Annotated in this window: 41 protein-coding genes and 3 tRNA genes (1 of these 44 running past the window's edge); 29 read left to right on the top strand and 15 right to left on the bottom strand. The window is 53.5% G+C overall.

The window, feature by feature from the left end:
- Positions 1-7,864: the 5' portion of a right-handed parallel beta-helix repeat-containing protein gene (locus H5T67_04785; protein ID MBC7244629.1), read on the bottom strand. 4,973 nt of this gene lie to the left of the window's left edge; the window shows 7,864 of its 12,837 coding nt (coding positions 1-7,864); it begins with the start codon at positions 7,862-7,864; the stop codon falls past the left edge of the window.
- Positions 7,865-8,203: 339 nt separating this feature from the next.
- On the opposite strand from H5T67_04785, the gene H5T67_04780 reads away from it, so the two are divergent.
- Positions 8,204-9,274 (top strand): peptidoglycan bridge formation glycyltransferase FemA/FemB family protein, encoded by a 1,071-nt coding sequence (locus H5T67_04780; protein ID MBC7244628.1) that lies wholly within the window; start codon positions 8,204-8,206, stop codon positions 9,272-9,274.
- A gap of 80 nt (positions 9,275-9,354) precedes the next feature.
- Here H5T67_04780 and H5T67_04775 read toward each other — a convergent pair whose 3' ends face one another.
- A complete protein-coding gene (locus H5T67_04775; GenBank protein MBC7244627.1) occupies positions 9,355-10,491 on the bottom strand; it encodes an inositol-3-phosphate synthase in 1,137 nt (378 codons plus the stop codon).
- Between the two features lie 218 nt (positions 10,492-10,709).
- On the opposite strand from H5T67_04775, the gene H5T67_04770 reads away from it, so the two are divergent.
- The 8 genes from H5T67_04770 to H5T67_04735 all read left to right on the top strand — a co-directional run bounded on the left by H5T67_04770 (position 10,710) and on the right by H5T67_04735 (position 16,643).
- Positions 10,710-11,384 carry a DUF4013 domain-containing protein gene (locus H5T67_04770; protein MBC7244626.1) on the top strand — a complete coding sequence of 225 codons (675 nt, stop codon included), beginning with the start codon at positions 10,710-10,712 and terminating at the stop codon, positions 11,382-11,384.
- A gap of 38 nt (positions 11,385-11,422) precedes the next feature.
- Entirely contained in the window at positions 11,423-11,941 is a 519-nt protein-coding gene (locus H5T67_04765) for a hypothetical protein (GenBank protein ID MBC7244625.1), read from the top strand.
- 115 nt (positions 11,942-12,056) lie between these two features.
- Positions 12,057-12,129, top strand: a tRNA-Pro gene (locus H5T67_04760).
- Positions 12,130-12,171: 42 nt separating this feature from the next.
- Positions 12,172-12,244: transfer RNA gene (locus H5T67_04755), tRNA-Gly, on the top strand.
- Positions 12,245-12,249: 5 nt separating this feature from the next.
- Positions 12,250-12,322 (top strand) — tRNA-Ile (locus H5T67_04750).
- Positions 12,323-12,397: 75 nt separating this feature from the next.
- The gene (locus H5T67_04745; protein MBC7244624.1) at positions 12,398-14,221 is read left to right on the top strand and encodes an ATP-dependent metallopeptidase FtsH/Yme1/Tma family protein; all 1,824 of its coding nucleotides are present in this window, start codon (positions 12,398-12,400) and stop codon (positions 14,219-14,221) included.
- Between the two features lie 106 nt (positions 14,222-14,327).
- Positions 14,328-14,729 carry a thioesterase family protein gene (locus H5T67_04740; GenBank protein MBC7244623.1) on the top strand — a complete coding sequence of 134 codons (402 nt, stop codon included), beginning with the start codon at positions 14,328-14,330 and terminating at the stop codon, positions 14,727-14,729.
- Positions 14,730-14,762: 33 nt separating this feature from the next.
- A complete protein-coding gene (locus tag H5T67_04735) occupies positions 14,763-16,643 on the top strand; it encodes a DUF2207 domain-containing protein (protein ID MBC7244622.1) in 1,881 nt (626 codons plus the stop codon).
- A gap of 34 nt (positions 16,644-16,677) precedes the next feature.
- On the opposite strand, the gene H5T67_04730 is transcribed toward H5T67_04735, so the two are convergent.
- The 7 genes from H5T67_04730 to H5T67_04700 form a co-directional block, all read right to left on the bottom strand.
- The gene (locus H5T67_04730) at positions 16,678-17,169 is read right to left on the bottom strand and encodes a TFIIB-type zinc ribbon-containing protein (GenBank protein ID MBC7244621.1); all 492 of its coding nucleotides are present in this window, start codon (positions 17,167-17,169) and stop codon (positions 16,678-16,680) included.
- A gap of 42 nt (positions 17,170-17,211) precedes the next feature.
- Positions 17,212-18,375 (bottom strand): hypothetical protein, encoded by a 1,164-nt coding sequence (locus tag H5T67_04725; protein ID MBC7244620.1) that lies wholly within the window; start codon positions 18,373-18,375, stop codon positions 17,212-17,214.
- A gap of 22 nt (positions 18,376-18,397) precedes the next feature.
- Positions 18,398-19,792, bottom strand: a complete 1,395-nt coding sequence (locus H5T67_04720; GenBank protein ID MBC7244619.1) for a radical SAM protein — start codon at positions 19,790-19,792, stop codon at positions 18,398-18,400.
- Between the two features lie 82 nt (positions 19,793-19,874).
- Positions 19,875-21,587 carry a DUF2207 domain-containing protein gene (locus H5T67_04715; GenBank protein ID MBC7244618.1) on the bottom strand — a complete coding sequence of 571 codons (1,713 nt, stop codon included), beginning with the start codon at positions 21,585-21,587 and terminating at the stop codon, positions 19,875-19,877.
- A gap of 134 nt (positions 21,588-21,721) precedes the next feature.
- On the bottom strand, positions 21,722-22,834 hold the full coding sequence (locus H5T67_04710) for a glycosyltransferase family 4 protein (protein ID MBC7244617.1): 1,113 nt from the start codon (positions 22,832-22,834) through the stop codon (positions 21,722-21,724).
- Between the two features lie 74 nt (positions 22,835-22,908).
- Positions 22,909-23,868, bottom strand: coding sequence for a mevalonate kinase (gene mvk / locus H5T67_04705; GenBank protein MBC7244616.1), 960 nt, complete (start codon positions 23,866-23,868; stop codon positions 22,909-22,911).
- Positions 23,865-24,914: an integron integrase gene (locus tag H5T67_04700; GenBank protein MBC7244615.1), complete on the bottom strand. Its 1,050-nt coding sequence runs from the start codon at positions 24,912-24,914 to the stop codon at positions 23,865-23,867. The genes mvk and H5T67_04700 overlap by 4 nt, the downstream gene beginning before the upstream one ends.
- Before the next feature lie 176 nt (positions 24,915-25,090).
- Between H5T67_04700 and H5T67_04695 the strand changes: the two genes are divergently transcribed.
- The 16 genes from H5T67_04695 (at position 25,091) to H5T67_04620 (ending at position 46,109) form a co-directional block, all read left to right on the top strand.
- Positions 25,091-25,546 (top strand): hypothetical protein, encoded by a 456-nt coding sequence (locus H5T67_04695; GenBank protein ID MBC7244614.1) that lies wholly within the window; start codon positions 25,091-25,093, stop codon positions 25,544-25,546.
- A 5-nt stretch (positions 25,547-25,551) separates the two neighbouring features.
- Positions 25,552-25,989, top strand: a complete 438-nt coding sequence (locus H5T67_04690; GenBank protein MBC7244613.1) for a DUF4190 domain-containing protein — start codon at positions 25,552-25,554, stop codon at positions 25,987-25,989.
- Positions 25,990-26,135: 146 nt separating this feature from the next.
- The gene (locus H5T67_04685; protein MBC7244612.1) at positions 26,136-28,055 is read left to right on the top strand and encodes a site-specific DNA-methyltransferase; all 1,920 of its coding nucleotides are present in this window, start codon (positions 26,136-26,138) and stop codon (positions 28,053-28,055) included.
- A 72-nt stretch (positions 28,056-28,127) separates the two neighbouring features.
- Positions 28,128-28,679 carry a transposase gene (locus H5T67_04680; GenBank protein MBC7244611.1) on the top strand — a complete coding sequence of 184 codons (552 nt, stop codon included), beginning with the start codon at positions 28,128-28,130 and terminating at the stop codon, positions 28,677-28,679.
- A gap of 34 nt (positions 28,680-28,713) precedes the next feature.
- Positions 28,714-32,139: a DEAD/DEAH box helicase family protein gene (locus H5T67_04675; GenBank protein ID MBC7244610.1), complete on the top strand. Its 3,426-nt coding sequence runs from the start codon at positions 28,714-28,716 to the stop codon at positions 32,137-32,139.
- A 176-nt stretch (positions 32,140-32,315) separates the two neighbouring features.
- Complete coding sequence (locus H5T67_04670) at positions 32,316-33,395, top strand: hypothetical protein (protein MBC7244609.1); 1,080 nt, start codon at positions 32,316-32,318, stop codon at positions 33,393-33,395.
- Positions 33,396-33,480: 85 nt separating this feature from the next.
- Positions 33,481-34,338, top strand: coding sequence for a class I SAM-dependent methyltransferase (locus tag H5T67_04665; protein MBC7244608.1), 858 nt, complete (start codon positions 33,481-33,483; stop codon positions 34,336-34,338).
- Between the two features lie 175 nt (positions 34,339-34,513).
- On the top strand, positions 34,514-35,392 hold the full coding sequence (locus tag H5T67_04660; GenBank protein MBC7244607.1) for a hypothetical protein: 879 nt from the start codon (positions 34,514-34,516) through the stop codon (positions 35,390-35,392).
- Between the two features lie 518 nt (positions 35,393-35,910).
- On the top strand, positions 35,911-36,849 hold the full coding sequence (locus H5T67_04655) for an energy-coupling factor ABC transporter permease (GenBank protein MBC7244606.1): 939 nt from the start codon (positions 35,911-35,913) through the stop codon (positions 36,847-36,849).
- Positions 36,850-36,977: 128 nt separating this feature from the next.
- Positions 36,978-37,727 carry a cobalt ECF transporter T component CbiQ gene (cbiQ, locus tag H5T67_04650; GenBank protein MBC7244605.1) on the top strand — a complete coding sequence of 250 codons (750 nt, stop codon included), beginning with the start codon at positions 36,978-36,980 and terminating at the stop codon, positions 37,725-37,727.
- Positions 37,728-37,731: 4 nt separating this feature from the next.
- Positions 37,732-38,523, top strand: coding sequence for an ABC transporter ATP-binding protein (locus H5T67_04645; protein MBC7244604.1), 792 nt, complete (start codon positions 37,732-37,734; stop codon positions 38,521-38,523).
- A gap of 343 nt (positions 38,524-38,866) precedes the next feature.
- The gene (locus H5T67_04640; GenBank protein ID MBC7244603.1) at positions 38,867-39,931 is read left to right on the top strand and encodes a M42 family metallopeptidase; all 1,065 of its coding nucleotides are present in this window, start codon (positions 38,867-38,869) and stop codon (positions 39,929-39,931) included.
- Between the two features lie 60 nt (positions 39,932-39,991).
- Positions 39,992-41,026: a M42 family metallopeptidase gene (locus H5T67_04635; protein ID MBC7244602.1), complete on the top strand. Its 1,035-nt coding sequence runs from the start codon at positions 39,992-39,994 to the stop codon at positions 41,024-41,026.
- An 88-nt stretch (positions 41,027-41,114) separates the two neighbouring features.
- Positions 41,115-42,062, top strand: coding sequence for a M42 family metallopeptidase (locus H5T67_04630; protein MBC7244601.1), 948 nt, complete (start codon positions 41,115-41,117; stop codon positions 42,060-42,062).
- A 28-nt stretch (positions 42,063-42,090) separates the two neighbouring features.
- Positions 42,091-43,161 (top strand): M42 family metallopeptidase, encoded by a 1,071-nt coding sequence (locus H5T67_04625; protein ID MBC7244600.1) that lies wholly within the window; start codon positions 42,091-42,093, stop codon positions 43,159-43,161.
- A gap of 65 nt (positions 43,162-43,226) precedes the next feature.
- Positions 43,227-46,109: a hypothetical protein gene (locus tag H5T67_04620; protein ID MBC7244599.1), complete on the top strand. Its 2,883-nt coding sequence runs from the start codon at positions 43,227-43,229 to the stop codon at positions 46,107-46,109.
- 159 nt (positions 46,110-46,268) lie between these two features.
- Here H5T67_04620 and H5T67_04615 read toward each other — a convergent pair whose 3' ends face one another.
- Positions 46,269-46,628, bottom strand: coding sequence for a transposase (locus tag H5T67_04615; protein ID MBC7244598.1), 360 nt, complete (start codon positions 46,626-46,628; stop codon positions 46,269-46,271).
- A 118-nt stretch (positions 46,629-46,746) separates the two neighbouring features.
- Positions 46,747-47,337 carry a helix-turn-helix domain-containing protein gene (locus H5T67_04610; GenBank protein MBC7244597.1) on the bottom strand — a complete coding sequence of 197 codons (591 nt, stop codon included), beginning with the start codon at positions 47,335-47,337 and terminating at the stop codon, positions 46,747-46,749.
- 271 nt (positions 47,338-47,608) lie between these two features.
- Between H5T67_04610 and H5T67_04605 the strand changes: the two genes are divergently transcribed.
- Genes H5T67_04605 through waaF form a run of 3 tightly spaced genes read left to right on the top strand, consistent with a single transcriptional unit; the run spans position 47,609 to position 51,101 of the window.
- Positions 47,609-48,715, top strand: a complete 1,107-nt coding sequence (locus H5T67_04605) for a glycosyltransferase family 4 protein (protein MBC7244596.1) — start codon at positions 47,609-47,611, stop codon at positions 48,713-48,715.
- A gap of 6 nt (positions 48,716-48,721) precedes the next feature.
- The gene (locus H5T67_04600) at positions 48,722-49,939 is read left to right on the top strand and encodes a glycosyltransferase (GenBank protein ID MBC7244595.1); all 1,218 of its coding nucleotides are present in this window, start codon (positions 48,722-48,724) and stop codon (positions 49,937-49,939) included.
- Complete coding sequence (waaF, locus tag H5T67_04595; protein ID MBC7244594.1) at positions 49,929-51,101, top strand: lipopolysaccharide heptosyltransferase II; 1,173 nt, start codon at positions 49,929-49,931, stop codon at positions 51,099-51,101. The genes H5T67_04600 and waaF overlap by 11 nt, the downstream gene beginning before the upstream one ends.
- A 58-nt stretch (positions 51,102-51,159) precedes the next feature.
- Here the strand turns inward: waaF and H5T67_04590 are convergent, their stop codons facing one another.
- The gene (locus tag H5T67_04590) at positions 51,160-52,755 is read right to left on the bottom strand and encodes a response regulator (GenBank protein MBC7244593.1); all 1,596 of its coding nucleotides are present in this window, start codon (positions 52,753-52,755) and stop codon (positions 51,160-51,162) included.
- Between the two features lie 29 nt (positions 52,756-52,784).
- On the bottom strand, positions 52,785-53,933 hold the full coding sequence (locus tag H5T67_04585; protein ID MBC7244592.1) for a response regulator: 1,149 nt from the start codon (positions 53,931-53,933) through the stop codon (positions 52,785-52,787).
- 263 nt (positions 53,934-54,196) lie between these two features.
- Between H5T67_04585 and H5T67_04580 the strand changes: the two genes are divergently transcribed.
- Complete coding sequence (locus H5T67_04580) at positions 54,197-54,679, top strand: zinc ribbon domain-containing protein (protein ID MBC7244591.1); 483 nt, start codon at positions 54,197-54,199, stop codon at positions 54,677-54,679.
- A gap of 25 nt (positions 54,680-54,704) precedes the next feature.
- On the opposite strand, the gene H5T67_04575 is transcribed toward H5T67_04580, so the two are convergent.
- Positions 54,705-55,664, bottom strand: coding sequence for an SEC-C domain-containing protein (locus tag H5T67_04575; protein MBC7244590.1), 960 nt, complete (start codon positions 55,662-55,664; stop codon positions 54,705-54,707).
- A gap of 24 nt (positions 55,665-55,688) precedes the next feature.
- A complete protein-coding gene (locus H5T67_04570; GenBank protein MBC7244589.1) occupies positions 55,689-57,443 on the bottom strand; it encodes a hypothetical protein in 1,755 nt (584 codons plus the stop codon).
- Positions 57,444-57,671: the final 228 nt, after the last annotated feature.

The raw sequence follows: 57,671 nt of genomic DNA, 5'->3' as shown, positions 1-57,671 counted from the left end.
AGTTGCGACCCCACCAGTTGCCCTCAGCATCGGCGGCAGCCGATGTGACATTGTTGTAAATGCCAAACCTGCCGTTGAAATAGATGCTATTGCCATGGATCTCCGCCGGTCCACCAGCCGTATAGCCATTAGCGGACAGCCAGATGCCATGGTTCAGGTTGTTAATGATCAAGTTGTTCTCGATAACAGGCCGTACATTGCCGCCATCAAGGGCCACACCGGCCGTATTGGCGAGCGTCCCACCACCAGCCTGCACGTACGTAATGGTATTGCCTTCTACACGTGTGTCAGTGGTGCCATTGAGGGCAATGCCACCAAGATCAAAGCCTCCACCTGTACCGCGATTGGTGTTGGAGACGGTATTGCTCAGAACGCGCGTGTTCACCATCCCAACGCCGATGCGAATACCATCCCAACCTACGTTATAGATATTATTCAGCGCAACAACGTTATCGTTGCCTGTTGCTGATGAACTGAACAGGCGCAATCCAAACCCAGCGTTTTCATAGATATGGTTGTTGCGAATTTGGTTATTGCTACCGGTGTCCAGATCGAAACCAAATCCGCTGTTGTGGTGGAATGCATTGTCGGCAAAATAGCCATTGTTGACATGAGTTGCGGTAATCGCACCCGTAGCACACCCTGTAATCACGTTCTGAGTAATGGTGATCCCCTGGATAGGATTGACACTGCGGCCAGCCAAGTGGATGCCATACGCAAAATTGCGGATAGCAAACCCTTCGATAGTTGTGCCATCTCCCAAATGGTTCACGGAAATGCCATTGCCTGTGCCAGTGCCAACCAAAGCAGTAGTACCACCACTCCCTGCACCATCCAAGTGTACCGGCTTGCCTACCGAAACTGGGCCGGTATACGTACCGTCAGCCACGTGTACTATGCCACCGCTAGCAACAGCCGTAACACCGTCCGGGATATTGTCGAAAGCATCGAAGCCCCACTGATGCCCATCGTTAGGGCACGTACTACAGTAGTCATCATCCACCCATACCTCGGTGGGAGCCAGGAACTGCACATTCACCGTACGCGTCGGGAAGGAGCTGGCAACTCTGACAATCCCTGGGAGGTCAATCCCGGTGGCCCAAACAGTAGCCACCGTAGGTGGTAGCGGCGCGGAAGTGAGCCGAGCAATTGCCTGGCCATTCCGAGTCGCTGCACCAGATCGAAAGGCATCAAGTCGAATCGTACCTGATTGCGTTGTGACCTCGATCTCATGCCACGTATCCAGATCTAGATCCACTGCAATCACCTGCTCGACCCAAGCTGCACTGCCACTGGTATCGATAGTGATCGGAGTAGCGCCATCAATGCGCACCAGCATAGTTCCGCCGCTGGCAAAGCGTCGGTAGATCACGGATACCGCTTCACCTCTGAAGCTCCAACGCGCGGAAGCACCAGTTGTACTGGTCTGGATGTACTGGCCGCCGCTGGCACTACCGTCCGACACTGTTGACCACCCAGCAGACTTGTTAACGCTTGCGGACTCGGCTTCCACATAATCGTGAATCAAGGAGCCCGCCGTAGTCGTGAATCCCACCATGGTGCCATCTGGCACCAAGTTGTTATACTGATCCTTGACAACGGCAGTAAGCAGTGCTATAGCGAGGCCATTGGCAGGTAGAGTGCTTGGGTTGGCGATCAAAGAGGTAATGGTAAATGGAGGCCCAGCCGTAATCTCCACATAGTCAAAGCCCATGACCAAACCCCGATACGCCCAAACTGTCGCGATGCCCGGAGTAATGCCGGCATACAAAGTAGTGGTTGCCACTCCAGTCGCATCCGTACCGTTTACGGTAGGAGAAACACTGCCCAACGAAGTATCAAAGTTAATGAGAGTGCCAGGCAGCACGGGGTTGCCATACCTGTCTCTCACATTGGCAGTAATCGCTGCGGTGCTGCCAACAGTAATGCGATGAGGGTATGCTGTCACATCAATGAAAGCTGGACCCAATGGCAAAATGGTTACGGTGGTTGTAGCCACACCAGCATTAGGCACAGTACCAGTAATTATGGCCGTACCTGCGATAGTCCCTGGAGTGAACAACACCGTTACTTGACCGCTATTCAGCGTGTCAGTGACCATGGACCGCGGGGGATCACCTAACAGCCCCAGACTGCTGGTAAAGGTAATCGGTGTGGCATCAAAGATGAAACAGCCTCCCCCAGAACCAGTCGCTGTAATGACAATAGCGCTGCTGCCCGCGTCAACTGTCGGCTGCGATGGCGTCAAAGCCACCGTAATCCAAGGTGTATAATCCACATTCGTAGGAGGACGGTAGATGTCACGCGGCGCTGACGTTCCTGTGGTCGGTGTGTTGCGCCCCCACCAGTTGCCTTCAGCATTGACAGTCGTTGCCTGGGTATTCCGTATTCCAAAGCGGAGGTTGCCATAGATGTGGTTACAGTTAATGACTGGTGGCAAACTGGCATCAAAGCCCCACAGTAGCACGCCATCGTTGGTGTTGTACCAGATGTGGTTGTAGCGAATTACCGCGCCCCTGTCTGTCCCTCCGACCCAGATGCCGGCCGTGTCGGTGCTTCCACCAGCATCACGCACATCGGAGACATCGTTGTATTCAACGGTTGTATTCGTGGTAGTGTAAAGTACGATGCCACCTTCGTTGAAACCGGATGGGCTGTTCATCTTGTTGGTCGTGCGCACGGTGTTCTGCAAAACAAGCGTATTGGTACAGGCATCCCCGACAACAATGCCGTTCCAATCAATGTCATGCACATTGTTGTAAGATATTTCCGTGCCCAACGCGTTGCGGATGCGCAGACCAAAGCCAGCAATGCCATAGATGTGGTTGTTCACGATGCGGTTGGAATCACCCACATACAGGTCAAAGCCGAATCCACTGTTATTATAAATGACGTTATCGGCAAAGTAGCCATTGTTGAGATAGGTCGCAGTGATGGCTCCCGTGGCGCAACCTGTGATCACATTGTTTGCAAAGGTGATGCCTTCAATTCGGTTGGCACTTCGTCCATCCAGATGCACGCCATAGCCAAAATTGCGCACAGTAAAGCCCTCGATGGTTACTCCATCGGCAAAACGCTCTACTTGGATGCCGTTACCCGTACCAGAACCTACGATGAATGTGTTGGCTGCTCCATCACCAAGCAGGTTCAATGTCTTGGTGATGACCACTTGGGATGCATAGGTGCCTGTCAGCACCTGCACCGTGCCGCCTTCCTTAACGGCTGCAACTCCCTTCGGAATCGTATCAAAGGCATCCGAGCCAATAGTTACTATGCCACTACCATGCTCTGGGGGCAGGGTAACTGTTGTGCCATTCGGTAGGCCGACCCAGTCATCATTCACCCACACGATATCGGCCTGGGTGAAAGTGACCACGGTCGTCACAACTAGATTGGGCAGCACCGGATGTCCAAGGCGAGATGTCGCATAAACCGTGCCTGTATAGACCTGAGGCCCCAGTATCACCAATGCCGGCGCGCGCAGAATAGCCCGCGCCACACCGCCACTGCTAACCGTACCAGAGCGGAAGGCATCCAATCGAATCTGGTCCGTTAGGCAGACCACCTCGATTTGATGGGTGATGGCGGGGTTCAGGTTGATGGCAATCACCCGCTCCAGCCAAGCTGGGCTACCATTCGTATCAATGTCCACAGGCGTACCACCATCCACGCGCACACGCATAACCCCACCACCAGAGAAGCGCCGGTAAATCAGAGACACAGCTTCGCCTCTGAAGAGCCAATAAGCAACGTCTCCGGCTGTGCTGGTGCGGATATAAGCACCCCCGCTAGCGCTGCCGTCGAGGATCGTTGTCCATCCAGCCGAGGTGACAACAGCCGCGGATTCGGCTTCGACAAAGTCCTGGTTCACAATCGTACCGCGCGTAGTAGTAAACGCTACCATCGTGCCATCTGGCACAGGATAACCAAGACAATCTCGCAGGGTCACCGTAATGGTGGAAGTAGCAATGCCATTGGCTGGCAGCGAAGAGGGATTGGCAAGGATATCCGCGGTGGAAGGCGGGCCAGCTGTAACCGTGATATAGGTTGCGGTTGTCAGCGTTGTCCCAGCAGTAGCTGTAACTATAGCAGTGCCAGTTAAACCTGCTGCGGTGAAAGTCGTCGCCGCAATTCCGGTTCCTACCTGAGTCGTAGCAGTGCTCGGGAAAACGCTGCCCAAAGCATTGCTGGTGAAGGTGATCAGCACTCCCGGGACAGGATTGGCATAGAAATCCCTGACGGTTGCAGTGACAACAGACCGATTCTGTGCACTATCACAGACGTTCGGGATCGTACTCGGCATAGCGACCAGGGATAAGCTGTAAGGATCTCCAGCGGTCAGAGTCACCGTAACGATCTGCCCTTCAATCCCGGGTTCAGCGGTACCCGTGATCGTCGCCACGCCAGCCAGAGTACCTGCGGTCAAAATCGTGTTCGCTCGTCCACCACCAAAAGCGGCAAAAGCAGGCGAGACGCTAGTATTCAAATCGCTGGTGAAAGTAATCCAAGTGCCATCCAGGATGTAATAGCCGCCACCACTGGCAGTTGCGGTGATAGTGGAGGTGGCTACGCCATTTGCCGGAATAGATGTTGGTGCTGCAGTCAGGGTGAGAGAGATAGGCGGCGAATAATACACACTTGCCGCAGTACGGATGTCTGCTGGGGTGCTTGGGCCAAAGATCGGTTCATTGCGCCCCCACCAGTTCCCTTCGGCATGTACACGGGTGGCAAGCCGGTTATTCAGACCAAAGAGACTGTTACCATAGATGCTATTCCCATGGATGACTGGAATTCCAGTACAAGCCGTGATGTAGATGCCATGTCCAATACCATTCTGGATGAGGTTGCTCTCAACTGTGATAGGAGCCGTGTTGTTAAACAAGTAGACTCCCGCAGCATCTGCGCGGTTGCCCATGGCATTCGAGGCGCCAGAGATGCGGTTCTGACGAACCTCACTGCCTGTGGTAATGCCCATCAACACAATTCCACCGAGGTTGTGATAGCTATCCGGGGGAGTTCCAGCACCATTAAGCCAGGCCTGGTTCGTATTGACAATAGTGTTAGCAGCGATATAAACGTCCGAGGACACAGTGCCGCTTATCAATACGCCATCCCACCAAAGATCGTGCAGGTCATTGCCATAGACACCATTACGCTGTGTCTGGCCAACGAGTTCGATGCCTACGTTTTGGTTGTTGTTGATGTCATTATTGTCTATGGAATTACCATCGCCAGTGTTCAGTTTGACCCCAAAGCCCAGGTTGTTGGAAATATTGTTATAACAAATCGTATTCCCGTGCGAATTTTCCAGGTAGATGCCGTTATTGCCTAAGGAGATGTCGTTACTGCAAATCGTGCTGGTGTAGACGTAACTGCCCCACAGAGCATATGACTGGTTGCTTTCAAACGCGTTGTAGACGATCGTCGCGTTATAGACCCGTGGGACAGGACCTGTGCCTGTACCGCGTAGATAGATACCCGTGTCAAAATTCTGGACTGTAACGCCCTGAATCGTGACATTATCGGCACGGTCAATGTAGAAGCCGCGACTACCGGCAGCTCCCTCGCCAACGACAAATACAACGTTGCTTCCACTTCCCAACACCTTAAGAGGCTTGGCAATCGTCACGCTTTCGGCATAGGTTCCTGCTAGTACATGGACAATGCCATTGCTGAGAACTCCATTTACTCCACCTTGGATCGTGTTGAAAGCATTGTAATTCCAGGTATGCCCGTCATTGTAACAGGTGCTGCAATAGTCATCGTCCACCCAAACCTCGCTGGAACCAGGGAAGGAAACCGTGGTCGTGCCATGGGGCCAGCTCGGAGCATAGCCAATCACGTCAGCCCCAATAGCTGTGGCGTGTACTGTAGCTGTACCAGGGAGCATGGGCGCACGCAGTGCTGCCGTGGCGACGCCATTGGTGGTTACAGTGCCTGACCGGAAAGCATCCAGCCAGATGCGCCCTCCACCTGCATGGCGGATACGTAGCGTATGTACTCCAGGCGTCAAGGTATTGGTGAGTTGACGTTCAACTTGCCACTGCATAGATGCGCTGGCAAAGTTAATCGTCGCCAGGTATATCCCGTCAATGCTGACATCAGCCGACCCACCGCTCACATTGGTGCCATAAACGAATGAAATGGCCTCACCGCTGAATGTCCAGGAAACCTCATCTCCAGGAGTATCAGAGTAGATATAAGCCCCACCACTTGCTGATGCATCCAGCCCCGTATTCCAGGAGCCCGCCTTCGTTACGGAGGCGCTCTCGGCTTGAACGTAGTCATAGGGCAAAGTGCCGTATGTTGTCGTAAGCCCAACCATAGTGCCGTCAGCAGCCATGTTTCCAAATCGATCGGTGACGGTTACCATGATCGTCGAGATCGAGATGCCATCCCATGGCACTTCTGTGGGATCCGCGGTGACAGTCAGCGTGTAGGGTGGACCAGCACGGCCAGGAGTGAGAACCCAACGCACAGCGTCGGCACAGGTATCGCCTGTACTAGAAGTGTTCAGTTCAACGTATTCTCCATTAGCGGCAGCGGTACCTGCTCGGAATGGATAATAACCGAGAGAATACCAACCAGACGCAGAAAAAGCGGGTACTGTGTCGCCATTCGCATCCTTGGTCTGGTCTACCGCAATGATGACATTCCCTCCGTAGTAGTGAATTGTGTAGGGGACAGCTACTGGCCGATTCGGATGCACACTCCAGTGTGCTAGCACCTCGTATATACCATCTTGCGGCAATGGGCTACCCAAGCATGGGGAGAAACTGGCTGTGCCTGTCAAGTAACCCGTCGTCTCGTATCTGTAGCTCCCCCCGTATCCTCCTCCCCCGATAGCAGTTTGCCATTGCTCAGGAGGATAATCACTGTAGCAGGCAGAGGTATTGTCTATGACCACGGCAGGTACGTAAGGTGTAACGGTAGGTGTGGGTGTTGGAGTAGCAGTGCGAGTCGGTGTGGCTACTGGCGTCGTCGTCTGTGTCGGGGTTGGTGTGGGCATTGGTGCGGAAGTCCAGGAAACGATCAGTTTAGGCCTTACATCCGGAGTAGGATATTGAGAACTGAAATAGTAATAAATCACAGCAGGTTCTGGGCCTACGAGAAGGAAGCCCTTGTTAGAAGCAGGGTCAGAAACCCAGTTTTGCACAATGGAGGTCACATCGAACCGATGCCATTCTCCATAATTTGAGACAGTAGTAACAAATGCAGGCGTGGGGAAACGATCCGTTACCGGATCATTGCATCCTGCACTGCCCCAGAGATCAGTCGCTGTTGCTTTCTCCCAAGTTGCTCCCAATTCCGTCCATGTGCGCTTCACTTGGTAGACTTCGATGGACATATCGCGGACCATATTTCGATCATAACAGTAGATAGCAAGCTCAGCACTAATAACGCTCGCACCAACGGGTATGCCGCCAGGAGTCAGGTCAAAGTAAAGCAGCGAGCGCCAAGCTCCGATTTGTCCGATTACCACGCGAACCTCAGTCCCACCATTCAGTGTGGGATTCCACTGGTTTATGTACGTATCATCAGTACCAGTGTAGGCTGCTGTGGGGTATACACCCTCTTGAAAGATGGTAATCGTCGCTTGGGCCGCATGTGCGTTTGGCGCATAGCTAACAAAGCTGCCAATGGGATCCTCGACAGCGGCCGCCATCAAGCGCAGGACAAGAGCAGGACCCGCGAAAAGCACGGCAAAAGAGAGCGCAAAAATCACCAGTGATACGATGAGGCCTCGTGAGATTCCCAAAGCGGGCTGCTTTCCATGAGCAGAGGACAATTGAGGCGTCTGCAGGTGCTCAGAGGAATGTACAAAGGTCGTCTCTTCCATAGGGTGTGCCTTCCTGTAAATCATTGTGGCTTCCTTCGGTCCGCCAAATTCATTTCAAATGCGATTGAATTGCATTATATATTGCATGTTCTGACCTTGTCAAAAGCATTAACAAAGTGAAAATGCGGCAGTAAATTGAAAAAGTCATCTATTGGGGTGATATCAGTTGTAGCACAAACGAAAAGCATAACTTTGCTCGCAGAGTACGAGCATAGTTATCCCCCCTGTCTACATGACGTAGCAAAAGCCCAAAAGATACGCCAGCACTGGTAACTTCGCATTTTCAGGATTACAGCAATCAACTCGGGCAATATCCATCGCTTTTCCGTGCTGAGGCAAATTACGTTATAATGTACCGAACCTATGCGTATCTATACATCTGTAGACCAACTCCTTTCTCCTCATACATGGAATGAATTCGTCAAACGTTCACCAACTGGCCACCTGCTGCAATCCTGGACGTGGGGCGAATTCAAGGCTTGCTTTGGCTGGCGACCGCTGCGCATTGCCGCTGTCGAAGGGGATCAGATATTAGCGGCAATGCAGGTTCTGTTTCGCCCATTGCCCTTTGGGTACTTCACCACGGCATACATACCTAAGGGCCCTTTGGTTACTCCTGTTGCTCTAAATACTCCCTCCACTCTGGCTTTGCTACCGGCTTTGCATGAAGCATGCCGTCGCCAACGTGCCATTTTCCTCAAGATAGAACCAGACTGGGAAGAAACGGCGTCCACGCGAAGCTGGCTAGAACTGCAGGGATTTGTTCCAAGCCAGCAAACGGTTCAACCTCGCCGCACAGTCCTGATTGATCTGACCGCAGATGAAGAAGCAATACTTGCCCAGATGAAGCCTAAAACCCGCTACAACATTCGTCTGGCACAGCGCAAAGGGGTGTCTGTGCGTATGGGAACTGTGGAGGATCTGCCTCTCTTCTACCAACTATTGAAGGTTACCGGCCAACGTGCAGGATTCGGCATACACACGCAGGATTATTACGCACAAGCTTGGCAGCTTTTTGCTGCTCAGGATACCGTGGCCTTGTTCTTGGCAGAACATGAGCGCAAGCCCCTGGCAGCTATCATGGTGTTTACTTGGGGCAAAAAAGCCTGGTACATGTACGGTGCCTCTTCTGATGAAGAAAGGCAACGCATGCCTACCTACCTTTTACAGTGGGAAGCCATGCGTTGGGCAAAGGCTCGCGGTTGCGAAACATACGATCTGTGGGGTATCCCTGACGTAGATGAAAGCGAAATCGGGCCGGATATTGCCTTGGCTGAGGAACAAGGAGCGCTGAGCATAGGCCTGGGGGGACTCTACCGCTTCAAAAAGGGCTTTGGTGGCAGAGAAGTTCGTTATGTAGGCGCGTATGACTACGTCTACAACAAGCCCATGTACCGTCTGTTGACTGCTTTATGGAAATGGTGGAAAGGATAACCAGGCCAGTCCTTTTCCGAAGTGGGCGAGGTGGGATTGCATAACCTCGCCTTTCTAATGTGCGTTTCCTCTCTATCCCTTTATTGACCCTGCCCTGCGATAAACGCTTCCACCATCGCTTTGGCCTGATCATCAGGGTACTGCTCAGGCGGCGATTTCATAAAGTAAGCAGAAGGGCCAATCAAAGTACCGCTAAGCTTCCTGTCCAATGCCAGCTTACAGCAGCGGATCGCATCTACCACCACCCCTGCAGAGTTAGGCGAGTCCCATACCTCGAGCTTGCATTCCAGATTCAATGGGACATTGCCAAAGGTAGTTCCCTCCATGCGAATATAACACCATTTGCGGTCGGTCAACCAGGGCACATAGTCACTAGGGCCTACATGCACATTGGCTGGGTCCAGCTCATAATCCAGCATGCTGGTCACCGCGTTCGTCTTCGAAATCTTCTTAGATTCCAATCGCTCTCGCTCTAGCATATTGTAAAAGTCGGTGTTCCCACCGAAGTTGAGCTGATAGGTGCGCTCCAAGCGTACCCCTCGATCCCGGAAAAGTGATGTCAAAACGCGATGGGTAATGGTAGCTCCCACCTGGGATTTAATGTCATCGCCAATTATGGGTAGCCCACGCTCTCTAAATCGCCTTTGCCAATAATCCTCACGGGCAATAAAGACAGGAATACAATTGATAAAACCACATCCTGCATCAAGGACCTGTTCGACATACCACTTGGTCGCCATTTCGCTGCCTACGGGCAAGAAATTGACTACTACATCCGTCTGCGTTTCCTTGAGGATGCCCACTACATCAGCAGTCGAACCAGGAGCCTTGGTGATAATTTGTTTGAGATACTTTCCCAATCCATCATGCGTCATGCCCCGCGACACCGGCACGCCTATGTAAGGTACATCGCAGAATTTGTAAGTATTGTTTGGCGCCGTGAAAATGGCTTCGGATAGATCTTTCCCTACCTTGTTCTGATCAATGTCAAAAGCAGCACTGAACTCGATGTCCCCAATGTGATACCCGCCTAGTCGAACGTGCATCAAGCCCGGTACAAATTGATCCTCAGGAGCATCCTTATAAAAATACACGCCTTGTACCAGAGAAGAGGCACAGTTGCCTACACCGATAATTGCTACCCTTATCTTAGCCAAAGTTCTCACACTCCTTTCTGCGTTTTGAGATCGTTGTATGCTCACGATAGCCAGGAGCATCCAGAATTTTCGCACAATGTAATTTATTCTACTATATTCGATTTGATTCGTCAAAGTAACACTCGCGCTTGCTGATTACCTGCATCTATGCTATAATCACGTTGGCATTGGAGAGGCAACAGGCTCTGTTCACGCAGAGGACGGAAGAATCCAGCCATACCTGATTGTGATCGTCCTGTTTGCTTCAGATTAGCTAATTCCTTAAGGGGGCAGAAATCATGGATTGGGGCAAATCATTTACATACGTTTTTGATGACAAGGAATGGATCCAAAAAGTGCTCATCGGCGGTATCTTGGGCCTCATTCCCATTGTCAACCTGGCAGTAGTTGGTTATGCGTTGAAGGTTCTGAAGAATGTGGCTGAAGGTGCTGAGCAACCCTTGCCTGGCTGGGATGACTTTGGGGATTACTTCGTCAAAGGTCTCGTGATCTCTTTGGGTGCGCTGGTGTGGGCGAGCCCGTTGATTATCCTGATAATGTTTGCGGGATTCCTCAGCGCAGTAACCGGGTATGACACGGCGGAACCTAGCCGCGTCGCTGCACCATACGTCTTTTGTATCTGGAGCATGAGTTGCCTATCACTGGTATATGGGCTTTTCTTAGGCGTTGTGCTACCCTCGGCTTTCACTCACTATGCTCTCAGCGGCGAATTTGGTGCTTTCTTCCGCTTTGGCGACATATTCCAGTACCTTATAGCAAACTTTAGCAACTATATCATTGCACTTGTTCTCGCTGTAGTTGCGCAATTTGTCTCTGGTTTTGGTGTGATCCTGTGTTGCATTGGTGTGATCTTTACCGAGTTTTGGGCCACGCTGGTCAGTAGCCACCTACTCGGGCAGGTGTACCGCTTCAGAGCAGCACCAAAAACGCCCGAGATGGAGGTAACGGTCTAAAGAAGCTCCATCCCTTAAGGAGGAAAAATTGAATTGCCATGTCTAGTGGATTGCGTACAGTAGCTGAGCTAATGTGCATTGCAGCACGCACTGCGCCCAAATCGGCGGGGCAGGATTTTGTAGTAACCAAGATCATCGAGGGTGAAGAGTGCAAAAAACTGGCAGAAGCGATGATTCGCTTTGGAGAGCGGACTGGCAAGCGCAATTTTGACCGGGACGGACAGAACGTGAAAGATTCGCCTATTGTGGTATTGATCGGGATTAAAGACGCCAAGGCAATGGGCTTGAATTGTAGCGCTTGTGGCGTAGAAAAGTGCATCACTCCGAACACTTTCGAGGGAGAGTTCCAGGGACCACAATGTGCTTTCCGCCTGTTGGACATGGGCATTGCATTGGGATCGGCGGTCAAGGTGGCAGGGATGTTGAACGTAGATAACCGCATCATGTATCGCGCAGGTGTAGTAGCGCGTGAAATGGGTCTGATTGATGCGGATTACGTGATGGGCATTCCGTTGTCCGCGACGGGCAAGAGTATCTACTTTGACCGCAAAACCTAATATTACAAGTGGGCAATGCTCAATATTCGGTTCAGATAACAAAGCCATCATTCGCTGATCACTGTTCACAAGCTCAAATTGACGGGCTATGACAAATTGGCTATAATATAGGCTGCGGGGTGTAGCGCAGTTGGTAGCGCACAGCGTTTGGGACGCTGGGGTCGGAGGTTCAAGTCCTCTCACCCCGACAATGGCAGATATTCTGGTAGGATCTTGTGTTGCCTGTCCATGCGGGTGTAGCTCAGATGGTAGAGCCCCTGCCTTCCAAGTAGGTTGTCACGGGTTCGAGTCCCGTCACCCGCTTTGAAGGGCCCATAGCTCAGCGGTTAGAGCCCCCGGCTCATAACCGGGTTGTCCCTGGTTCGAATCCAGGTGGGCCCATGAGAATGGCTTGAACCGATGTTCTGTTTCATCGTTGTGCCGCTTCAAGCGGCTTTTTTGCGGTTTTTAGGAGGTATGGTGGGATCGAGTTGGTCTAAGAACGGATTTGTATACCTGTTGATCACACTTGCGGTTATCGCCTTGATTTACTTCAACTTCATCGTGCCGGCTGAAGAGCTGCCTACAGTATCCATCAACAAAGTGGTCAGCTATGTAAAGGCGGGTGTGGTGAAGAAAATTGCCATTTCTGGCGATGACCTGACAATCTGGCTGAGTGAGGATCAACAACCGACCAAATTGCGCTCGCGCAAGGAGGAAGGTGTAAGCCTTACGGAGACGCTCATCAACCTGGGGGTGACGCCAGAGGAATTCGCTGTGGTGGAGATCGTTCCAGAGCGACCGAGCGCCTGGGCGGACATTGTTCCGATGTTAGTGAATTTTTTGCCTGTTCTAGGGCTTGGCCTGATCCTACTCCTCATGTTGCGTCAGGCCCAGAGCGGGAATAACCAAGCGCTGTCCTTTGGCAAAAGCCGTGCGCGGTTATTCACTGGTGACAAACCTACCGTTACTTTCCAGGACGTGGCTGGCGTTGATGAAGCAAAGCAGGAATTGCAGGAAGTGGTTGAATTTCTGAAAGAACCGGCCAAGTTCACCATGCTGGGTGCGCGTATTCCTAAAGGTGTATTGCTAGTGGGTGCACCCGGGACGGGCAAGACGCTACTGGCGCGGGCGGTAGCGGGCGAAGCTGGCGTGCCCTTCTTCAGCATCAGTGGCTCAGAATTTGTCGAGATGTTTGTCGGCGTTGGCGCCAGTCGTGTCCGTGACCTTTTTGACCAGGCCAAGCGGAACAGCCCGTGCATTGTCTTTGTCGATGAGATTGACGCCGTAGGACGGCATCGTGGTGCCGGCTTGGGTGGCAGCCACGATGAGCGCGAACAGACCTTGAACCAGATTCTGGTAGAAATGGATGGCTTTGACACTGACACAAAGGTTATTGTGGTCGCTGCTACAAACCGTCCAGACATATTAGATCCTGCTCTGTTGCGGCCGGGCCGTTTCGATCGGCGTGTCGTGCTGGATCGACCGGATATGAACGGGCGCAAAGCGATCCTGGAAGTGCACGTACGTGGCAAACCGTTGGCCGAGGATGTAGATTTGATGGAACTGGCCAGGCAGACACCAGGATTCTCGGGTGCTGATATAGAGAACTTGGTCAACGAAGCAGCGATCTTGGCTGCGCGGCGCAACAAGAAAGCCATCGGTATGGACGAACTGAGGGAAGCAGTAGAGCGAGTCATTGCCGGGCCAGAACGAAAAAGCCGCCTGATTAGTGCGGAAGAGAAAAGCATCATCGCTCATCATGAGGCAGGCCATGCCCTGGTTATGCATCATTTGCCCAAGGCGGACCCGGTGAACAAAGTCTCGATTGTATCGCGTGGCATGGCCCTGGGATATACCATCCATCTCCCGGAGGATGATCGCTACTTGCGCAGCAAAGCAAAATTTGAGGATGAAATTACAGGATTACTGGCTGGTCGAGCGGCTGAGGAGTTGGTTTTTGGCGATATCACCACGGGTGCCAGCAATGACTTGGAGCAGGCCACCAAGCTGGCACGGGCTATGGTCACCCAGTATGGCATGAGTGAGGTGCTGGGGCCGCGTACTTTCGGACAGAAGGAAGAACTGATTTTCCTCGGACGCGAGATCGCAGAGCAGCGAGACTATAGCGAAGAAGTGGCGCGGCAGATTGACATTGAAGTCAAACGTATCATCGAGACCGCTTACCAGCGTGCGATGAACATCCTGAAAGAGCATCGCCAAAAGCTGGATGAATTGGCAAAACGACTCATCGAGGTTGAGACTATCGAAGGTCCTGAACTCCAGGCGTTGCTGGCTTAGCACAATCCGGTGGGGTGTTGTCCCTCTGCAGTGTTTTATGAAGAGTTCTTATATGCCGGGTGCTGATGCGCATATCAGTATCCGGCATGTCTTTTAGGAGGGGGTAATGTTTGAGCAAGTGAAATCTGGGCTAGTGGGTGAGCGCGAGATGAAGGTAGAAGTGGAGAACACAGCCAAACACCTAGGCAGCGGCAATGTTTCCGTCCTGGCCACGCCTGAGATGGTGCGCTTGATGGAAGGGGCTGCTGTTCGCGCAGTAGATCACCTTTTGCCAGAGGGATACCACACAGTGGGCATTCGTGTGGATGTGCGTCATCTGGCAGCCACACCTTTAGGCATGACCGTGCGCGCCAGGGCGACCTTAATAGAAGTGAATGGCCGCAAGCTCACGTTTCATGTGGAAGCTTTCGATGAATCCGAGAAAATTGGCGAAGGTATCCACGAACGCATGATTATTGATGTCGCCAAATTCAAGCAGCGAGTAGAGACCAAACTAGGTCAGCCATAGGCTATGGCTCTGCTAGCTCTAGAGGGAGCGAGAATGTCAACACAGAGATGGTTTGGTTGTTTCATTATTTTTGTCCTGCTCTTCACCGTTTGCTGCACCGCTGCGGCACAGAGCAAGCAATACTACTGGGACTTTATCAACGTGGATATCACCGTGCTGGAGAATTCAGACATCCGCGTGGTGGAGACCCAGAAGTTTGTCTTTACGAGCGGGAGCTTTCATTTTGCCTATCGCGATATCCCGATGAACCGCTTAGAAGCGGTAACAGAAGTGAGCGTGAGCGAAGAGGGGGTGCCATATCGCCTCGGCGAAGAGGCGCCAGGTACCTTCAATACCTCTCGACAAGATGGAGATTTTCGCATCACTTGGTATTACCCTTATACCAGCAACGCGACACGTACCTTCACCATCGCTTATACGGTCAAGGGTGGCTTGCGCTTTTATGACGGAGGCGATCAGCTCTGGTGGAAAGCCATTTTCCCTGACAGAGATTTTGTGGTGCGGTCTGCACGGATCACGGTGCATCTGCCGGCGGGCATCTCGCGCGAGGAGCTCAAGGTGGCCTCCTACGGCGCAAAGGCTGAGCACGAGATCCTGGATGGAAGCACGATCGTCTTCACTGCTCAAAACATCCAACCCGGCCAAGAAGTGGAGGTTCGCGTCCAGTTCCCTCACGGCATTGTCCAAGGACAGCCAGCTTCCTGGCAAATCGCGGAAGATCGCTTGACTGCCTACAATGAACGCTATCGCAGCCTTGTGAACCTTGTCTTTGCAGCGTTAGGGCTGTTGATCCCCATCGCTGGTTCTGTCGGACTGTATCTGTTATGGCATACGAGAGGACGCGATGTGCCCGTTGGTGTAGTCGCAGATTACTTGGCGGAACCCCCATCTGAACTGCCACCTGGCTTGGTTGGCGTGCTCATGGATGAAAAAGTGGATATGAAGGACATCGTTGCCACGATAGTGGATCTGGCCCGCCAAGGTGTGCTTAGCATCACGGAAGAGGAAGAGCCTGGCTTCCTGGGGATCGGCAAGCGTCGGGATTTTCTTTTCGAGTTGCTACGGGAGGATGCCAATCTGCGCTCTTATGAGCGCACCCTCCTCGAAGAGCTTTTCCGTGGTCGGAGACGGCAAGTGCGTCTTTCTGAGCTCAAGAACAAGTTCTATTCTGCCCTGCCCGAGATCAGGTCTCACATGTATGCGGAGGTGGTAAAGGAAAGGTTCTTCCATCGCAGTCCAGAGAAAACGCGCATTCTGTACGTGTTCCTGGGCGTGGTAGTGTTTACTGCTGGAATCCTGCTGGCAATCGCTGCGGGCTTGTTCCTGCACACTTATGTAGATACGGCATTCTGCCCCGGGGTTGGCCTCCTGTTTGTAGGCCCGCTTCTCATCATCCTAGGGCAGGTTATGCCACGAAAAACCGAGACGGGGTCGCTCGCTGCCGCCAGTTGGCGCGCCTTTCAGCGCTACCTGAAAGATATCGAAAAGTACACTGACCTCGAACAAGCAAAAGAGATCTTTGACCGGTATCTCCCCTATGCCATTGTCTTCGGCTTGGAACGAGAGTGGGTGAGCAAATTTGCCCAAGTGGATGCACCAGGGCCAACCTGGTACCACCCATACCGCCCTGTTATTATCCACAGAGATGGAAGGGCTGGGCAGCCCTCTAGTGTGGGACATGGGCTACCAGACATGGGCAAAAGTGGAACTGTGCCCTCTCTGCAAGGCGCTAGCGATAGCATGATGTCCTCTTTGCAGAGCATGAGCGATGGCCTCTTCAGCATGTTGAACTCTGCCTCCAGTACATTGGCTAGCGCACCGCGTAGCTCTGGCGGAGGTGGCTGGAGCGGCGGTGGTGGAGGAGGCGGCGGTGGAGGCGGTGGTGGCGGTGGAGGCGGTGGTGGTGCCGGCTAAAACCCTTGCCATAATGCTGATGTTGGGATGTTTTCTATTCCTTGACAATCTCTAAAACAGCCCCGCAGTTTGGACACTCGCGCAGGGCACTCTTTACCGCGAATTCGCTGCCGCAATAGGGACAGCGTTTGATCGCCTTCGCTGGCATGACGCCCTTGAAGAGATAGACGTCATGATCAGCACGTCGCTCGCGCTGGCATTCTCCACGCCCACGCAACTTTTCGAGCACGTTGAGTGCTAGATCCTTGGAAATGCGGAATTCTGCCTGTACCTGTGCGGCTGTGACCTCACCACCCAGGCGGCGGGCTAGATCTACAATGCCCGTGGCCAGAGCCTCCGGGCTGATCTCAGCCAGGCGGCGCAGAGTGAGAGCTCCCCAAACGAGCAACGCGCCGCCAAACAGCAGGAAAACGACTGCAACGAAGAAGCGGTTGGGATTTGTTGCCGCCGCGATGAGAAAGATCACCCCCAATACCAACAACGGGATGGAAACGATAATTGCCACAATGGCCAAAACCCTTTTCACTATTGTTCTCCCTTCTTCACCTGTTTGGTTAAAGTCAGTTCTTTAGCGCCATGTTTTAGTCGCTTGCGTCAACGCATTGCCCATGTCCTCGAACATCCTTTGTATCGCTGCCTCGGTAAAGTGTTTTTGCACTATATCCCGAATGCGGTAGCTGAATTCCAGAGGATGTGCACCAAGGTATTTCTCGTCCTTGACTTTGGACTGAAAATCGGGCCAGATAGCGTGAAATGAAATGACTGCGTCGGAAAGATTCAGGCGTAGCATGGGCAGCTTGTAGCGGCGTTGCTCTTCGTATACCATCGCCACGCTGCGGATGAAGCGATCCATGCCCTCTCCTAGCCCCTGCAACAATCCTAGGATCTCGGCTACGGAGGTCAAACCAGTTTCATAGTTGGCTTTGTTGCGGTTCAGCTCAACCAATGGTGCCAAACGATCTCGCCAGGTCTCGTCGTTGATGGACATCTCTCGCAGGTTGCTCAGCCAGTTCTGTGCTGCGTTCCGCCTGCTGTACTCCTCTAAGTGTGCGCTCAAATCATCCAGCCTGGCTTGGAGTTGGGCAATTTCTACGCTGAGAGCTTGCCATTTGCTCTGTAGTTCGGCTTGTCCCTCCTCCAGGTTTTTCTTTTCTGCCTGCCATTTCTCCCGCACCGTTCGTATCCCACGGTTTATGGCTTCCAGGTTCGTTGCCAATTGCCTCCGTTGCTTGAGCAAACGGCGACGCCTGAAATAGTTGGTCAACCAGCCAATGGGGAAACAGCCCAGGCGTTTGAGCTCTTTATCCAGGCGTTGGATTTCTCCCTCGATGAAGGCGCGGCGTGCTTTCAGTTCCTCCTCCTGCTGATTGAGTATGGGATTCTGTTCGCGCAGAAGGGCGATTTGCCTTTGTGCTTCCTTGATGAATTGGTCCGCTCTTTGCCGCTTGAGCGTGATGTCTTGCTCCAATGTAGTGATTTCTTTCAGAAGGGCTTCGCGTTCGACCTGCTCTTGCGCTGCGAGCTGTTGTGCGATCTCTGTCGGTAGGTTCTCGGCTTTTACCAAGAGCGGGGTGTACGCATCAATCAGCTTTTGTCGTCCTTGTAGTTGTCGGGCATGCAGATCGTTGAACTGGTACTGGATTTCTTCTAATTCGCGGTAGATGTCGGCGATGCGTTTGCGGTTGTCGCGTACATACGAATAAAAGTCGCTCAATGTCATCGTTGTTGCCATATTCTCTCCTTTGCCAGTTGCCTTACAGCCCTACTCCGCGTGCCTGTCCCCATAAGCGGCGCTTCACTTTCCAGATCAATGTGTCGAGCCAGGTGGCTCCCGGCGAGACGCCTGTCAGCTCGGCAAAACCACCATGAGCATCCCAATACAGCGGGCAAGCCCCACAGCAGATATGTCTGATTTCGCAGCGACGGCATGGGGGAGGCAGGAAATGCTTGCCGCGCCAATAACGTGCCTGTGCATTGTACCAAAGCTCAGCAAATGGCCGCTGCAACAGGTTGCCTATGCCCCGCTCGTAGCTGGAGCAGGGCAAAAGTTCCCCGTCGGGTGCTACGGATAAAAGCCCGTCCACACAGGCACAAGATTTGGAACCCAAGCCGTGCATAACCGGATTGAAAAGGCAATATGGAGTGGGTGAATACCAGACCAGTTTCACGCCCTTTTCTTTGGCTCGCTGCTGAACTTGTTCGATGATGGGCCCCACCTCAGTATAGGTAATGTCCTCTTCATGGTGGTGTAAAGCGGTACCGGTGCTGATGACCACATTCATCGAGAAGTAGTCGGAATGCAATTCATCTGCAATATAGTCAACGAGCTCGAGGAGGTGGTCGCGATTGTTCTTGCAGATAGTCGTATTGGTGTGAGTGTGAATGCCCGCAGCACGCAGCACATGCACGGCGCGCGTGGTCCTGGCAAATGCGCCAGGATGACGCACAATGGCTTCGTGGATTTCCGGCCGAGGGCCCTCCAGACTCACCTGGGCTGAATCCAAACCTGCCTCTTTTAACACGTTGACGTATTCGGCATCTGCGCAGCGCAGTCCGTTGGTGATCAGGTTGACGCGCATCCCTTTGCTTTTGGCATAGGCGATGAGTTCGGGCAGGTCTTCGCGCAACGTTGGTTCGCCACCGGTGAAGGAGACGGTAGGGCAGTGTGCTTCGTCAAAGATGCGGTCAATCACTTTCTTGACTTGAGCGGTGTTCATCTCTGGGACCTGCTGTCCGCGCGCCGGGGACTCGGCATAGCAGAAAAGGCATTTGTTCTGACAGCGGTAGGTCAGAGCGATCTCCGACAGCACAGGTAGTTCCCGTTTGCGTGTGCCAAAGGGTATTTCCCTGACTGCTGGCGCACCGCAGACGTCATCGCGCAGTAGAGCCGCGACGCTTACAAGCAGCTTGTACAGGTCGCCTCGCACGCGCTCTTCATCCACCCCGTATTCCGCTGCCACCTCTCTGATCACTGTGTCCACGTCCGGCACTTCGCCGTTGCGATACAGCCGCGAAAGCAGAGCCACGGCGGTCTTGTTTAGGTGGTGTATGCGATTTGGACGCAGAATGAACAATCCGTCCTCAGGGCGGATGTAGATATAGTCTCTGGTCTGTGTTACTAATTCATTGGCAAAGGCTTGCAGGTCCAAGTCTGGAGGTCCTTTAGTCCGTTAAATCGGCTAGTTGTTTCTTTTGACTACCATAACTACTTGACTAATCGGCTAACTGGCTCTAGAAGCGTCCTACGCAAGCACTGTGACAAGCACTATGACAGGCGCTATGACAGACGCAGGCACTGTGACAGGCACTGTGACAGGCGTCGTGGACGCAGGCACTATGACAGGCATCATGCACGCAGGCGCTATGGCAAGCACTGTGACAGGCACTGTGGCAGGCATCATAGCCAGGCACAGTGGATGGCTCGCGGCCCGTCAGGCGCGCTACACCGGCTTCGAGTCCAGCGGCCATTTGAGAGACGGTCGTCTCGATGCTGCGGCTCACATCGCGGGCCAGGCTCTCAATAGGTGTTACTGCTTCTTCGGCAGCGCGAATCAAGGGCGATGGCTCTCTGGTTCCGGCAGGTTCCGTAGCCGCACTGGGACGGTAGCGGTCGCTAATGATAATCCAAGGGATATGCGGCTGTCGCCAGACATCCGGTACTGATGACACAGGACGTGGTGCCCGCTCGAATTCCTCCCAGGCCGAGCGGATTTTCTTTTCATAGGTTTCTTTCGTGGCTTGTGGATCGGCGTTCCATATCTTGGGCTGCAAAGTGGTTGCAACTGCGTTCAGGATTGCAGGTATTTTGGCCTGGTCAATCGTGCCATCTTCCTGAATGGCATCTACCAAAGCCTGTTCATAGGCATTCAATTGTGCTTTCGGGTTGGTGACCTCCAACTGAAGAGGGTTGCGATTGATGATGGTCAAAACACCACGGTTGGCCAAGGAGAGCACAATCAGCGTAATCGTGCGTGCCGAGTTGCCCAGGTAGAAGGCAGCCTCGATGGCATTCAAATCAGGCACCACCCCCGGCGTTTCGAAGGTCTCTAACTCGATTTCGGGTGGTTCGTAAACGGATTTCTTCTTGCGGCGGCGCAGGATGAAGGCAACAACTAGCGCCACGGCAAGGATCGTGCCTAGCCCCACGCAGAAGATCAAAGCCAGCGCGGCGGCTGTCCAGCCAACTGCCGTCGGTGTGGGATGGAGGGGAATCTCTGTTTCGCGCGTTACGGGAATAACAGAGGCACGCAGATAGAAAGGAGGCTGCATCTTGCCTCGGGCGGGCACATTTCTCTGCTCTACGTAAATCGAGAGCCAGTTCTTGCCAGAGGATGTATCAGGCGTGGGGAAATATACCCAGCGGTTGAAAGCAGTCAGATTGCCCACCTTCACGCCAGCGCGATTGACCAGTTCATCCGTAACCTGTTCTGGTTCTGTTATGTCTATGGGCAATTCGATGGGGAGGACAAAGGTAGCTGCCAGTACTTGAATAGGCAATTGCCACTGCCCCGAAGCCCAGCCAATGGCGCGGTACTCTTCACCATCTATCATCGTGGAGTCAAAAACAGAGCGGTCCACGCTGTAACGTATGGTAATGGTGTATTGGCCATTGCGTTTGGTGCTTTGGGAAAACACAGCCGAGTAGACATCTGACTTGCCGGTGGGCAGCAAAGAGACTCGAAAGCGGCCATCTGGCCCCGTGCCATACGCTTCAATCAGGGTGTGTGGCGATTCCAGTGGGGGAAGTTCGCTGATGCGGTCGCGTCCGCTCTCGTGCTCGGTAAAGGTTAGTTCATATTTCACCCGCAGCCGGCCGTCCTGTAGGACCGTAATGTAGTACTCCGATTTGTTCAGAGTAACTGGGTCCTGAGCATGGCTTGCTGTGGGACATGATGCGAACAGGACCAGCAGCACCAACAAAATAAGCCATCTTTTCCTCGCCATCTCTTCTCTCCTCTGCGTGAGTATACTATATCCTGATTGTGCTTCCAAACAGTAGTAGGCACGAAAATAAAGTGTAAAGCGTAAAACGGAAGAGGTGAATGGTTTCGAGTTGCTTTGACACAAAGGGCCACATGCTAAGGCAATCGCCCAACGCCTTCCAGAACTTGCAGCGTCTGCTGGGCACATTTTTCCCACGGGAATTGACATACCTGATGTAGCCCTCTCTGGGCTAGCCGATGGTGGAGATCATCATCATCCAGGATTTGCCCCAGTGCTTGTGCAAGTTCCGCAGTATCGTGGGGATTCACCAGAATGGCCGCATCTCCGGCTACTTCCGGCAGGGATGAGATGTTCGAGCAGACTACCGGCGTGCCGCAGGCCATTGCTTCCAAGATAGGTAACCCAAAGCCCTCGTAGAAGCTTGGCAGGACGAACACACGCGCCCCGCTGAGCAAGACCGGCAAGTCTTCTTGCGGCACATAGCCAGTAAAGTGAATCCATTCTTCCAGCCCTAACTGCCGAACGTGGGCGAAGAGAGGCTCGTATAACCATCCCTTCTTTCCGGCGATGACCAGATGGATTTCCTTGCCCTGCTTCACCAAGACTGCGAAGGCGTCGAGCAACCCCATCAGATTCTTGCGTGGCTGCAATGTCCCGACATATAGGACGTATGTAGAGGGGATCCCATAACGCTCGCGCACCGAGGCCAGTCGGGCGGGATCGCGCACAGGAGCAAAGTCAGGGTTGTATCCGGGATAAATGACGGTTATCTTCTCAGGCGGGGCTTGACAATGATGGAGCAGGTCTCGTTTGGTTGCCTTTGAGTCTGCGATAATGTGCGCTGCAGCCCTGGCATTATAGGCCGTGGACCACCGCAGGTACCACCTCGCCCATAGTGTGTACGCCTGCGGGTAGTAGAGATAGCCTAGATCGTGCACGGTTACCACGCTACGGCGCGGGTGCACCAGCGGAAGCACATGCGCTGGGATGAAGAGCACATCCGGTGCGCGCGTTGCCATTTCCCAGGAAAGCCGAACATGCGTCCACAACCTGGGGAAGGGCATCGCCTTGGCCTCTATGTTCTCCGCGGTTGGGAAAAGCGCAGAGTCAGGTGGTTGGTTGAAGTATAGGCGATAGCGGTTCTTCTGATCCAGCGTGAGCAGGGCACGGATGAGGAACAGGGAATAGTTCTCGGTGCCTGTCCTCTCTGCAGAGACAGCGCGACTGGCGTCAATGCCGATCAACATGCATAGCTCCTTCCCCCATGATCAAACGGTTAGCAACTATAACCCAAGAGGGTAATATGGTCAATTTCGCAAGTCTAGGGGATGGTACTGCTGGGCTTGACCTCACTGACGATAACATTCACCGCACCCGCCTCACGAACGGCTGCAGCCACGGGCTTTGCCTCTTTGCGGTGAACCAGGGCGATCATGTTCCCTCCACGTCCTGCACCGCACAGTTTGGCGCCAAGCGCTCCCGTTTGGCGTGCAGCATGGATGAGTGTCTCTAGCTCCGGCGAAGAAACGCCAATAGCCCGCAACAGTTCCTGGTTCTCGTTCATCAAATTGCCTAATGTCTCCACTTCGCCGCTTTCGATCGCCCCCCTGGCTTGCATAGCAACGGCTCCAATACGGTCGAACAGAGCTTCGTAGCGGTCGGGCTCTGCCTGCCAGGCACGACGCACATCGCTCACGACCTCCTTGGTGGAACCGCGAATGCCCGTGTCGCCGATGACCAGCCAGAAGGGGCGCTTCACCTGCACGATCTCAATAGGTCGCCCCTTGATGAAATAGACCGGCCGCTCGAAGGCGATGACCGTGTTGTCTATGCCGCTGGGTGTGCCGTGGTGGATGACCTCGGTCTGGTACACCAGTTCGGACACTTCCTGTGGGGAGAGGGGCTTTCCCAAGTGCTGTGCCAGAGCGCGGACGATGGCCGTGGCAACGGCAGCGCCACTGCCCATGCCGCGGGCGATGGGCACTGTGGAAGAGACCGTCAAGGTGAGGTCTGGGGTATGTGCTATTCCCAAGCGCAGCAGGGTATGCTGCACGGTGGCTTCGAGGTGATAAGCGGGATGCTCGGCAGAAATGGGACTGCCAATGCGGTGCTGTAAGCGCAGATCAATGGCATGAATGCAGAACCCCTCGCCCTTGCTTGCATCCTCCACAGTGGCGCAAGCACGCACCTGCGTCACCGGCACAGCGATCGCTGGTCGGCCATACACGACGGCATGCTCGCCAAACAGGATTACTTTGCCCGGAGCACAAGCGGTGGTCAAGGCGTTCTCTCCCCTATCTTTGGATCATCTTCTATCAAATCCAGCGGGCTGCGCATAGCCATGCCGCCGCGTTGTAGGACGTGGGTGTAGATCATGGTCGTGCGCACATCCTTGTGGCCGAGAAGTTCCTGGACGGTGCGGATGTCATAGCCGTTTTGGAGGAGGTGAGTGGCAAAGGAGTGGCGGAAAGTATGAGGCCCGACTGGTTTGATGATGCCAGCCTGGCGAGCTGCCTCTCGAACTGCCTTTTGTAAGCCGCTCTCGTCCAGGTGATGGCGACGCACGAGGCCACTGTGGGGGTCCACGGATAGGCGTGCTGAGGGAAAAACGTATTGCCAGCCCCACTCGCGCTCCGCATTGGGGTATTTGCGTGCCAGGGCGTTGGGCAGGTAGACAGCACCGTAGCCTTTGGCCAAGTCTTGCTCATACAAGCGTTTTACGTACTGCAGGTGTTCCTGTAATGAGATGATAAGGCTAGCGGGCAACATCGTCACTCTATCTTCGGCTCCCTTGCCATCCCGCACGATGATGGTGCGGTGGTCAAAGTCCAGGTCCTTAACGCGCAGACGCAGGCATTCCATCAGGCGTAGACCAGAGCCATAGAGCAGTTTGGCCATCAATTGGTGGGGGCCGGACAGGTGGCTGATGACCCAGCGCACCTCATCTTTGGTGAGGACAGTGGGTAAGCGTTTGGGCTTTTTCGCACGTAAAGCATCAATAGGGCCTAGGTCCTTATGGAGCACCTCTTGGTATAGGAACAGCAACGCACTAAGGGCCTGATTCTGAGTAGAGGCGGCGACGTTTTCCTTCACGGCTAGATGAGTGAGAAAGGCTTCAACTTCCGAAGCGCCCATTTCTTTCGGGTGACGTTTGACGTTCGCTGGGCTCAGACCAGGGTTGTAGAAGAGGATAAAACGCTTAATCCAGAGCAAGTAGGCCTGTTCTGTGCGGTAAGAATAGTGCTTGCGACGCAGTGCCTCTCGTACGCGGTCTAAGAGTTTCGGAGAGGATGAAGCTTGGGCTGGCTTTGGCGATAAATTTGACATTTCTGGTCCCTTGGAATAAAATAAAAAGTAGTTTCTATTGTAGCCTGCAATTCCGCAAAAGTCAACATTTAAGATGGATATACGGAATCCGCATATCTCTCCAATATGGGGCAAATTGCGGAATCCGTATAATCAATAGTTGGGCGGCAGACAACCCAAGATCAGGAGTTGAATCTATGAGCGGCCAAGTCCAACGATTGAATTCGGGCAATATATTCGTAGTTATTTCAAGTATAGTAACCGCAATTGGCTTTATGTTGCCGTGGGAAACGACCTACTACTACGGCGGCTTTGGGATTAGAAGTACTGGATATGCTATCGCATCAGGGGGTTTGTCGAAACAATATGCCCATCTACATTGGGCTTACTATATACCCATAGCAATGGCTTTAGTATGCGGGATATTATCTTTGGTGTTCATCAACAGACATTCACCTTTGTCCATTCTTGTAGTGCAACTCCTCTTGACAGTCGCCGGTCTACTACCATTTGTTCTGTTCTTTATCGAGATTAAGTGGCTGAACCAGTGGCGCATTACCTACACAGAACCTCGTTTCGGCCTCTGGATAAGCGTCATTGGATTAATCGGCATCTTGTTTGGTCTATGGAAGACAAAAGAAAGTGGAGGTTAGAAAAGATGAAACCGTGTCCTAATTGCCAAACAGAAAACTTGGACGTAGCTTGGAAATGCAAATCATGCGGAGCAGAATTACCTTCTTCTCAGGAGAATGATTTTGGAAATCCATATGGATTAGCCAAAACAAGCTTGATATTCGGGTGTCTGGCAGCTCTCATTGTCCCAACCATACTCGGTTCTCTGTTGAATTCACTAATGGCTACTTATGTAAGTATGGTCTCCTTCGGGATAGTCGCAGTTGTGACTGGAGTGAAAGCCCTCTCCAGAATCAAAAAGAGACAAGAGAAGAAGGGACAAGGAATGGCAATCGCAGGAATTGTGCTAGGAGGACTATTCTCGATTTTGGCGGTTTGTAGTTTCGCCGGCATAGTCCTTGGGCCTATGCTCCAAGAACAGTTTAATGAAATACAGAGGAGTTTGGGCACGCCTGCTCCATAATTATACAAAGATGACCTTGTCTGCCGCCCAACACGCGCTTGCACCTGACGCCGCTCCGCTGCGCTGCGCGGCGCAGGTGAAGCGCAAGCCGTTCGGCGGCCTGTTGACTCCCGACCCATCACATCAGCCTCAAGGAGTGCGAGAAGATGACCGACTGGGGACCCCAAAACCCACACCCGCTTTCCCGTATGAAGACCGAACTGGTCTGGGAGGGCAAATACGACGAGTACGGCAACCGCCGCCCGGTGCGCCTGCCCGCTTCTCCGCTGCCCCTGCAGCGCATCGAGACCATTGACCAGCCCCGCGACGCCCGCAAAGCCCAGGCGCGCCAGTTGGGCCTGCCCTTTGATGACGCAGAGTTTCGCCGCAGCGCCCACCGCGACGACTGGCGCAACATGCTCATCTGGGGCGATAACAAGCTGGTGATGGCCGCTCTGCTGGAAGAGTTCCGCGGCAAGATTGACCTCATCTACATTGATCCGCCCTTCGACGTGGGCGCCGACTTTACCATGCAGGTGCAGATCGGCGAAGAGGGCGAGGCGCTGCAGAAGGAGCAGTCCATCCTGGAGGCGGTGGCCTACCGCGACACCTGGGGCAAGGGGACCGACTCCTACCTGCACATGATGTACGAGCGGCTGGTCCTGATGCGCGACCTGCTCAGCGAGAACGGGAACATTTTTGTTCATGTTGACTACAGAGTTAATAGCCTTGTTCGGCTAGTGCTAGAAGAAATTTTCGGCGATCAACTGCTCAACGAAATCATATGGTTCTACAACAGCGGGCCGAGAGCGCAGAACGGTTTTGGGAAACGGCACGATACGATTTTTCGATATGGCAAGAATGCTGATATGGCATTTATGGAGACCGAAGTCGAGGATGCACGAGAGCCATACAGCCCAGATATCAACATTCCGGCGAGCAAAGCTCACTACTACCATCCTATGGGGAAAGTCAAGGGCGACGTTTGGAGAATAAACATCCCTGGACAAAACGACAAGACAGAACGAACCGGATTCAACACGCAGAAACCAGAGGCGTTGCTTAAACAAGTCATAGGCGTTTGTTCCGGGGAAGGTGGACTAGTAGCAGACTTCTTCTGCGGCAGCGGCACCACCCTCGCCGTCGCCGAGAAGCTCGGCCGGCGCTGGATCGGCGTGGACCTGGGACGCTACGCCATCCATACCACCCGCAAGCGGCTCATTCAAGTCCAGCGCGAACTGCACGAGCAGGGCAAGCCCTACCGCTCCTTTGACGTCTATAACCTGGGGCGTTACGAGCGTCAGTGGTGGCAGATGGACCGCCTCAAGGGCGCCGATGGCGAGCACCGCCGCATCGTGCTGCAATTCTACAAGGCCGCCCCCTTTCTCCCCTCTCCCATCGGGAGAGGGGCCGGGGGTGAGGGCAAGGCACAACCGCCTCATCCGCTCCTGCACGGCAAGAAGGGCGCGGCCTACGTCCACGTGGATCAAATAGACAGCATCTTCTCCCACGAGGAACTGCGCGCCGTGGCCGAGGCGGTGCGCAGCGTCGGCGGGCGCGAGGTGCACTGCCTGGCCTGGGAGTTCGAGATGGAACTGAGCCGCAAGAAGGAGGCGCTGGAGGCCGAGACCGGCGTCAGCATCCGCCTGAAGTACATCCCCCGCGAGATCATGGAGCCCAACCGCACCGAGGTGCAGTTCTTCGAGGCCGGCGCGCTGGAAGCCCGGGTCATATGGACTGCTGAAGCAAGGCTTCAGCAGTCCAAAAAGTCCAAAGTGGACGTGGAACTGCTGCGCTTTACCCCCGCCCTGGCCGAGGCGCCCGAGGCCGAACTAGCCGCCCTGCGCGAGCGGGCGATCCGCTCGCCGTTCGACTTCATTGACTTTTGGGCGGTGGACTTTGACTATGCCCCCGACAAGCCCTTTGAACACCACTGGCAGGACTTTCGCACGCGCAAAGACCGCTCGCTCAAGACGCGCACCGACATCGGGTGGCACTATGAAACACCCGGCAAGCATCAAATTGCGGTCAAGGTGATTGACGTCTTTGGCGTGGATACGACCATTGTGCTGGATGTGGAGGTTTAAGATTGAAGCCATTTGGAATGCGGAAGTTTGACTTCCGCAGTCCAAAAAGCCCAAAAAGTTCAGGAGATGGGCATGACAGACTCCATTCAAATCGGTACCTGGCCACATGGGCCGCTGCACCTCTTTGTGCCCAACGCTCTCTACATCGTCACCGCCTCAACCCTCCACAAACAGCGCATCTTTGACACTGCCGCCAAGCTCGTCCTGCTCCAGAACACCCTGTTCGAGGTCATGCTGGCCCACGGGTGGGAACTCGAAGCCTGGGCATTGTTTGTCAATCACTACCATTTCATTGCCCGTGCCCCTGAGGATGGGACGTCGCTCAAACGGCTGATTCAACGCTTGCACTCCCAATCGGCGCGTCTGGTGAATGAATTAGACCGCACTCCAGGCCGGCGGGTCTGGTTTCAGTATTGGGATACCTGTCTGACGTATGAAAAGAGCTATGATGCGCGTTTGAACTATGTCCACAACAACCCGGTTAAACATGGCCTGGTTCCGGTTGCCGAGCAATATCCTTTCTGCTCCGCAGCCTGGTTCAAGGCCCATGCATCGGATGACTTTCGCAAGAAGCTGACGGCTGTTCCTTATGATCGGGTAAACGTTCCAGATGTGGATTGCTGAAGCGAGGCTTCAGCAATCCAAAGGAGGTGTAGCCATGCCCTTCGAGATCACCCAGCAGAACGCATCGGCCCTGGAGCCGCTCTTCAAGCCGTGGGAAGAGCCGACGCTGCACCGCCTGCCCAACCCAACGCCGGGCGAGCCGGCGATCATCGCGCCCGGGCGACGGCCCAGCAAGGTGCCCCTCGTGCGCGCCATTCGCGCCGAGGTGGACGCCTGGCGGCGCGGCGGCTATGCCGGCGTCAGCGACACCTCGCGGGCGCTGCTCCAGCACTGGTTCAATAACGAACATCTGGTCAAGACGGATGCGGGAGACGTGGTTCCCTTCCGCTATCACTGGGCACAGCGGGAGGCCATCGAGACCTTCATCTACCTGTACGAACTGCGCCGCGTGCGCAACGTGGCCGAACTGCTGTTCGAGTTTGGCGACAATCAACTGGCTGACCTGGCTCTGGGCATCCCGCCGGAGCAAGACTGCTGGGCAAAGTACTGCGCCAAGATCGCCACCGGCGCCGGCAAGACCAAGATCATGAGCCTGGCCATCGTGTGGAGCTACTTCCACAGCCTCTACGAACCGGACTCCGACCTGGCGCGCCACTTTGTGGTCATCGCGCCCAACCTGACCGTCTATGAGCGCCTGAAAGATGATTTCGAGAACTGCGCCATCTTCTATCAGGACCCGCTCATCCCCGACGAGTGGCGCAGCGACTTTCAGATGCAGGTGGTGCTGCAAGACGAACCGGGCGGCGCGACGACGACCGGCGCCATCTACCTGACCAACATCCACCGCCTCTACCCCAGCCGCGACAACGGGGGCGACGCGCCGCGTGAGATAGGGGCGGACGCGATCTTTGGTCCGCCGGTGGTACGCGGCCGGGCGCTGGACACTGGCGAAAGCCTACGCCAGCGCATAACCTCCCATTCGCGTCTGATGGCGCTCAACGACGAAGCCCATCACCTGCATGACCCCGATCTCGCCTGGAACCGCGCCATCGAAGCGCTGCACGAGGAAAGCCTGAAGCGCGGCAATCGGGGCTTGTGCGCGCAACTGGACTTTACCGCCACGCCCAAGCACAACGACGGATCGCTCTTTCGCCATATCGTCGTGGATTTTCCCCTGGGCGAGGCCGTAGACGCAGGCATCGTCAAGGTGCCGGTGCTGGGCGAGTCGGATGAACTGGTGGTGCGCGGCGACAAAAAAACGCCCGCCCACGAGCGCTATCACATGCATCTGCAACTGGGCTATGAGCGCTATCTCAAGACCTACGACGAATTGCACAAGGTGCGCAAGCCGATCTTGTTCGTGATGACAGAAGATGCCGCTGCGGCGAACGAAATCGCCGATTATCTGGACAGCAACGCCTTTCCATTGCTCAAGGGGCGTGTGTTGAACATTCACACCCGGCTCAGGGGGCGGGTCAAGACGGTCTTGCGCGGGGGTCGAACGTTCAAGGAGTTCGTGGAAAACGAAACGGCCATGAAGCCGGACGACCTGCGTGCACTGCGTGAGATGTCCCGTGAACTGGACAGCCCCGATAGCAAATTTCGCTGTGTGGTCTCGGTGATGATGTTGCGCGAGGGTTGGGACGTGCGCAACGTGACCACCATCGTACCGCTGCGCCCCTACTCGGCCAAATCAGGCATCCTGCCGGAACAAACCCTGGGGCGCGGCCTGCGCCGCATGTTCCCGCTCGGTGATACGCCGGAGCTGGTCACCGTGATTGAGCATCCGGCTTTCCGCAAACTCTACGAAGACGAACTAACCCAGGAAGGGTTGGACATCGCCGTCCTGCCCGTGCGCGAGGTATTCAAACAAACTGTCACGATCTTTGTGGATCACGAGCACAAAGACGTGGAGGCGCTGGAGATCGAGATTCCGCTGGTTTCCGACGCCATCGAAACCACGCAGGAACTGCAGGGGTTGACCTTCGAAGAGGTGCGCGACGCCTTTCTGGCCGGGTTCAAGCCGCTGCCAATCGGCCAGAAAAGGGAAGGGCCGATTGAGTACAAAGAGCGGCACCTGTTCACCGATGAGATTGTGGCAACCATGCGGCTGGATGCCGGCCTGTTGAATAACGCCTGGTCGGCCCCGGCTTACTTTGCGCAGATGTTGGGCCGCACCTGCCGCGTCTCCAACCCTCATCAGGCGCTCGCGCCGTTGGTGGAGCGTTTTCTTGCCGAGGTACTGTTTGAACGTCCGGTTGACCTCTATAGCGGGGAAGTGGATCACCGCATGCGCGACCTGGACGTGATGGAGCACATCCGCGCCACATTCACGCCACTGATTCTGCAAAAGACGGTGCGCAAGCAGAAACGCCAGCGCGTCAGCCGCGGACAACGCCTTTCCACCTGGAAGCCTTATCAGGCCACCAGCCACGACAAACGTCCCGCTTTGCCTGCCCAGCGCACCATGTTCAACCTCGTGCCCTGCGACAACGATTTTGAGCAGGGATTTACCGACTTTCTCGAAACGGCGCAGGACGTGGCCGCCTTTGCCAAGAATGCCGGACCGCAGAAATTGATGATTGACTATCTCAGGCCGGATGGGCAGCGTGCGCTCTATGTCCCTGACTTTTTCGTGCGTACCCAAGATGGCGATCATTACCTGGTGGAACTCAAAGGCCGCCAGGACGAGATGGTCCCACTCAAGGCCAGTGCCGCCGTTGAATGGTGCAAGGTCGCTTCCGGCAAGCAGACGCGCTGGCACTATCTCTATGTGCCGTATCACCTTTTCCAGCAGGAGGCAGCCACGACCATCGCTGAATTGGCCCGCGCCTGCGAGCCATCGCTCAAGACTTTGCTGAACGAGTGGGAAACGCGGCAACTTGCTTTGCCCCTGGAAGAAGCCACCGCCCAGTCTCAGGCTGAAACGTTGTTCGAGCGGGTGTTGCGGGAAGCCGGCATCACGCACCCGCCCGTCGAGGTTGAGAGCGTGATGCGTCAGGCCGTGTTACTGCTCGATCATGCCATTCGCTCGCGCCAGCCTACTTTTGCCCACGCCTTCCAGCCCCTGCTCGGTCCATTGGAAGAATATGCCCTACGTGTCTTGGCAAAATACCTGAAGCCCGTTATCCCGCCAGACAAAGAGGCGTCCATCGCCTTCTTCAATCCCAGCCTGGAGCATCTGCCCCAACGCGAGCGGGCACTGTTGGAGAAGAATCAGCGTTATCTGCGTGACAATCTGGTCTTCGGGCGCTCGATCCAGCGTTTGGGGACGTTCCTCTTTTGCCTGGAGTACGCCCGCCAGGGTAGAGATGACGTTCATGGGATATGGGAAGAAGTCAGGCGGCGGTTCTCAGCAGCGCGGTTCGGTGCACTTTGTGAACTCTTGTCACAAGTCAACGAATTCCGCAACACGCGCGTCGCCCATGTTGAAGCTCCGCTTACCGACGAGCAAGAGGCATGGGATGCCATGCGCGCATGGCTGGCGTGCTTGAACATAGTGGCTGGGAACATTGAGTAAAAATGTGCACAAGGTCAGGCCGCCGAACAAGCGCTTCCACCTGACGCCGCTCCGCTGCGCTCCGCGGCGCAGGTGAAGCGCAAGCCGTTAGCGCGGACGCGCAGCGTCCGCACTAACGGCGCGCCCAATCGGCTTGAACAAATGGATGAAATCAGCAGTTCATTAGGAGGTACAACGTGAAACCGATCAACAATGATCTACTAAGAAGCCTTTTGCCCCGCTTCCGTAGTTTCCTTCAAACAGAGGGTGAGCAGTGGCAGAAAGAGCGGCAGGATAAGGATGCGTTCTTCGCTCGCTACTTCTCGGAGCAGCAGATTGACAGTCTTGATGAAGGTGTATTGCGCGAGTTGATCCATGCTCTCTGGGCTTTTAACGGCTGGACAAACAAGGACTGGCTTCTCCAAGAGATGCTTCGTTCCGGATTGCCGGCAATTCGCACTGCGTTCAAGCAACTCCTGTATGGAACGGATCCTCTTCCAGAGCGATTTGACAAAGTCAAGAAGAGCGTTCGCATGATGGGAGCGGCCTGTATTTCAGAGATTCTGGCACATCATGACCATACACAGTATCCTATTTGGAACAGCAGGAGCAGGCAGGGATTGATAACCCTTGGAGTTGATAAATCACGACTGCCGAAATCAGCGCAGATTAGCGGGGCGCAGTACGCGTCTTACTGCAAGTTGGTCCAAGATGTGCGCGGCCAAGTCGCGAGGGTAGATCCAGAGTTTGACGACTTGTTCAAATTGTACTTTTTATTGTATTACATCTCCCTTGAGGAGACACGCCCAGAAATCTCGATGGGGGCACCAATAGTGTCGCCCGTAGAGACCGAAGACTTTGAGCATGACGTCGTGGTGGCTCAAGTCATTGAACTGGGGGATGGCCTCGGGTTTGACGTGCAGCGAGAGTTTAGCGTTATGCCAGGATGCCGCATTGACGCAATTTGGAGAAGCCGCGTGGCGAATCTAGGCACTATTTCCTATGCTTTTGAGGTACATAGGAAGGGGAGTCGTGATTCTGTCATCTTGAACCTACAACGAATCAGGCGTGATCCAACCATTCAGAAAGTGGTCATAGTCTCATCGAAGGGCGAACTGGATCAATTCAGGCGTGAGATAGCATCATTGGATGAAGGTTTCCGGAACGCTGTGAGATATTTCGAGGTTCGAGATCTCCAACGAGCATTGAGTCAGGTACAAGGTCTAAAAGAGATTCTCAACACCTTGGGACTGTTAACCACAAGCGCTTCCACCTGACGCCGCTCCGCTGCGCTCCGCGGGGCGGCTAAGCCGCAAACCGTTGGACGGCTGATGCAAAAAATCTAGATGACAAGAAGCCAGGATGATTCATGAAGCGGAGTTCACCCAAGAACAAGGTATCTTTGTCCCACACCGACGCCCTCATCATCGAGATGATGAGTATGACGAGCAGATATTCGCAGTGCTCATCCAGATGCAGCGTGAGCACTTTTGGTACTATGGACGTCACAAACTGTTGCTGAACGTATTGAAGAAGGAGATTTCCCAACAATTTGGTGCCGCAAACAATCTGCGTGCGATTGATATAGGAGGAGGATGTGGTGGGTGGCTCGAATACCTACGCGCTCATGCCCCGGGCATGTTTCAAAAACTCGCCCTAGGCGATAGCTCCATGCGCGCCTTATCTCTGGCTGAAGCAGTAGTCGGCTCTTTCGCAACACGTTATCAGATCGATCTGCTTGACATCCCCTGGGTTGAAGAATGGGATGTGGTCTTCCTTCTCGACGTTCTCGAACATATCCCAGATCATGTGGAAGCTCTCCGACAAATAAGGAAAAGCATGCGGCCAGGAGGATTGCTTTTCGTGACAACGCCAGCATTAGAGGCATTCTGGACATATAACGACGAACTGGCACAGCACCAAAGACGCTACTGCCGGCAAGACTTTCGAGCATTGGCTGAGCATACCGGTCTTGAACTTCTGCGGACAGACTATTTCATGTTCTTTCTTAGCCCAGCCCTATTATTGAGCCGACTCCTGTTCCGTCCTCCTATATTGGCCACGCCTGAACAGCGCCGAGAGCATCTGGCGCGAACTCACCGCATCCCTGCACCACCGATAAACAGGCTGCTCGCGAAGGTTTTTTCAATTGAGGCATCTATGGTGAATACTGTCCGCTTCCCATGGGGCACCTCAATTCTCGCGGTGTTCAAACGATGAGTGGGGCCACGCGAAAAGACTGCTGAACAAGATATTGCAGCGGGTGTACCTGTCAGGGCTTGATGGATGTCGATTTTTGTTTGCATTCGATCCGGTGATTGTTAGGCACATCGCTTCAGTTGCCGCGCTGATGATCTCGTGGTCGTTAGCTCGGATATCATAAGGAGAATGAAAAATGCAAAAAGAGACCTTTAGGGAGTTCATTCGCTTCACCATCAAAGTTGTCCTTGTGCATTGCTTCACCTATTTCGTGTTTGGGCTGATCATGTCCAATTTGTTGAACTACGCAAAGCTCTTCCAACAGGAGGTGATACGGGATTTCATGCTCCCGTTTGGTTCACGCAGTCTGCTAGGGGTTTTATTCCAACCAGTGAGGGGCCTGTTGTTTGCAGTTGCTTTGTGGCCAATACGACGCCTCATCTTGGAAAGGAAACATGGGTGGCTCAGCCTATGGTTGATCTTTGTTGTCTTTGCGATTCTATCAACAACAAGCGCGGCACCGAGTTCCATAGAAGGTATCTTATATACTAAGTTGCCTCTCTGGTATCACTTGATTGGTTTGCCGGAAATCATGCTGCAAACCCTGGCCTTTTCGTATCTGCTGGTCTTGTGGGATAAACGGCAATCCATGGTGCCCCAAGATACACGGAAAGAAAGCAAAGGACTGATCTCCGAATTGTTCAAGGCCGTTGTCATCAGTTGCTTTGCCTACATCGGTTATGCCATCGGTTCACTTGCGCTTTTCTTTCTTTCGGATACTGATATCGACTTCAATACAGCGGCAGGCGACATCAAGAACCAACTCATGTTTGTGGTGGCTTTTGTCTTCAATGTAGTATATACTTTCTACATCTCAAAGAAGTGGTTGAAAAACGAAATTCCATTGTGGGCAATTGGAGGACTTGCCTGGGCTCTGGATAGCTTGGTACTGTTCGTTTACCAATGGATATTCTACGGCTCATCTTCATTGATTACCGCAATGCTGATTGGGTTTCTCCCAGCAGTGATCATTACATTGGGCATACGCCAAAATTACAAGAAATTCCCGGTATGACAGGTACTAGCATATATGTAGTGCTAATCCCACAGCAGACATCATTACTGCTTACGTGACGGGGCGAGCAACCGTATACGAATGGAAATGCAATAATGGGAAACCAGAAATTATCCGGCAAGTATGCCACGTTGATCCACAGGGCTATCTGGCTGACTTCTGGTATGAACTGAGTCCCAAGAAGTAGAAACCTCAGGCGACATCGCCCCAACCGACAAAGAGACGGCGTGCATAGTTTTCCTCATCTGTGGGCTGTTCTCCCTATGCCACCTACAACTGTCCACTTACACCGCGCTGTCGCGCATCTAGTCAGCAGATCGACGCGTTCTGGGCTGATCTGTTGGCGCAGGCGCACCTCTGATTTGACAGCCCCGCTGTTATGTGTTATTATTTGCATCTGTAAATCTTTGCAAAAGGAGGCTATAATGCTCACATCTCATTTGTATCAGCCGTTGGCTTCTGTGTCAGCCAAGGCAGTTATTGGCACAGATGGATTTTCCACAGCGGGGGCAATCCCGATGCATATCCCGGATGGTTTCCTTTCTACGCCAGTAGCGCTGCTCATGTGGGTCGTAGCCATCGTCGGTGTGGCTTATGCACTGTGGCGGGTGAATCGCGAGCTGGATGAGCGCCAGGTGCCTCTGATGGGAGTACTGGCTGCGGCTATCTTTGCTGGTCAGATGCTGAACTTTAGCGTCACGGGCGGGACATCAGGCCACCTCGTGGGCGCTGCTCTGGCGGCGATTGTGCTCGGGCCGTGGGCTGCTATCTTGGTCATGACCTGCGTAGTGGGCACACAGGCTTTGCTCTTTCAAGATGGTGGGTTGCTTGCTCTAGGCGCCAATATCGTCAATATGGGTCTAGTGGGAGTAGCGGTAGGCTATGCCATTTACTGGACTGTGCGCAGATTGGCTGGCGATAGGAGTTGGGGTCTATTCGCAGGTGGCTTTGTTGCCGGCTGGCTGTCTATTGTGATTGCAGCGTTGCTATGTGCTTTGCAACTAGCCATATCTGGCACTTCGCCGGCCAATGTGGCCGTGCCGGCCATGGGCGGGATTCACATGCTCATCGGCGTCGGTGAAGGCCTGATCACCGCTGGGGCCTTGGCTTTTCTCTATGCGGCGCGCCGTGATTTGCTTTTGGCTGGGAAAGCGCATTTGCCTAGTGGAAAAGGGGTGTGGATTGTCGGATTGGCGATAGCGATCGTGCTAGCGGTTCTTTCCCCCTTGGCCTCGACCCATCCCGATGGCCTGGAGTGGGTTGCTGAGCAGCAAGGTTTTATCGAAGCTGCGCGGGAAGCGCCTTACGAACTTATCCCTGACTATGTGTTTCCTGGGATCTCGAATGAAGCGGTCGCTACGATTGTAGCTGGCATTGTTGGTTCACTCATCGTGTTTGCTATCACCTATCTAGTTGCGGCAGGACGCCGCCGGCGCGAGTCGTTGCGCGCGCAGTAGTGGGTTCGTTCGCTGCGGAGAGCGACGCTCTGCGCCTCTCCGCAGCGAGGGATGTTTCTCTATCCTGAGCCCTAGTTTGTGCCATGCACATCAGCCCTCTTGACGCCTATCGTTTTGGTGATAGTTTTTTGCACCTGCTCGATGCGCGGGTGAAGCTAAGCCTTGTCCTGGCTTTTGTCCTGTCCGTTTCGCTCATGCCAATAGGTGCTTGGCCGGCGTACGTGCTCCTTTTTGCCCTCGTTTTATCCGCTTCAGCAACTTCCGAATTAGGTCTTACTTTTACTCTGAAACGCTCGCTTCTTGCACTGCCCTTTCTGTTGGCAGCGTTGCCCCTTTTGGTAACTACCAAGGGCTCCATACTTGTGCATGTGCCTCTGGGCAGTTGGTTCCTTTCCATCACGGTTTCTGGTCTGGAACGGTTTCTAAGCATTGCGCTCAAATCCTGGCTTGCAGTGCAGATGGCAGTGCTGCTCACTGCTACGACGCCTTTGCCCGATATACTGGTGGCCATGCGTGCTTTAGGTGTTCCCCGTTTGCTTGTGGCTATCCTTGGCTTGATGTGGCGTTATTTGTTTGTCCTGGCGGATGAGGCTCTGCGTATGATGCGTGCCCGCGATGCGCGCAGTGCTTCTATGTCGGGGAGGAGCGGCAGCACGATAGCATGGCGAGCGCGGGTTACTGGAGGGATGGTTGGCTCCTTGTTCTTGCGCGGCTATGAGCGCAGTGAGCGCATCTATCATGCCATGCTGGCGCGCGGATACGACGGTACCATCCGCTCTCTGTCACTGAAGCCACTTTCCTCCGTCGAACGCCTGACCTTAGGCATAGGGTTGGGAATCCTAACAGGGCTGGTATTAATGGCTCACTTTTTGAGGTAGGATGATGCGTACAGAGCGCAAACTATTGCAGAACGTGATCGCCCCGCACCGTTTGGAACAGGGTGACAAAACCCTTTCTTCATCTGCCCGTCCCGTGCTTGAGGTCCGGCATCTTAGCTTTGCGTATCCCGATGGCCACGCTGTGTTGCACGATGTGAACTTGTGCCTATGGCAAGGGGAACGAGTCGCCATAGTGGGACCCAATGGGGCGGGCAAATCCACGTTGATGCTGCACTTTAACGGCATTCTGAAGGGCAAGGGCACCGTACGCGTGGATGGGATGGAGGTGGCTGAACCCAATCTCAAGAAAGTGCGCGCTCTTGTGGGGATGGTGTTTCAGAACCCAGATGACCAGTTGTTTTCGCCCACCGTCTTTGATGATGTGGCCTATGGACCAATCTACATGGGCTTGTCAAAAGATGAGGTCCAGCAACGCGTAACGCGGGCTCTGCAGCAAGTTCACATGGAAGGCTATGCTTCCCGTGTTTCGCATCACTTGAGCATGGGGGAGAAAAAGCGCATCGCGCTCGCTACCGTACTGGCTATGAACCCCAGTATCCTCGTTCTAGATGAACCATCCGCTGACTTGGACCCCCGTGCACGTCGCACGCTGATCAGGCTACTGAAAGAATTGCCCCAGACCCTTGTCATTAGCAGCCATGATCTGCGCCTGGTCAAGGAGCTTTGCTCACGTACCATTATCCTGGATGAAGGGCGCATTGTCGCTGATGGCCCGACGCTGGAACTCCTCGCGAACGAAGCGCTTCTCTATGCACATGGCCTCGAGCCGGTATAGAGATTGCCTCAGCGCGACAACTTCCGCAGGCGATTGAGAAGGTGTCGCAGGAAGGAGATTCCCTCCTCTTGGAAACCGCGCCAACTGTAGTGCACCTCCACGAATGCCTGGATTAATCCAACCGGATCATCATCTAGGTGACAAAAAGACCATCACCGATGGATGTAACGGCTTTCGTATAAGCGGTTTCTTTGGTTGTTGCCAGGGGTTAAGAGTGGAAGAAGGCGCCGAAGGAACGACAGAATTTGCAGCCGTCCAGCCATTCGCATGTTTTGACACCGCTCCAATATATACTATAATGGCTTTCTGGTTTGCCAAAAATATCACGCTGAGGAGGAAGTGCGTGCAAATTAAAGAGTTCCTAAAAAAGCTCTCCGAAGCCAGCGGTGTCTCAGGTTATGAGGCGGGGGTACGCGAGTTGGTGCGTGAGGAGTTCTCTCAATATGCAGACGAGATACGCGTAGATACCATGGGCAATTTGATCGCCCTAAAACGCGGCGAAAGGGTTCAGCAATTTCCCCGTCGCAGCATCATGTTGGCTGGACACATGGACGAGATTGGCCTGCTAGTCACCAAACTGGAGAAGGGGTTCTTGCGTTTTTCCACTGTTGGTGGCTTTGACCTGCGGGTCCTTCCTGGCCAGGAAGTCATCGTGCATGGCCGGCGAGATCTGCCTGGCATCATAGCCACTCGCCCTCCCCATGTTCTAACCCCGGAAGAACGGGAACAGACTACGCCGCTGGATCAGTTGTTCATAGATGTAGGGCTACCTGAAGATGAACTGTCCCAACTGGTCCGCGTGGGCGATGTGATCACCCTGCAGCGGCAGTTTACTGAGCTAGCAGGTAATCTGGTTGCTGGCAAAGCATTTGATGACCGAGCGGCCGTGGTGTGCATTGCCTATTGCCTTCAGCACCTTGCTACAATGAAACACACTTGGGACGTATACGCTGTCGCCACGGTGCAGGAAGAAGTTGGCCTAAAGGGTGCCTTGACTAGCACTTTTGGACTTGCGCCCGATATTGGCATCGCCATTGATGTATGTCATGGCAATATGATTGGTGTCCCTGAAGTGGATACCGCCAATATCGGGGGAGGTCCGGCTATTGCATTCGGCCCAAATATCCATCCCCTGATGTACTCTCGTCTAGTAGAAACTGCCAAAGCCCATGAGATCAGCTACCAGCCTGACCCCACCCCAGGTCCTAGTGGTACAGATGCATGGGCAATGCAAGTCACACAGGAAGGCATCCCCACGGCTCTTGTTTCCATTCCTCTGCGCTATATGCACACCACTGTGGAAACGCTGTCACTGAAGGATCTGGAACGGGCAGGACGGTTATTGGCTCTTTTCATTGTCAATCTGAACGAGTCCTTTGCTCAAGAACTTGGCCTGAAAGCAGGATAGCATGCAATCTAACCCGATGTAAGCCGTTTGCATCTTCTATTTTCCTCAGGAGGACATACCTTGTTGTTAAAAGAATTAACCGAAGCGTTTGGAGTATCAGGCAACGAAGGCGCAGTACGCCAGGTGATCCTGGATGCAATTCGAGAGCGAGTGGACGAGTACCGTATTGATGCCTTGGGAAATCTGATTGCGTTGAAAAAGGGCAGTGGCAAGAACGGGCGCAAAGTCATGCTCGCGGCACATATGGATGAAGTAGGACTTATGATTATGCACATCGAGAAAGAAGGCTCACTGTACTTTCGGCCAGTTGGAGGCATTGATGACCGCGTTCTGCTAGCTAAGAAAGTACTCATTGGTGAGAACAAAGTGCCAGGTGTGATCGGAGCCAAACCTGTGCACCTTCTGGAGCCTAAAGCTCGTGAGCAAGTGGTCAAGGTCAGGGAGATGAGCATTGACATTGGCGCTTCCAGCAAAGAAGAAGCCGAACGCCTAGTGAAAGTGGGGGATTATGCGGTTTTCGACATCCCCTTCTGTGAACTCGGTGGAGCATTGCGCACGGTCAAAGGAAAAGCCTTCGACGACCGTGCTGGATGCGCTGTCCTCATCGAGTTACTGCAAGACCGCTACCCCTTTGACTTCTACGCCGCTTTTACGGTGCAGGAAGAAGTGGGGCTGCGCGGAGCACGGGTGGCTGCCTACTCCATTGCACCGGATATCGCCTTCGCCCTGGAGGGAACCATCTGCGATGACCTACCCAAGAAACGGGACATCAGTCCCACGACAACTTTAGGTGCAGGGCCAGCCATTACCATCATGGATCGTTCGGTCATCGCCGACCGCCGCCTGGTGGAGCTGCTGATAGATACTGCTGAAAAGAATGGCATCCCTTACCAGTTCAAACAGCCAGCGCTTGGCGGCACAGATGCGGGAGCCATCCATCTATCGCGGGAAGGGGTTCCTGCAGCGGTGGTGGCAGTACCCTCGCGCTATATCCATTCGCCAGCCAGTATCTTGAGCCTTACCGATCTGGACAACACCATACAATTGATGCGACAGACTCTAGCCAGAGTGAACGAGTTGAACCTGTCCCGCTAAACATATTTTCTGCTATAGGAGGCAACTACCGGTGAAAGAACTGATCAAAGAACTGACTGAGGTCTACGGCCCATCGGGCAATGAAGATATGGTGCGCGAAACAATCAAGCGCCACATCGCTAAACATGTAAGCGAAATGCGCGTAGATGCATTGGGCAACCTGATCGCGCTGAAGAAGGGGCAACCGCAGAGCGAGATCGAACCGCGCAAGATTATGCTCGCTGCACATATGGACGAAATCGGGGTCATCGTCAGCCATGTCGATGAGAAGGGTTTTCTACGCTTTGCCCCTGTCGGCGGCGTGAATCCACTGACCCTGTTGGGCAGTCGAGTGGTTTTTGCCGACGGGACTATTGGTGTGATCGGCCGGGAACGCCCAGAGAAACCCGACGAATTCCCCAAAATTGAAAAGATGTTCATTGACGTTGGGGCTCCGGATAAGGAACGCCTGAACAGAAAAGTCGGCGATATGGCCGCCTTCATGCGCCCTCTCGTTGACATGGGGCAACGACTCACCGCAAAGGCTTTTGACGACCGGATTGGCTGTGCGATATTGGCGCAGACCGCGCAGGAACTCAAGACCACCTCTCACGATGTATATTTCGTCTTTACTGTGCAAGAAGAGGTAGGATTGCGCGGAGCGTTGACTTCGGCTTTTGGCGTAGAGCCGGATGTAGCCATTGCGGTAGATGTTACGACCACAGGGGATACTCCAGAAGCATACCCAATGGCTGTCTCGCTAGGTGCTGGCCCAGCTATCAAGGTCAAGGATCGGGGCATGCTTGCGCATCCTGGCGTCAAGAACTGGATGGCGGAGACTGCCGAGCGCCTGGGGCTGCCCTACCAGCTTGAGGTCCTGGAAGCGGGTACAACAGACGCTATGGCGATCCAGACCTCACGCGCAGGCGTGGCTGCTGGTGTGCTATCTATCCCTACCCGTTACGTGCACACTCCATCAGAAATGGTGGACTACTACGATGTGCAAAATGCAGTGAAACTGCTAGTTGGATTGCTGAGCGGGCCAGTGCGGATCTGATGCCCATCATCTTTCACAAGGAGAGAATATGGATTCCACAGAAAAACTCTTCCAGACTCTGACCGAGGCAGCAGGCGTGCCAGGATACGAAGGCGAAGTGCGTGCTGTCATTCGTCGCTATCTGGAACCTATGGCCAGGATTGAACAGGATAAACTAGGCAGTATTATTGGCGTAAAGCGTGGCAGCACAGACAAACCTCGGGTGATGCTCGCCAGCCATATGGATGAAGTCGGCTTTATGGTCAGCCTTATCACTGATGACGGCTTTATCCGCTTCGTACCGCTGGGCGGTTGGTGGAACCAGGTCATGTTGGCCCAACGCGTGGTGATCAAGACCTCTGCTGGCGATGTAGTTGGGCTGCTGGGTGCCAAACCTCCCCATCTTCTGGAAGAAGAGGAAGCCAAAAAACCGGTTGAAAAGAAAGATATGTACATAGACATTGGAGCCACCTGCGCGGAGGAGGTCAAGGCCTGTGGAGTACGCCTAGGCGACCCGATTATCCCTATCTGCCCCTTTACCGTACTGGCTCCAGGAAAAACCTACATGGCCAAGGCCTGGGATGACCGACTGGGTTGCGCTCTTTTCATCCAAGCCCTCGAGCGATTGACCAGCCAGGCTCACCCCAACACGATTTATGCCGTGGGCACAGTACAAGAAGAAGTGGGACTGCGCGGGGCCAAAACCAGCGTCTACAATGTCAATCCAGATGTCGCGATCATCCTAGAAGTGGACATCGCGGGAGATGTGCCCGGCATCAAACCCGAGGAATCAGCAATCAAGCTCGGCAAAGGGCCTACTCTGCTGCTGTACGATGCGCGCATGATTCCGAACCTTCGCTTGCGCGACCTGGTGATTGCCACGGCTGAGGAAAACAATATCCCCTTGCAGTTTTCCGCCATGCGCGGTGGCGCAACAGATGGCGGGATGATTCATTTGCATAACGAGGGCGTTCCTACTGTGGTCCTTGGCGTTCCAACGCGGCATATCCACAGCCATGCTGGCATACTGCACCGTCAAGACTATGACCATGCCCTTGACCTTCTGGTAAAACTCATCATGCGCCTGGATGAGCCCACAGTAAGGAATTTGACGGCATAGCGACCTTGCTTTTTCTGCTATCTCAGGAGTAGCAGAATGAATTGATAACCTCAAAGGGGAGAAAAATGCCCACGACCTGCATTATTGTCTCTCACACGCATTGGGATCGTGAGTGGTATGAGCCGTTTCAACGCTTTCGTTTACGACTGGTTCGTTTGATGGACAAGTTACTCCACATCCTCGAAAGCGATCCCGAGTACCGCTACTTCACGCTGGATGGACAAACCATCGTGCTGGAAGACTATCTGGAAATACGCCCCGAACGCGAACACGCTTTGCGCAAGTACATTCAAGAGGGACGACTCCTGATTGGCCCTTGGTACATCCTGCCGGATGAATTTCTGGTCAGTGGGGAAGCGCTCGTGCGCAATCTCCTCCTTGGCGATCAAGCAGCCCGACGATTTGGGCCTAAGATGATGGTGGGCTATACGCCGGATCCCTTTGGCCATATCTCACAGTTACCGCAGATTCTGCGTGGTTTTCGCATAGATTGTGCCGTTCTTTGCCGCGGCCTGGGCGACGAGCCGGTGGAATTGCTTTGGCAAGCACCCGATGGCAGCACCGTCTTGCTCTGCTACCTTCGCGATGGCTATGATAATGCAGCTCGGCTTCCCTTGCGTGACGCGCGATCTTTGGCCAGAGAAATCACTCGTTTGTGTGACAGCCTCACACCCCATAAAGCAACTGACTATGTATTGTTGATGAACGGCGTTGACCACATGGAACCATCGCCGGAGCTTCCGCAAGCCCTAGCAACGGTGCAGGAATTATTGCCAGAAATGAAGCTAGTGCACGGTACTTTGCCCATGTACATCGATGCCATCAGAAAGAGCCTGCACTGGGACTCCGCCTCATTGGAAAGCAGTGCCAACAAACTACCAACTGTGCGCGGCGAACTGCGCTGTTCCAAACGTCATCACCTGCTTCCTGGCGTATTATCCGCGCGCATGTGGATTAAACAGCGCAACCATCATATCCAGAACCTGCTTGAGAAATGGGCGGAGCCATTTGCGGCATTTGCAGCACTCGCTACATGTAGAGGTGAGGCACCCCCAGTCCCCACCCATCCCTTGATCTGGCAGGCATGGAAGTACCTGCTGGAGAATCATCCTCACGATTCCATCTGCGGTTGCAGTATTGATCAGGTACATCGGGAGATGGTCACGCGTTTCGATTGGGCTGAGCAGATTGCCGAAGAGGTGGCACGGCAGGGCTTGAGCACAATTGCCGACCAAGTCAATACACTGGCTCCTAAAGCACACCTTCCTGAGCCGCGTCTACCCCTTGTTGTCTTCAATCCACTTGTCGCAGATCGCACAGACCTTGTCCAGGCCAGCGTACAAATCCCTGGCAGCCTGGAAGATTTCATCGTAGTGGACGAGAGGGGACAGGTAGCTCCACACCAGGTACTGGCCCGCCAAGAGGCGGAATTTGCTACATTGCAGCTCGATCGTGATGAGGTGCTGGGACTGGCCGCCATGGTGGAAATGGTAGCTACTTTAGGTTTTTCCGTTCAGGAAATTCATATCAATAACCAGGGGCAAACGGCCAAAATTGATGTTACGCTAATTGAGCATGGCCATACCGACCCAGCCCTCATCGCGGACGCCCAGCACGAGATAGAGACCATCCTGTCCGAGGGCAAGGTGCAGAACTTTTTTGTGCGCACGCATCAAGCAGCCCGGGTCAAGTTCCACTTTGTCGCCCGAAATGTTCCAGGCTGTGGCTACAAGACGTATTTCTTGGTGCCAAAACCGCCTACGGTGGCGACTTCTACAAAGCAGGTCATCACCGCCGACCTGCACATGGAGAACGAGTTCCTCGCCGTGGATGTCAATCCAGCAGATGGCACGCTTCAGCTCCTGGATAAATCTACGAGAACGCACTTTCGTGGATTGCACCGCTTCGTAGATGGTGGAGATCGCGGCGATGAATACAACTACTGCCCCCCAGAAAAAGACCAAGTGATCTCCATGCCTTGTGCACCACCAAAAATCACCTGGCTCGAAAAAGGCCCAGCTCGTTGGACAATCCAGGTGTACCAAAAGTATCTGCTGCCAGCCTCGCTGACCGAAGATCGCAGCGGACGCAGTGCACAGATGGTGGAAGTGCCCATTACAAGCCAAATCAGCCTGTGCGCAGGCGTGCCACGCCTTGACTTTTCCACGCAAATCTCCAACCATGCCCGTGACCATCGCCTGCGCGTCTACTTTCCCACGCCAGTGCATACAGATTGCTCCGAATCCGAGGGTACCTTTGATGTCATACGTCGTCCATTGGGGATACCCAACAATACCGAAGACTGGATCGAGCAGCCGGTCCCTACTCATCCCCAGAAAACTTTCATGGATGTCAACGATGGGGAGATCGGCCTGATGGTCATCAACCGAGGCTTGCCTGAGTACGAAGCATTTCGGGAAACAGACGGAAGTGTTACTATTGCCTTGACATTGCTGCGTTGTGTGGGCTGGTTATCCCGCGATGATTATCCCTGTCGCAAAGGACATGCTGGCCCACTTTTGGAGACGCCGGAGGCGCAGTGTATTGGCGACTATGTTTTCGAATATGCGCTCATGCCTCACGCGGGAACATGGCAAAGCGTATACCAGCATGCTCATGCCTTCAATGCGCCATTATGGGCAGTGAGCACCAATAGCCATGCCGGCACAATGCCTCTAGAACAAAGCCTGCTCACCCTGGAGGGAAAAGGATTGGTGTTAAGTGCCGTGAAAGAGGCGGAAAGCGGAGATGGACTGATCGTGCGTTTCTACAATATTACCGATGAACCAGTAACAGCTCGGCTGCGCACCAGCATGCCAGCCAAGTCCGCCATGCTGGTCAATTTAGCAGAGGAGGTACTAGAGCCACTCCACCTGGACGATACAGGAGCGGTCGCTATTCCGGTAAAAGGCAAGCAAATCGTCACCGTGAAATGGACAGGGTTTTGAGCCAGCTTTCATATCTGGTCATTGCAAAGGTGTTATCCAGCTCTGAAACGAGCACGACCTGGGGTGTGAGGAATAGCTATCAACGGATACGGACACGAGTAAATAAATGCTGGTGTAGTGCATTCGTTTATTCGGTGGAGATTCGTTGATGGCTGACGCTTAACAATTGACCCACAACCTGTAATGGGCCAATAGATCGTTACCCACTCTGGGGTCGCAGGCGAGGAAGGAGTCTGGGCTGATGCCATCCAGCAGGATGGGCGGGAAGAAGGCGATGGTGTTGGGGATATCATAGTGCAAACGCTGCAAGACCGCCAGTGGAGGTTGTCCATCCATGTCATGGCCAGCGTGAGGGCGGAGGACGTTGTAGAAGTAGACCCACCGAGTGGCAGCGGCCAGGAGTTGGGCAGGGGTGCGGATGTGGATGAGGTAAGGGCGATAGAACTCCTCGTCGTCGGTGCGATGGCTGCGTTCCACCCGGCCATTGTACTGCTGGCGACCCTTGGGGTAGCGGTGCAAGGCGCCTTGGAGGGGGGGATGCGGGTGGGGTTGTCGCCTCCGAACTCCTCTCCCCAGTCGGTTTGAAAGGAGACAGGGGTCTGGACGCCATGGAGGCGAATCCAGAGGAGGGCCAGGGTCAGGAAGGTGAGACCATTGGTGAGGGTCTTCTTGTGGCTGTAAGCCAGGAAGCGGAGGCGGGAACGGCTCTCACAGGCGGTCCACTGGTAGCACGGGAGGCGATGATTGCGGAGGTGAACTCAGAGGCGAGTGCCCAGGGCCGCCTTGTCTCGGATCTCTTTGACGTCCGTCTGGAGGAGGGAGAAGGGGACTTATACCTCCCAAGCCCAGTGGGCTGGATAGAGGGGTTTGCGGCGGCGCTGGTGGGGTTTGGTGAGGCCGTGGCGGCGCAGGATGTGGCGGATGGGGTGGGGGAGATCTCCAGGCTGTACTCTCTCTGGAGGTACCAGGCCAGGCGGAGGCGGCCATACCCAGTCACCTTCCAGTCCTGGACGACCAGCGTTTCGGTGGCTGGGTCGGTCTGGCGTGGGGAGCGATGGGGCCGGCGGGAGCGGTCCTGGAAGGCTGCGGGATTGCCTTCTTGGGCCCGGCGGACCCATTTGCGGATCACCTGGCGAGAAGTGTGCCAAAGGGAGGCAGTCTTGCGGATGCTTCCCGTCTCTTGGTAGGTCTGGACTAGGCGTCTTCTTGCTCTGGGTTTATGGCGTATACTTCCCGGTAGGCCAGGTTTGGCATAGCTGGTGCTCCTCCTGGTGCAGTTGTTTCCACAATTCTTTTACCACAGGAGCACCCCCTTTTGTCAAAATCGCCTGTACCACCTGGTAACGATCTGTTGGCGCAAGCGCATTGTGCGGCTTGACGATTACGGTTTCGTGTGGTAAAATTGCTATGAATGGGTCATTGTTGCCCCCCATTTCTCGAAGTGGAAGTGGGGGGTTTGTTCATAAATGGTCTGGCGAAAAGGAGATAGGCTACAGTACATGCGCATCGGTATAGACGCCAGGCTCGTCTACTACAGACAAGCCGGTATCAGCCAATACACGCTTCGCCTTTTGGAGGAATTTGCTGCTATTGATCAAGACGACGAGTTCATTGTCTTTCAGAGCCGCAAGGACCGCGTCACACTAGTAAACCAACCCAATTTTCACAAGCGTTCATTGTGGACACCTCCCCACCATCGTTTTGAGCAGTTATTGTTACCATTGGAAATCGCCATGATGGATTTGGATGTCCTACATAGCCCCGATTTCATTCCTCCGTTTCGCCGCAACTGCAAATCGGTCATCACGGTTCACGACCTCAATTTTCTGCTATATCCACATTTTCTGACCCCAGAAAGCGCTAGATACTATGGTCAAATTGACCAAGCGGTTCGTAACTGCGATCATATCATCGCCGTGTCGGAAAGCACAAAACGAGACATCGTCCGATTGACCGGTGCACCAGAAAGCAAGATAACAGTGGTGTACGAAGCAGCAAATCCTATCTACCGGCCACTGCGGGACAAAAGGCTATGTCAGCAGGTCAAAGACAAGTTCAACATACAGAATGATTACATTCTTTTCGTGAGCACGATTGAACCGCGTAAGAATGTGCCCACTTTGCTAATGGCCTACAAGCAGCTGTTGGACAATTACAGGGTGGACGTCAGTTTGCTGCTGGGCGGCGAAAAGGGCTGGCTTTTCGATGAGGTATTCGCTCTAGTGGAAAAACTGGGTCTCCAGGAACGCGCTCGTTTCCTGGGACGTGTCTCGCCAGAGGATTTGCTGGGCCTTTACAATGCAGCCAGGCTGCTTGTTCACCCAGCCTTCTACGAAGGTTTTGGATTGCCTCCGCTAGAGGCCATGGCCTGTGGAACGCCAGTAGTGGCATCCAACACCTCCTCATTGCCTGAGGTGGTTGGAGATGCGGCGCTTTTGGTGGATCCTACCGATGTAGATAGCATGACAGTAGCCATGTGGCGCTTGTTATCCGATGAAACTTTGCGCCAGGAAATGATAGAAAAGGGCTTGAAGCGTGCTCGCCTTTTCTCTTGGAGGAAAGCAGCACTGGAAACCCTGGATATTTATCGCCGTCTGGCACAATAATCCGATATGGGTAAGCGAATCCTTTTCTTAACACCGCAGTCGCCTTACCCACCACAGCAAGGCACTGCAATCCGTAATTACAACCTAATTAGGCAAGCAGCTAAGCAACATGAAGTGCATCTGCTCTCGTTTGCAGGTGCTTCATCCACAGAGGTTGATCTCAGCCCGCTCCGGGAACTATGCACGGGACTGGATATGGTGGCAGCTCCGCAGCGCAGCAATTGGCAACGCTTGCTCACTGTCCTGGCTTCCCCTAAGCCAGATATCGCCCACCGTTTATATTCTGCTCTCTTCACCCACAAACTGGAGACAGTGCTCATAACGACCAAGCCCGATGTCGTGCAGGTAGAAGGTCTGGAAATGGCCCAATATGGCCTGTGGGCTCGTCAGTTTGCTGGACAGACCCCGCTGCTTATCTACGATGCTCATAACGCAGAATACCTGCTACAGCAGCGTATTTTCGAGACTGATGCACGCCATCCACGGCGCTGGTTAGGTGCGCTCTACTCTTTCATCCAATGGCAGAAGTTGCGCTATTACGAAGCAATGGTGTGTCGTCAGGCACAGCGGGTAATTGCCTGTTCTTCCGCTGACGCCAAGGCCTTGGCCAGTTTAGTGCCTGGTCTGGAAGCGATCATCCTCCCCAACGGTGTGGACACGCAGCACTATCGGCCCGATGTTGTGACCCCTTTGCCACTTGGCCCACAGGTTTTGGTTTTCACAGGCAAGATGGATTTCCGACCCAACGTGGATGCAGTTCTTTGGTTTTGCTCAGAAGTGCTGCCCCTTATTCAAGAGAGCGCTCCGGCTACCCAGTTCTACGTTGTAGGCAAGAACCCCCATCCACGCCTTGAGCCATTGAGACACATGCCAGGAGTAACTGTAACCGGCTTTGTCGAAGATGTACGTTCTTACATTGCGGCCGCAGCGGTTTACGTTGTGCCACTTCTCACCGGAGGTGGAACACGTCTCAAAGTTCTGGAAGCGATGGCTATGGGCAAAGCGATTGTCTCCACCACGCTCGGATGTGAAGGTATCCATGCCGCCCCGGAGCAAGAGATTGTGCTGGCGGATAAGCCACATGACTTTGCCGCACGGGTACTTAATTTGTTGCAGAACGAGGCACGACGCAGGGAACTAGGCTATGCAGCACGAGCCTTCGCCGAGCAACATTTCGATTGGCGTATTGTCGCTACTTCGTTAGAGCAAGCGTATGCGCACTAGCCGTCAGCATTTACGTCTGATTTTGTTGCGCGCTTTCGCCGCCTGTACCCCTTTCTTGCAGCGCCAGGAAAAAAGGATTGAAGACACTGGCCCGCGCATTTTGCTTATTCGCCCCGATCACATTGGTGACTTGCTCTTCGCCACGCCAGCGTTGCGCGTGCTGCGCAAAGCTTTTCCCGATGCGTATTTGGCATGCATGGCAGGGCCATGGGCCAAAGCAGTGGTGGAGAAAAACCCCCATGTGGATGAAGTCATCGTTTGCACTTTCCCGGGATTCACTCGCCAACCCAAAGGCGCACTATTCATCCCATATCAGGTGGCCTGGAAATGGGCTACCGAATTGAGAGCAAAGCGTTTCGACATAGCTATCGTGCTGCGCTTCGACCACTGGTGGGGAGCTTTGCTGGCATACCTGGCAGGCATCCCTTATCGCCTGGGTTATGCCATTGCCGAATGCGAACCTTTTCTGACCATGGCCATCCCTTATGAAAGCCAACGGCATGAAGTGCAGCAAAATTTAGCATTGGTTGAACAAGCCATCCATGTTTATAGCCGGGAGGTTCCCCAAGATCCACTGAACCTCGAAGTCGTCGTCACCGAACAGGATCAGGAGGATATCACCCGTTACTTAGCAGAGCATGGCGTGACCACCGAAGAAAAGATCATTGCTATTCATCCCGGTGCAGGTGCTGCGGTTAAGGAATGGAGGTCAGAAGCCTTTGCTCAAGTGGCGGATGCGATCATAGAACGTTGGCAGGCCAAAGTTGTGCTCACTGGTGGTCGCGATGACCTTGATTTAGCCTGGTCTATCTATGCACAAATGCTCAATGAGCCCATTGTCGCCGCCGGAGATACCACCCTTGGTCAGCTCGCTGCCTTATACCAGCGTTCCCGCTTGGTCATCGGACCAGACTGTGGGCCATTGCACTTGGCTGTGGCTGTGGGGACACCCACAGTACATCTCTACGGGCCGGTAGATGCGCGCAAATTTGGCCCTTGGGGTCAACCAGAGAAGCACTTAGTTCTCACTTCTAGTTATGCATGCATTCCTTGCAATCGCCTCGACTATTCTGCCAAGGAGCTGCCAGATCATCCTTGTGTGCGTGCAATCACGCCTCAAACAGTGCTGGATGCTGTGCAAAAATTACTAACCACGGCTTAAGCAGCATGTTTAATCGAAGTGAATGGATTTAGGAATATGGGTGGCTGTCATGCTGGAGTCAGAGCGGTAGGCTGAAGCTGAAGGTAGACCCTTTTCCCACTTCGCTCTCGACCCAAATCTCACCACCATGAGCGGTTACGATCTGTTTACAGATATACAATCCTAAGCCGGTTCCCCCAACGCGTCGCGTGTTGGAACCATCCACCTGATAAAAACGCTCGAACATGTGTGGTAATGCCCCTGCGGGAATACCAATTCCATCATCCTGCACAGAAGTAACCAACCATCTCTTTTCTAACTTGGCAGAAATGGTTACATGGCCTTTCTTTGGAGTAAATTTAATAGCATTGTGGATCAAATTCCTGATCACTTGCTTCAGCCGTTCTTTATCCCCGAGAACAACTGGTAAATCTGGGGGCAATTTGCTGGCGAGTGTGATTTGCGCCTGATCGGCCAATGCTTGTAGCTCATCTATAACTTCCTGGGCAACGATATACATTTGGACGGGTTCCTTTTGCAACACAAAGTGTGCTGATTCCATCCGTGATGCGTCCAGCAAGTCGTTAATCAAATTGGTCAAGTGTTGCGTTTGCCGGTACACAATCTCAAGGCATTCCTTTTGTGTAGCTTCATCTGGAGCCTTGCCATCGAGCAGCAACTGCACATACCCGCTGATAGAGTGCAGGGGAGAACGCAATTCATGGGATACCGTACTGATAAACTCGCTCTTCAATTGATCGAGTTCTTTGAGTTGTTCGTAAGCGCTGCGGAGGCGGGTAAAAAGGCGCGCATTCTGGATAGCAATAGCAACCTGGCTGGCCAGTACCCATAGGAGTTCGAGATCGCTACGTACAAAGACGGGTTTGTTCCGTCCCTTACCCAAACCCAGGACACCAATTCTCTCCCCCTTGACGACCAGGGGAAGGGCAACGGCTGTGCTAACCTGCGTATTCACTATATCGGAGACAAAAAAGGAACCTTGGCCTTGCTCAGCTTGCCAGATAACCGGTTGTCCGTTCTGCAGGACATTCCAGACCATCTGGTCATTTAGCTTGTACTCCTGATCGGGTGGTTGTGCGCGCCCCTCTGTGATCAAACCGCATACTTCCAAATGCCCGCTTACTTCATTCTTTAACATCAGCACACCCAAGTCTGCAGCAGTTTCTTGCACCGCTACATGTAACACTTGCTGTAAAAGCCTATCGAGATCTGTAACAGTAATCAAAACCTGGCTTAGTTGGAAGAGCGGGATAAGGGCTCTGAGGCGTTCATTTTCTTTCTCCAACCTCTTTCTGCTGAGGGCTTTGGAAACCGCAGCTTTGAGACTATCTAGCGAGAATGGTTTGAGCAGGAAGTCATCTATACCCAGCTTGAGCGCCTCTATGGCTGCCTCCATGGAACCGTGCCCTGTGATCACGATTCCCACAATGTCGGGATTGAAGCGCTGAATCGTCCGAAAAAGCTCGAGCCCATTCATCCCAGGCATCTTGATATCCGTGAGCACTAGATCAAAGTCCTGTTTTTTAGCCAGTTCGATGCCTTCGTATGCATCGTGCGTACCCCAAGTTTGATAGCCTTCCTTGGAAAGTGCCTGGATGCACAAATCCAGGACCCCCTCTTCATCATCCACAATCAGAACACGCTCATCAGGCATCCATTGCTCCTTTTCTGACCAACATGTTGCTAACGTGGCTTAAGCATATGGCTCGAGAGAGCAGAGTGTAAGCGTTCAGCCAATTTTTGCAAGGAGAGCACCGCTGCTCCTCCTGATTCGGCCAGCACCAGAGGAACACCCTGCTGATATGAAAAAGACAATTCCTCCATGGCGGGCGGTATAAAGCCTAGGGAGGCCTTTTTCAATTGCTGTTCGATCTGAGGCAACGATAGAGTTCCCGTGGATGACGCTCGGTTCACTACTATCAGGCTAACCGTCTCTCCAGTCAATCCAGCGTCTTCAAACCAAGGATTTAGTTGCTCTGCACATGCCACATCGATTGGTTGAGGGCCCAGCACAAGCAATGCCATATCGCTTTGGGAAAGCGCTTCCTTGGTGCCTGGCGATAGCATATGAGGTAGATCTAAGAGAATGGCATCAGCGAGCGACCGAGCACTGCGTATAATCGCACTGACATGAGCTTGAGATATTTCGAGTAGATTGGTGTCAGTTGGTACACTTGGTAGCACAGCCAAGCCGGACGAGTGCATGAAAAGCCTTCTTGCTAGCTGATGGCTATCTATCTGATTAGCCTCCATCTTCAGCAACTCGGTCAGTGAAATACGTGCTGGGAGCTTAAGTTGCCAGGCCACTGTACCAGAATGAGCATGTAAATCCATCAGTATGGTTGGTACTTTCCGGCGTGCCAATGCCACTCCTAGGTTTACCGCTATGGTTGTGGTGCCTACGCCTCCCTTGGCTCCAATCAAACTGATTACCCATCCCTGTTTTGTCGCAGCCACGCGCCTGGTCCGTGCCAACACGGCTTTAACCCTTGCAACAACTTCTCTGGGATCCGCGGGCTTGGTAATGTAGTCATCTGCACCAGCCTGCAGGCCAGTGATTTTGTCATCGAGTTGCGTTTTGGCAGTTAAGAAGATAATGGGGATGTGGGCGGTTTGTGGGCGACTACGCAGTTGGCGGCACATTTCAAGCCCATCCACGCCCGGCATCATAATATCCAAAAGAATGAGATCTGGTTGGTCGGTCTGAACAGCAAGCAACCCCTCCCTCGCATCCAGAGCGGAGGTTACTTCAAAGCCCTCAGCCACAAAGGAGAGCCTCATCAATTTGACCGCTAGGGGATCATCATCTATGATTAAAATTTTGTCTGGCATCTATACACCTCGGCATTTGTCTGCGATATAGGCCCACGGAATTATATTGTAGACCAGGGGGCGAGCTTTCCGTAGTTATTCTAAATCCATTTATCAAACTTGTCAATAAGACAGGGATTTAAAAGATATCACGAGGCATCCTACCGTTGCCTCAAATTGTCGGGGAAACCTCGTGTATTTGCAGGATACAATAGCAAACGGAGTTGGTAGGAACTGAAAATTATTGCTATAATAGCCGCACATCTTGAGGAGGAATTACCATAATGGTGCTACCAGCAACGATTAAGACCATCATCAGTTTTGTCCTGATTCTATTAGGGGCTTATGCTGTGCTTTTCTTGTTCAGCCTGATTATCTGGACGTTTCGCGATATCCGTTCTCGCACGCGCGATGTTTTGGTACAAATCCTGGCGACCTTGCTCGTTCTGGTCTTCAATATCCCAGGGTTGTTGCTTTATTTTGTCTTGCGGCCCCAGGAGACGCTGACTGAAGCCTACGAACATGCTTTGGGGCAAGAGGCTTTGCTGCAGGATATCGAAGAACGCTATATCTGTCCTAGTTGCAAGCGCAAAGCAGAAGCAGACTTCATTATTTGTCCCTATTGCCACGCTGAGTTGAGAAAGCGCTGCCCGAACTGTGAACGCTTGATGAGCCTGAGCTGGGATATCTGCCCCTATTGTGGACAGCAGCAAAATGAAGAACAGCTAGAAGGCAGCAATGCACCTGTTGCACCAACTAGTGCCTGAGCAAAGCTGTAGCACCCTGAACGCGTTATTTGACTTCTTTGCTGCCCTTGTAATGCACATAGCCCGGCAGAAGGATGCCACCCTTTGTCTGCCGTAGAGGCTCGCTTTCTTTTTCCTCTGAGGGCTGTGTGGGGCCAAAAAGCCTTTCTTTCCTTGCTGCTTTCTCTTGCAGCCGCTTCTCAACTTCCCTGAGGCGTTCCAAGGTCGCATAGGCGTCGTAGTATGCTTTGGATGCATGCTGCATCTTCCCCGCTATTGCAGCGGATCTGAGCAAATAGTGGTTGAACATATAACCATTAAGGGACAGGAATTCAGACCAGAGTGCTTGGGGTTGTGTCTCTTTGTACTGTATATAGCCTTCTTTCATAAAGGAGGTGAGGCCATTTTCTAAAGCAGCGGGCAGCAGGATAGCCGACCAGGAAAAATGTGGGGGTGTTGAAGAACGCAGTAAGCGTCCCAGAATGAGATCCCCACGCAGCCCCCAAGAGCTTAACCTATCTCCCCGTACAAGTTCTGTAGTTCCCTGCAACACGTCCTCCACAGGAAGTGCTCCCTCTTCTACAGAGCCGGTAATACGATACAAACTCAAGTAAGATTCTTGCCAACCATGTACGCACTCCCGCTCGCCAGACGACAATTTAGGGCCTTGCTCCTCGATAAATAGCTCAATAAGACGCTTCCGAGTCCCTTCCAAGCGATAGTCATATATGTACCAGTCCAGAAAACGACTGACTTCGTGCCTATCTAGGGCATCAAGTCCATCGAAGCCATAGTTACCATTCCAGAACAAATTGAAGGCCACCACAAACTGGTGGGAAAGCTCTGGCCGCCGAGCGAAATCGATCAGTTTATCCAGAACCATTTGTTCGTCATGCTGCCAAATGCCCTCACGGATGCGGCTGGCGCGGTCCTTGTTCAGGCAACAATGCTTGTACTTTTTGCCACTGCCACAGGGGCAGGGGTCATTGCGTCCGATTCGATGCAAAGAGTCTGTCCCTCCATCAATTTCTTACCCCTCAAGCCAGCGGGGCACATAGATAATGAGCGAAAGTAATATATCAGTCAAAACAAAGATCAGATAAGCCGTGAAAAGAGAGCGGTACTTTGTCCTACGGAAATAAAGCCACATAGCTCCCAATGCCATCAGCAAAGTGAAAAGAGGTGTGCCGAGCACAGGCAAGAAGTGCAAGTGCGGAGGCAACTTGTCCAGAAAAGGAGCATAGAGCAGCACCCCTGGCATTAAAAAGAGTTTGGAGAAAAGATACAACAGAATCGCTATTACCAGCGCTACCTGAGAAGGGCGTCGCTCTAACCCGCCTTCTACTTTGACAAAGTAGAAAATGATGACCCAGGCGAAGGGAGCAAAGTTCCACAACAGGAAGATAGGTGGAAAGAACCCAAGGGCAGGAGCTAGACCCCACAGGCTCTCCAGAAAATCCATGGCTCGGTCTTGGACTGTGACTCGATCTAGATTGGCTTTAACGGCAGCGGAGGTACTTGCATAGTACACTTCATAGCGGCCAAATCCCCCAGCGTTTAGCCATGTTAGATGCACATTCCCTTCTGCATCTATCACGCCTGTTGGTCGCAGGGCATTGCCAATTTTGGTTGGCACTTGGTAGCCTTTGATCTTGCCGCCAGCGAGAACCACATACACAACCTCCCGACTTGACTTGCGTTGTGTGGCTACCTCGCCAACGAGCAGCACACCTAATTCCTCACGCTGACCGCTCAGTACCTCGGGCATGTACAGCAAAGAAGTCGGCCATCCCGCTTCTGCCGAGGCCAATTGTTGGTATGGCAGGCTGCCAGACACAGCCTGGTACAATGGCCTCGCGGTACCTGGAATGTCCAATATAGTTGCTTCGTTCTCGCGTGGTTCCTCCAGCGGGAAAGACACGAAGTAAGTTTTCGCTTCTCCTGGAGTCAATCCGCCGCCGCGTTGTTCCAAAGCCCAGAATAGGTAGGCATTCCCTTTATCCAACCCCAGCACAGGTGAATAGGATACCAACCCGGTAGCAGTTTTGTAAGTCCCTACTTTGGTTTTGGAACTAAGCTCTCGTGCAAGGGGATTGAACACAGCGTAATAGATGTGGTTCACCCGTATTGTGGGTTCTTCTATCCAAGCAAGGTGTATTGTGCCATCGCTCATCACCTGCACGGTTGGCCTCTCTGCGTTGGGTATGAGCAAACGGTCATTGCTGAGTATCTGACCATCCGCAGCAAGCTGTAGGTGGTGTATCCCACCATCGGTGGGTATCTCATCAGACCAAAAGACATCCACACTGCCGTCTTGGTTACGGGCAAGAGCATAATAATCAGACACACGGGCATTCGCTGGAGAGAGTTGTGTTGGCCCAGTCAACAATTGCCCATCGCGATTGAATCTGGCCAGGAACAACGCACGAGGAATCCCAGGATTGTCCGTCCACAACACACCTAGCGCGCTATCCATTGAAAGAAAAAGCTTTGGATAAGCCGGATGTGCGGTTTCGATCACCAAATCTATGGTAAAGTCAATATTTCCTGAGCTGGATAAGCGGACGTACCGCAATCTATTGCCTTCGGCTTCTACAAAAACCAGGTGCGCATAATCATTCTCAGCCAACAAACCTATCGGTTGGTTAAGGGCTGCGAGGCCTACCTGCTGTCCACGACTCCACTCAGACAGGACCTTGCGTGTCTTTGGATTACCTGCCTCACAGCTCGTTATAGCCATGGCAAGACATGCCATTGCAAAAAGCACAAACGCTCTTTTTGACATAATAACTCCTTCCTTTGAAGCAAACCCATTATAACCCAGGATGGAATTCCCGCCAAGCAATCATGAAGTGCATACAACTCTCAAGCAACCCTCTTCCTTCTTCGGGTGCATTTCAGTTTAGGGGCGAGTTGTAAACGGCTGTCCACACTTCATGGAAACGTTTGCTGAGGATAGCAGCTCGAATTGGGGCCAGGCGTTCTAGCCCAGCTCGACTCCAGCGCATCCCAG

The organism is Chloroflexota bacterium, assembly GCA_014360905.1.
Taxonomy (GTDB): Bacteria; Chloroflexota; Anaerolineae; order UBA2200; family UBA2200; genus JACIWX01.
The sequence above is the reverse complement of the archived record's forward strand: the minus strand, read 5'-3'. Positions and strand labels throughout refer to the sequence as shown.

What these genes read in the sequence shown, in the direction of transcription:
- H5T67_04605 (MBC7244596.1), top strand. Translation starts at nt 47,609, where the DNA reads ATGCGCATCGGTATAGACGCCAGGCTCGTCTACTACAGACAAGCCGGT.
- H5T67_04625 (MBC7244600.1), top strand. Translation starts at nt 42,091, where the DNA reads ATGGATTCCACAGAAAAACTCTTCCAGACTCTGACCGAGGCAGCAGGC.
- H5T67_04660 (MBC7244607.1), top strand. Translation starts at nt 34,514, where the DNA reads ATGCAAAAAGAGACCTTTAGGGAGTTCATTCGCTTCACCATCAAAGTT.
- H5T67_04685 (MBC7244612.1), top strand. Translation starts at nt 26,136, where the DNA reads ATGACCGACTGGGGACCCCAAAACCCACACCCGCTTTCCCGTATGAAG.
- H5T67_04770 (MBC7244626.1), top strand. Translation starts at nt 10,710, where the DNA reads ATGGATTGGGGCAAATCATTTACATACGTTTTTGATGACAAGGAATGG.
- H5T67_04745 (MBC7244624.1), top strand. Translation starts at nt 12,398, where the DNA reads ATGGTGGGATCGAGTTGGTCTAAGAACGGATTTGTATACCTGTTGATC.
- H5T67_04630 (MBC7244601.1), top strand. Translation starts at nt 41,115, where the DNA reads ATGGTGCGCGAAACAATCAAGCGCCACATCGCTAAACATGTAAGCGAA.
- H5T67_04680 (MBC7244611.1), top strand. Translation starts at nt 28,128, where the DNA reads ATGACAGACTCCATTCAAATCGGTACCTGGCCACATGGGCCGCTGCAC.
- H5T67_04655 (MBC7244606.1), top strand. Translation starts at nt 35,911, where the DNA reads ATGCATATCCCGGATGGTTTCCTTTCTACGCCAGTAGCGCTGCTCATG.
- H5T67_04645 (MBC7244604.1), top strand. Translation starts at nt 37,732, where the DNA reads ATGCGTACAGAGCGCAAACTATTGCAGAACGTGATCGCCCCGCACCGT.
- H5T67_04590 (MBC7244593.1), bottom strand. Translation starts at nt 52,755, where the DNA reads ATGCCTGATGAGCGTGTTCTGATTGTGGATGATGAAGAGGGGGTCCTG.
- H5T67_04765 (MBC7244625.1), top strand. Translation starts at nt 11,423, where the DNA reads ATGTCTAGTGGATTGCGTACAGTAGCTGAGCTAATGTGCATTGCAGCA.
- H5T67_04690 (MBC7244613.1), top strand. Translation starts at nt 25,552, where the DNA reads ATGAAACCGTGTCCTAATTGCCAAACAGAAAACTTGGACGTAGCTTGG.
- H5T67_04675 (MBC7244610.1), top strand. Translation starts at nt 28,714, where the DNA reads ATGCCCTTCGAGATCACCCAGCAGAACGCATCGGCCCTGGAGCCGCTC.
- H5T67_04620 (MBC7244599.1), top strand. Translation starts at nt 43,227, where the DNA reads ATGCCCACGACCTGCATTATTGTCTCTCACACGCATTGGGATCGTGAG.
- H5T67_04580 (MBC7244591.1), top strand. Translation starts at nt 54,197, where the DNA reads ATGGTGCTACCAGCAACGATTAAGACCATCATCAGTTTTGTCCTGATT.
- H5T67_04725 (MBC7244620.1), bottom strand. Translation starts at nt 18,375, where the DNA reads ATGGCAACAACGATGACATTGAGCGACTTTTATTCGTATGTACGCGAC.
- H5T67_04715 (MBC7244618.1), bottom strand. Translation starts at nt 21,587, where the DNA reads ATGGCGAGGAAAAGATGGCTTATTTTGTTGGTGCTGCTGGTCCTGTTC.
- H5T67_04700 (MBC7244615.1), bottom strand. Translation starts at nt 24,914, where the DNA reads ATGTCAAATTTATCGCCAAAGCCAGCCCAAGCTTCATCCTCTCCGAAA.
- H5T67_04710 (MBC7244617.1), bottom strand. Translation starts at nt 22,834, where the DNA reads ATGTTGATCGGCATTGACGCCAGTCGCGCTGTCTCTGCAGAGAGGACA.
- H5T67_04775 (MBC7244627.1), bottom strand. Translation starts at nt 10,491, where the DNA reads ATGCTCCTGGCTATCGTGAGCATACAACGATCTCAAAACGCAGAAAGG.
- H5T67_04600 (MBC7244595.1), top strand. Translation starts at nt 48,722, where the DNA reads ATGGGTAAGCGAATCCTTTTCTTAACACCGCAGTCGCCTTACCCACCA.
- H5T67_04735 (MBC7244622.1), top strand. Translation starts at nt 14,763, where the DNA reads ATGTCAACACAGAGATGGTTTGGTTGTTTCATTATTTTTGTCCTGCTC.
- H5T67_04665 (MBC7244608.1), top strand. Translation starts at nt 33,481, where the DNA reads ATGATTCATGAAGCGGAGTTCACCCAAGAACAAGGTATCTTTGTCCCA.
- H5T67_04585 (MBC7244592.1), bottom strand. Translation starts at nt 53,933, where the DNA reads ATGCCAGACAAAATTTTAATCATAGATGATGATCCCCTAGCGGTCAAA.
- H5T67_04780 (MBC7244628.1), top strand. Translation starts at nt 8,204, where the DNA reads ATGCGTATCTATACATCTGTAGACCAACTCCTTTCTCCTCATACATGG.
- H5T67_04695 (MBC7244614.1), top strand. Translation starts at nt 25,091, where the DNA reads ATGAGCGGCCAAGTCCAACGATTGAATTCGGGCAATATATTCGTAGTT.
- waaF (MBC7244594.1), top strand. Translation starts at nt 49,929, where the DNA reads ATGCGCACTAGCCGTCAGCATTTACGTCTGATTTTGTTGCGCGCTTTC.
- H5T67_04570 (MBC7244589.1), bottom strand. Translation starts at nt 57,443, where the DNA reads ATGTCAAAAAGAGCGTTTGTGCTTTTTGCAATGGCATGTCTTGCCATG.
- H5T67_04740 (MBC7244623.1), top strand. Translation starts at nt 14,328, where the DNA reads ATGTTTGAGCAAGTGAAATCTGGGCTAGTGGGTGAGCGCGAGATGAAG.